This is a genomic window from Cohnella fermenti, from assembly GCF_004801405.1.
Lineage (GTDB): Bacteria > Bacillota > Bacilli > Paenibacillales > Paenibacillaceae > Cohnella > Cohnella fermenti.
The window spans coordinates 1-57,671 of sequence record NZ_SSOB01000024.1 but is presented as its reverse complement, the minus strand read 5'-3'; the positions used below and the strand labels follow the sequence as shown (position 1 = coordinate 57,671).

Sequence of the window (57,671 nt, the reverse complement as noted above, 5' to 3'; positions counted from 1 at the left end):
TTATCGCTCGGGGGGTTGTGGATAAAGCGGGATGAGCAGAATCCGACCGGAAGCTTCAAGGCGCGAGGCTTCTCCGCCGCTGTCTCGGTGGCCCAGGAGCACGGGATACGCCGAGTCGCGGTGAACTCGAACGGCAACGCCGCTTCCGCTCTGGCCGCCTATGCCGCTCGCGCCGGGATGGAGGCGTTCGTCTTCGTGCCGCGGGATTGCCCCCGGCCGATTGTGGAGGAGTGTCTGCTGTACGGCGCCCGAACGGTCTACGTGGACGGGCTTATTCACGACGCCGGCCGCATCGTCGGCGAAGGAGAAGCGGAGCAACTCTGGCATCATGTGGGCACATTGCAAGAGCCGGGCCGGGCGGAGGGGAAGAAAACGATGGGACTCGAGCTGGCCGAACAGCTCAGCTGGCAGTTGCCCGATGTTATTGTCTATCCGACCGGCGGCGGTTCGGGAGTGATCGGCATGTGGCGCGCGTTCGCTCAGCTTCGGGAGCTGGGATGGGTCGGAGAGCGGCTGCCGCGCTTCGTCAGTGTGCAGGAAGCGGGCTGTCAGCCGATCGTCGATGCGATGAGCGGCCGGCCGCATACGGCGAAGGGAGATTCCGCCCCGACCGGAATGCGAGTGCCGAATCCTCCCGACCTCGAGCTGGTCGTATCCGTCCTGCGCGCCTCGGGAGGGACTGCCATCGCGGTCACCGGGGACGAGATCGGCCAAGCTCGCAAGGCGATGGGGGCGCAAGGAATCTCGTCGTCCCCCGAAGGGGCCGCCACGTGGGCGGCGATGATTCGATTGACGGCGGACGGCTGGATTCGCAAGCGGGAGAAGGTTGTGTTGTTCAACACCTGTCACGCGATGAAATATACAGCGGGGGAAACGGAACCCGTGGCGGTTGTTCGAAACTATGCGGAATGGGCCGGACTGGGCTTGGATTGAGGCGAATGGCGCGGGTTGGCAGTCCCTCAACTGCTGCCGCCCCTTCGCCATGCTTTGGGAAAACGAAACAACGGAAAGTAGCAATTGCGGTTAGTTTAATGATACAATATCGTCAGAATAAAGTTATCCTTGGAAGGAGGTTGTACCGAATGAATATCAAGCCCTCCACTACAATAAGGCAGGATTATAATGGATTCTCCAAATATTGTCACGATATTGATGAGCCCGTGATTTTGACGCGTAACGGAGAAGCCGATTTAGTCGTTATGAGTCATGAGGCCTATCGAAGAATGGAAGCTCGCATCAAACTCCAATCTAAACTCCTGGTTGCAGAGAAACAGATAGCCGAAGGCGAACCATTGCTTGATCATGACCAAGTAATGGCAAGAATGCGGAGGAAAATTGATGCCGCCAAAGAATAAGGTCAAATATTCTCCAGCCGCATATTCTCCGGTTGCAATGGATGATATGGATGAAATCTTTTCGTATATAGCGAAGGATGATGTTTATGCGGCGGATACCCTGTTACAAAAGCTGGATCAACAAATTTCAAATCTGGCCAACTTCCCCCAGATGGGTTCTGTTTTGTCAGAGGATGAATATCAGCTTGTACAAAGAGGATATCGCTTTATTGTAGTGAAGCCATATCTTGTATTTTATCGAGTAATCCAAGGCACTGTGATTATCCATCGGATTTTGCATGGGCGCAGGGACTATCTTCGTGAGCTATTTGACTCGTTTGAATAATATTCGCATGCAAAGCTGCTCGAAAAAGAGTGGCTTTTTTTACTTTGCGATCCGATCCCTCCGATGCCGGAACCTTGCCCGCCCGATTCTCTCATCCTGGAAAAAAGAGTATAATAGATTGGCAAATAAGCTGTCGGCACAATGATTCCGCACGTTAGGAGAAGATTGGATGTCCATACTGACCAAGACGATCGGCAAGTTGAAGGAGTATCGCTTCTTCGTGCCATCCTATCAACGAGGGTACCGCTGGACGGAACGCGAGGTTAAAAAATTTCTGGATGACGTCCATGAATTTGTGGCGGAGGGGGACAAAAAATACTGCATCCAGCCGCTCATTGTCAAACGCCGCGACGACGGTTCTTATGAAGTTGTGGATGGGCAGCAGCGTCTTACCACAATCTATATTTTCATGAAAATCGCGGCTCAGGAAATACGTTCCGCCATCCCCCCGTTCGACTTGGAATACGAAACGCGGGAAGACAGCGCCGCGTTCCTCAAGTCGCTCTCCGACGACGAGGATCTGAACAAGGACAAAAATATCGACTATCATCACATCGCTTCGGCCTACGAGACCATCAACGCATGGTTCTCCAATCAGCATGACCGATCGGTGGCCATTCAGGAATTAAACACCAAAATAAGAAAAAGCGTATTTTTTATTTGGTATGAGATCCCTCCCGAGAGCGACCCGATTGCCGTGTTTACCAAAGTGAATTTAGGCAAAATTCCGTTGACCAACGCAGAGCTGATAAAGGCGCTTCTGTTGAACAAGGAAAATTTCCACACCGACTCCCATAAGCGCCAGATTGAAATTTCCCTTGCCTGGGACCGGATTGAGCAAGGGCTGCGCGATGACTCCTTCTGGTATTTCCTCAACGAGGAGGAACAAAGCGGCACCCGGATCGATATGCTGTTTGAATTGTTGGCGAACGAGCAGAACCTGGCTTTGGCAACGCCGCTATCGCAAGAGGGAGACTACTTCCCATTCGATGTTATCAACCATGCGATTGACGCTGCCCCGAATAAAGAGCAGTATGTGGACACGTTATGGAACTCGGTCAAGCAGCTATATGCCGAATTCCGCGAATGGTATTCCGACCTGAACAAATACCACATCATCGGGTATTTGATTGCTTCCGGGGTGACGGTTAAAGACATCGTTGCGCTCACTCGCGGCAAACGCAAAAGCGCTGTGCTGCAAGACTTGTTAGCGAAAGCAAAAGAGAAAACAAAAGTAAAAGCGAGAAACGGAAGGTACGACTTGTCCGCTATCGTGTATGGCAACGACAACACGAAAATCAAACAATTGCTGCTTCTGTTTAACCTGGCCACTCTTGTATGCAAAAGCGAAAAACAGTATCGCTTCCCCTTCGATGTGTACAAAGGCGAAACGGGAGAGAGGCTGAAATGGGATATCGAGCATATTCATGCCACTGCGGACGAAACGGATGATGCGGACGATTCGCTGTGGAACTTGACCTTGTTGGAGCGGAGCACCAATCGGAGCAGAGCGTACGCTTGCGAGACGTTCACGACCAAACGCCAAATTATCCTTGACCGCGAATCGAGAGGATTGTTTGTCCCGCTCTGCACCAAAAATATTTTCCTCAAGGCGTATTCCGCCAATCTGAGCGATATGGAAGTGTGGGGCAGCGAGGATAAAAAAGATTACATCGCCGAAATGGAAAAAATACTCGAAACGTTCTTCGAAGGAAGGTTTAAATGATGGCGGAGCACCCCGTAAACACGCTGCTGAAGCTGCTTGCTGAATTTCGCGTGGAAATTCCGATTGTCCAGCGCGATTATGCCCAGGGACGTCAAGACCCCGACACGACCATCGTGCGCGAAACGCTGCTTGCGGACATCCGAACGGCGATCCGGGAACAAAAAAATCCCGTTGAACTCAACTTCGTATACGGCAAGGTCGAAGGGGATACCTTCATCCCCATCGACGGGCAGCAGCGGCTTACAACGCTTTTTCTGCTGCATATTTACGCGTTTGCCGACGACCCTTCCCGAACCGAGCTCTTCAAGAAGTTCTCCTATGAGACAAGGACAAGCTCGCGCGACTTTCTGGAAAAGCTGACCCTGCATCGAAGCGCCGTGTTCACAGATGCGGCTGCGCCTTCCGCCGAAATCGAAGATTCGGAATGGTTCGTCGCCGGATGGAAGTACGACCCGACCATCCAATCCGCGCTTACGATGCTTGACGATATCAAGCAAGCGTTCTGCGAGGCGGACAACCTTGCCCACTGCCTCTCCAATCCGGCGTTCGAGCCCGTTGTATTTAAGTTTCTGGAGATGAAGGAGCTCGGAATGGAGGATAGCCTCTATATCAAGCTGAACTCCCGCGGCAAGCCGTTGACGCCTTTTGAGAATTTCAAAGCGCAATTGATTGGACGGCTTCAGAAGCTGAAGCTGCCGATGACCGTCGATTTCGAGCAGCGCTTCGATCGCGAATGGACAGACTTGTTTTGGGCCAACAGTCAGAAGAGCTTCGACCAGACGTTCCTTGCGTTCTTCGGCGAGATTCTGATCAACAAGGGACTGCTGGTACAGTCAAGCAATTGGGAACGAGGCTTGAGTTACGATCGGATAAGCGCGGATGTATTCGAGGCCGCTTACAATACCCTAACCTACTTGTGCTCGAACTTAAATGACGCGATTACGCATCGGCTTGTTTTCAAAGCATTGTCCGCCAATCGGAATTATCAGGACAGGGTCATCTTCCATGCGATAACAACGTACTTCCATTCATCCAAGGGAATCAAGGAAGAGTCTTACGAACAATGGCTTCGGATCATGAAGAACCTGACGCTTAATTCGACTATCGACGAGATTTCACTCTATCATCGCGCGGTAGAAGGGATAAACCATGCGGCCAAGCACTGGGATTCCTTGCTTGACTGCTTCGCCCAAGGCGGATCGATCGTCGGGTTCTCGTCCGAGCAAGTGAAGGAAGAGCAAGAGAAAGCCAAACTGATTGCCGGCGACGCAGCATTCGCCCAAGCGATCTACGACGCCGAGGAGCATCCCTACTTCAGCGGGCAAATCCGCTCTGCCCTTCATTACTCCATTGGGCCCGACAATCTGCACGACAAAAACTCGTTTGTCCGGTATTGGACCAAAATATCCGCGCTCATCGGTCATACGGGGCCCATCCATGGCAACCTTCTGCGGCAGGCGCTTCTGTCCTTGGGCGATTATACGCTGCCGGTTGGCGCTTACCGAACCTTGTGCGTGAACGATCCCAACGAAGCCGCCAGTACGCCCAGCTTAAAGCGGTTGTTCTCCAATCATGGAGCCATCGTTAAACGGTTGCTTGACGCCATTGCGGATGCTGCCGATGTCGAGGGGGAGTTGAAGGCGCTGCTGGCTGGCGCAACGGTCCCCCAATCCGATTGGCGTTACTGCTTTATCCTTGTCCCTGCGCTGTTTAACGAGATGAGCGCTTCCCACTACAGGCTGCGCGAGATCGACGGGGAGATGATTCTTGTTCCCAACAAATCCACGAACGGCTACAGTTATGGCGTCTTCCTCACGGCACTCTGCGAGCAGCTTAAATCCAAGCACGCCATCGAGCTGCTGCAGGATGTCTTGGGCACATGGGCAGACCGTTATTTATCCGTAAAGGGGCTCGAGATTCGATATAAAAACAACAAATTTATCATAACAAACAACGGCAATCCGATCTACGAAACGCAGTCCGACCGTCCGATTGCAGAGGTTATGGCTTCCGGCCTCCTGTGAATGACAATCAACAAGCTCTTGAACCGTCCCAAGGACAAGTTCAGGAGCTTGTTTCCGCTTCCCGGATCGATCACCCTTGTTACCCTTCTTACCCTTCTTGCCCCTCTTACCCTTTGACCGCCGAGCTGGAGAAGCCTTGGATAATGTACTTCTGCCCGGCGAAGAACACAATGAGCAGCGGCAAGACGCTTGCCGTCGCCGCGGCCATCATCAGGTTGTAATCGACTCCGGCCTCCTGCATAAAATTCTGCATGCCGAGCGGCACCGTATACAGGTTCTTGTCGATCAGGAAGATCAGGGCGTTCTCGTAGTCGTTCCAGTTCCAGGTAAAATCGATGATAGCGAACGTAGCCAGCACCGGCTTCGAGAGCGGCAGGAACATCCGCGCGAAGATGCGGATATGGCCCGCACCGTCGATAAACGCCGCTTCGGAGATCTCCTGCGGAAGGGACAGGAAGAACTGGCGGATCATGAACACGCCGAATACCGTGAACAAGCCGGGCAGAATCAACGCCCAATGCGTGTTGTAGATATGCATCCAATCGAACATGATGAACTTGGGAACGAACAGCACCTGCTGCGGGATCATCATCAGGCACAGATACAGGAAGAAGATCGTGTTCCGGCCTTTGAACTCGATCTTGGCGAACCCGTACGCCGCAAGCGCCGCCAGCAAAGGGGCGAGAATCATAAGCGTCGCAGAGATTTTTAACGAGTTGAGGTAGAAGGTCAGGAAGCCGTCGCCCGTCGTCCACACCTTGATGTGATTGGTCATGACCGGGTCGAGAGGAATCCACTGGATCGGGTACGTGAAGACGTCCTTCGGCTTCTTGAACGAGGTGCTGATCATCCACAGCATCGGCGACAGCAGCAGCAGGCTTAAGAAAGCCATGATGATCGTATTAAGCCACTTGACGGCCCGGCGCTGAAGCGTTCGGCTAACTTGCGCATTCATGATTGTGCTGATGCTCCCTTCCCGGTCAGTAATGCACCCATCTCTTCTGTCCCCACCATTGCAGCAGGGAGATGAGCAGAATCAGCAGAAACATCGTCCACGATATGGCGGATGCGTAGCCCATCTCATAGAAATGGAAAGCTTGTTTATAAGCAAAAATCGAGAACACCGATGTGCTGTTGGCCGGGCCGCCCTGCGTTATCGCATAGATCATGCCGAAGCCTTTGACGGCGCCGACAAACCCTGTGATGAGCAGGAAGAACGTCGTCGGACTGACGAGCGGCAGGATAACTTTGGAGATCAGATGACGAGTCTTGGCGCCGTCGATTCGGGCCGCCTCCATCAGCTCGGTCGAAATATCCTGCAGCGCCGCCAAATAAATGATCATGTTGTAGCCGATGCCGCCTACGGTGAGCATAATGAGCATCCCGATCATCGCCGTATCCGGCGAGGAGAACCACCGCGGCGGGTCGGTTATCCCCGCCGACCGCAGGAAGGCGTTGATCGGACCTTCGCTTGGCTGGAACAGCACCATCCATACGAAGGCGATCGCGATTCCGCTCGTAAAGTAGGGGGCGAAGAAGAAGGCGCGCAGCGTCTTGGTCAGATAAACACGGTTGTTGAGCATAACGGCAATCAGGAAGCCGATGATGACGGCAACCGGAACGGGAAGCATCACGAGCAGCGTGTTCTTGAGAGAGATCCAGAACAGCTCCTCCTTGACCATTCTGCGGAAGTTGTCCAAGCCGATAAAGTGCGGCCCCCGGCCGCTTGAGAACACCCAATCGGTAAACATCAAATAAAACGAGAATAAGGCAGGAACTAGCAGGAACACGGTCATGCCGATAACGTTCGGGGCTATAAACACATATCCGAGCATTCGCTGCCGCTTCATCCAACTCATGGGATCACCGTCTTTTCCGGGAATAAAAAAGGGAGGCACGGAGCATGCCCCGTCTCCTCCTTCTTGTCTTCGATCACTTCGCGGCTGCTTTTAAGTTGTCATTGTGGATGCGGGCGAGCTCCTTGGAGCCTTCTTCGGGCGTCAGCTTCTGGCTGAACACCTTGTCGTAAACGACCTGGAAGTCCGAGGACGTCTTCGCGTCAAGCTGCGACAAGGCATAGGGTAGATCGGCGCCGAGCAAGACCCGCTTGACCGAATCCAGGTCGTACGTGTCCTCCACCCCTTCGAACATGACCTTGACGGCTTCATCCGCATCCAGATCCTTCGAGGACGGCAGGCGTCCGCCCTTGGCGAGCGGGAGCATGCCCTCATCGGCATACCACTTGACGAACTCCCAAGCCTCGTCCTTGTACTTGGATTTGGGATTGATCGACAGCACGTCTCCCAAGCCGCCGTTATAAATATAATCGGTCTGATCCGCAGTCACCTTGGGCGCGGGAGCGAGAGCCACCTTGAAGTCCCGCGGGAAGTCGGTCAGGTTGTTCGTTGTCCGGAAGATCTGCTCCGTCGAGAACAGCATCGCCGTCTCTCCCTTGACGAACATCTGATCCAGAGCCGGCTTCGACGTGATCTGTTCGGTATGAGGCATCATGCTCTTGTCCGTGAACATCATGTCCAGGTATACCTCGAACGTCTTGACCGTAAACGGATTGTCGAACGCCGAGGTACCGTCCGAATTCGTCATCTCCAGGCTCTGCTTCATAATGGAGCTGTTGATCGACTGCGCGAAGAAATAATCCCCTTCGGCAAGTCCCCACACCTTATCGCTCTTGAGCTTGTTCGCGTAATCCCTCATGTCGTCCAACGTCCAGTCGGTCGGCACCTCAAGCCCTTGGGCGTCCAGCATGTCCTTGTTCAACCAGACGTAAGTGCCGCCCTTCTTCGTCGGCACGCCGTAGTACTTGCCGTCCATCTTCCAGGCGGAGGCGGCGGACCCCATCTTGTCGTCAATGTCATATTCGCTGAAGGAGCTCAGATCCAGCGCATTGCCGGCCTGGACTCGCTTCTCCAAGGTAGAGTAAGCATAGTTCATGTAGAGGTCGACTTGCTGCCCGGAGATAAGCGCGGTGTCCAGCTTCAGATTGCCGGCGTCGTCATTGACGAAGCGCACATACTCGATCTGAATGTCCGGATGCAGCTTGTTCCAGTTGTCGACCGCTTCCTGAGGACCGTTCTCCGCCGGCACTCCTCCCCACATCGTCAGCTTCACCGTTTCTTTCTTGGAATCCGCTTGGGACGGGCTTGCTGCGGACGACGGCGAGCCGGCTGCCGTCGTGCCGCCGTCGTTCGTGCCGCTGTTGCCGCTGTTCCCGTTGCTGCCGCAGCCGGCAAGCAGCAGGGTGCCGGCCGTACATAAGGCAATCGCGGCGACATGGAACGATTTCTTTGTCTTCATTCGTAGACCTCCTCGTGTATATAAGGGATGATGCAATTCCCTCTATTCACACTATATCAGCCGGCTCGTCTTCCTCTCAGAGTCAAATCTTACGAGTTAATATGACAAATCCGAGATCGCTTGCGCCTTGCGATAGGCGCTGGGCGTCTGCCCGACCTCGCGCTTGAACAGCTTGATGAAGTACGCATCGTCGGCGAACCCCGTCCGGTCGGCCACCTCGACGACGCTCCACTCCGTCGTGCGCAGCAGCCGCTTGGCGTGTCCAATGCGAATATTCTGCAGGAAGGCGACCGGCGTCTGCCCGGTCTTCCGGCGAAACAAGGTGCTTAAGTAATCGACGTTCATCGCAGCCAGCTTCGCCATATCCTTCACCGTCACGTTCTCCCGATAGTTCTCCAGCATATGCCGAATGACCCGATTCACGTCCGGATGATCGGTGAACAGGCCTTCCTCTTCGTTTAACCGCCGCAGCAGCTCCGCAACCCATCGCTTCATCGTCTGCAGCAATTGGCGATGAGTTCGTTCCGCCAGCAATTCCGCCACCTGCGGCTCCCCTCGGCCGCGCGCCAGCGTCGTCATCATCCCTGCGAGGCGAACGGCCGTCATCTTGACTTCGATATGGCCGTATCGCTCCGCGTCCATCCCCCGCCAGAGCGAATCCAGCAGCTCGAGGCACTTCGTCTCGTGCCGTTCCTCGAAGCAGCGCACGAGCTCCCCTTCCAGCTCGCGCATCGGCGGTTCGGGACCGCTCTCGCGAGCCGAATCGCCCTCGTACCAGCACGGGTCCAACTGCCCGAGCGCCAGTCCCCAATGCTGCGTCAGCGAATCGAGGCTGCCTCCCCCCGCTGCCGCCGCGCAGAGCTCCCCCGCCTTGCCCGCACGCAACAACTCCCCGGAAGCTTGTTTGCTCCAGCAGAAGAAGGCCGTCTCCCCCGCTTCCGTGAACGAGTGGACCGCCACATATTGTTCGTTGGAGACGATATCTGCTTCCATCAGTTGTTCCCACGTGATCGGGGCGCTCCCATTTAATACCGTATAAACAGTCAAGTGGAGCGCACGGAAGTCATCCGGCACGGCAGAAGGCTTCCCGGCCGGATCGGTCAGGCCGGCCTGCCGCCGCAGCTCCGCCCACGCCTGATAATAGAACGGGTGCAGCGCTTCGCCTTTACGCTCCAGCTCGCTTATGAGCTCCCCCTTGATCCGGGACAGATTCGCCAGCAAAATATCGTCGCTGAGGGACAGCTTCAGCAAATAGTTGGTCGCACCGTACTGCAATGCATTGCGCGCGTAATCGAAGTCGCTCATCGCCGTCAGCATAATAAAGCGGCACGGAATTCCTTCTTCCCGAACGAGACGGAGCAATTCGATGCCGTCCATCCCCGGCATCACGATGTCGCATATGACGACATCGGGTCGCAGCGCCCGAATGTCGGCCAGCGCATCCTTGCCGGTGCCCGCTTCCCCAACGACTCGGAAGCCGTGCGTCTCCCATTCCAGAATCTCGCGGATTGCCTGGCGCACGAACGCTTCGTCTTCAACCAGATAGATCGTCCACATGCTTGATCTCTCCTTCGGAGAATGGAGTTGATACCAACAGGGCCGTCGTCATTCTGACAAGCGTGCCGCTCGCTACGGGGACAAACTCCAGCTCGGCATCCTCTCTGTACAGAAGCTGAAGCCGTTCCTTCACATTGCCGATGCCGATGCCCGGGCGGCTCCGCCGCTTCGGCTTGCGGGACGCTTCCTCCAAGCCGATCCCGTCATCCTGCACCTCAAGCACAAGCTTGCCTTCCTCCGCCCTCGCCCGAATCGCGATCGTCCCGTGCTGCTCCTCCGAGTCGAAGCCGTGGACGATCGCATTCTCCACAAGCGGCTGCAGGCTGAGCTTCGGCACAAGCGCGTAAGTGACCGAAGGGTCGATGTCATAGGTCATCGCGAACCGGTCCCGGTATCGGAATCGCTGGATCGATTCATAGGCTCTCAGCAGACGAATCTCTTCGTGCAGGGGCAGCAGCTCCAGCTCCGAATTGAGACTTGCCTCCAGCAAGCCGCCGAGCGCGATGCAGATGTCCGCCATCGGAGCATTCTTCTCCTTGCGCGCCATCCACTTTAACGTATTGAGCGTATTGAGCAGGAAGTGCGGATTCATCTGCGTCAGCAGCATCTGGAACCGGACCGCCTGCTTCTGCCGCTCCTCCTCCTTCAGCTTCTTGAGCAGCGCGCCGATGTCGTCAATCATCCGGTTAAAGCTTCCGCCAAGCGAAGCGATCTCCCTCGTCGAGCTCATCTTGAGATCGAGCCTTACGTTCAGCTTCTTCTCGGACGCTTCCTCCATCCGCTTCTGGAGAACGGAGAGGGGCCGGGTGACGCGCGCCGCAATCAAGAAGGTTACTGTCACGAAGACGACGACGAGCAGCCCGAGAATCAGGAAGAAGCGGCTGCGCAGCAAGGTCAGCTCCGACCACAGATCGCCGAGCGAGACGCTGCTGACGACGTACCAATCCAGCTCGTCGAGGTAGCTGTACGTGACGAGCGAAGCGGCCGCGGCGTCCCGATAATACCCCGAGCTCCGGCCCTCCCGCACAATCCGCCCGACGATGTCGCCGCCGACGGTCGCGTCTCCGCTCCGCAGAACGGACTCGCCGTCGCTCGTAAAGACGGCAAGCTCCTGTCCGGGAGTCACATTTTTAACCGTATTGTTGAACCATTCCTGCGCGTCGATGCTGATTCGTGCCAGTCCGTAATCGCCCCTGGTCTGCTCCTGCAGCATGATATACAAGCTTAACAGCTTGTTCCCGCGATTGTTGTAGATGTCGTTCAAGTCGCTCGCAACCCACTTGTACGAATGAGGGGACTGCTCCAGCCTGTTCTTCCAGGCCTCAAATTCGGCCATTGAGTTGGATAGCCGGTCATTCGGAGGATACGACGTGTACACATTCCCCTCGTGGTCGATCAGCTTGAAGTAAAGCTCGGTCTGGTGGAAAAAGAAGCTGTTGTTGATGCCCGCCATCTTGCTCTCGATCAGCTTCTTCCGTTCTAGGGGGTCATAGCGCTCCGGCGTATTCATGACCTGAATCAGGCCCTCGTCCTGGTTCAGCATCGTATGCGTCTTGTAAGCGAACGCCATCATGTCCGTTAAGGAGGTATTGACCTGCTGCATCCGCTCGGACATGCGTTCGATCAGATCGTCCTGGCGAATCGATTCGAAGCTGCGGAACAGCGAGTAGACGGCAAGACATAACGGAAGCAGCAGCAGCACAACGAAGGTGACGATCAAGCGATATTTTAACGTCAATGGGACTCTTGCGGGCCAACGCTTCGGCCACATCTTCACGGACAGCCGCCTCCACATGTTCGGATTGCCTGCCATAGATGACTTCATCTCAGGTTGGCTTCATCTCAGGTTGGCTTCATCTTAGCAAAGCAATTACTCGCTGTATAGTAACCGCAGAACAGGAACCGCAGGACAGGAACCGCAGGATAGCAACCCGCGCCCGCGTTCGCTCAGGGCTTGACGACTTCGATGGAGCGGATATATTCGTCTCCCGCGTTGGCATCCTGCAGGCTGCTGATCCGGATGTCGGCATGCTCGGTCAACGCTCCGTCAAAGCTTGCGTCCGCAATCGTCTTCGTATAGCTTCGCCACAGGTTCGTATTCGTCTTCTGAATCGTGTACGAGGACATGCTGTCGGAATCCGTACTATTGTAATCGACCCGGATCAGCCCGTTGCCGCGATCCAGATAACGAATGGTGACGATCAGCGTATGATCGTCCTTCCCGGCGATGGCTCCCGATACCCGGAGACTCAAGAAGTGTCCGTTCGGAACCTTCCTTGCGTCCAGCGCTTCGTTATTCGCATCCGGGTAATCCTTCATCAGCACGGTATAAGCGGTATTCGCAGCGTCCGTCTTCAGCACCGGCTCCATGAATTTGAATTGATTGTACCGGTTCATCACCGCCTTCGCCTGATTGCTCCGCTTCTTCACGACAACCGAATCGAAGAAGACGTCCTCGCTCCCTGTCCGGATGCGGAAGTCGCCTGCGCCGTATTGTCTGTTGCCGAATTTGGCATCCGTGATTCTGAACGTTACGGTGCGAAGGTCGCCGCCGTTCGTCAGCGCAATGCTGCCTCGGGGAGTCGCTTCGTTCGTATAGGCTCTTTGGAAAATCGAGGCGGTGTCCGATCCCGCAGCAGAGTCGTATTCCAAAGCAAACGTGCCGGTGCCGGAATCGAGGTAGGTGACATCGATGGTCACTTCAGGATCGAGTCCGCCGTTCGTGTCCTTCAGCCAATTGTCGTTAAGGGCAAAATAGACGCTTTTGGTCGCAGCAACCTTCGGGTACGCCCCCGCCCCGGATACGACCAAGCCGCTGTCAAACGGGGTCGTGTTCACCGTTAACGTCGTGTTCGGGTTGAAGGGGTTCCTCAGATCGTTGGCGGCTCCTCCCGAGGCCTGGTAATGCCAATTGGCCCGAAGCGGGTTCAGATCGGCGTCCAGCAAGCCGTAATAATTCTCGGTAGGGGTCGAGCTGTTGCCCGAAGTCGATTTGAACACGTACCAGAACACCTTCTCGATATCCGGCCATTGGCTGTAAAGCGTATACAACTGATCCAGAAAATCGGCCTTGTGGTATTCGGCGGACTGGGCTGCGTCCACTTCGTCGGATACGGGAATATACATATCCGGATACGCCGACATGCCCGTCTCGGTCACCCATATTTTCCTGCCCGCGAAGAGGGACTGATACTCGCTGCTCTGCATCATCGCAACAACCGTCTCGTACTTCCGGATGATGTTGCGCGTGTTCCCGTTCCCATATAGATGAACGTTCATCAGATCAAATGGCGTGCCTTGGTTGGCAATCTTGATTTGGGACATCAGACTGTCCAGGAAGGCATAGCTCTCGTTCGCGCCGTCCGTCGTAAGGGCCAGTCCGCCCAGGAGCACCTTCTGATCGTTCGGCACGGCGTGAACGGACGGATCGTGGATCACGTTATAGGCGCGGGTGAGCAGATTCCAGTAATCGTCCACGCTGCCTTTGAAGTGCGCAGGGAAATCCTCCTCGTTCCAAACCTCCCAACGGCTGATTTGATCCTGTTGATTCGCGTCCTTGAATTTAGTTGTAATAAAGCTGACGTATTGCTCCCAATCGGCCAGATCCGCCGGAGGATACAAGGCGAAATCCGGAGAGCTCGGCTGACTCGACGCCCACATCGGGGTGCCCAGCAGCACGAAAACAATCTCGATCCGGTTCGCCCGCAAGCGATTGACGATGTCCTGGAGCTTGGCGAGATACGCGTCGTTGTACCCGCCGTTCGACGATGTGCCGGGATCGTTCGGCTGAATGGTTCTCCACTCCGGCGAGATGCGAACCCACTTCACTCCTTCGCTTGCCATCTGGTCGATGATGTCTGCATAATTGCTGTAAATATGAGGATGCTCGTTTACTCCGAAATAAGACATGACGTCCTCCGACGCGCGCGAGGTCTGCGGCAAGCAGCCCAGCGCAAGCACCGTCGCCAGCAACAAGCCGATCGCCTTGCTCCATCTCACCATGCTCCATCCTCCCCTTATTCCTATTCGTGCATAGCGGCGCACCGGTCTGCCGACCGGTGCGCCGCCCCTTCCCGTTGTCTGTCAATCGATCATGCCGGATGCGCGCAGCCACCGAAGCAGCGCGGCAGCCGCCTGGGCGCGCGTCGTCGCTGCCTTGGGGGCGAAGCTCGCGGCCGAAGTTCCGTTCATGATGCCAAGCTGCGATACGGCGTCGATCGCCTGTACATAAGCCTGATCCGCCGCCTTGATATCCGCATAGCGGTTCGGAAGCCCCGCATCGGTCGGCTGCAAGCCGCCAAGCTCCAGCGCGGCGGCCAGCATCGCGGCCATCTCCTCGCGCACAAGCGTCTGGCCGGGAGCAAAGCTCGAACCGTCGGCGAAGAGGAGCAGCCCCAGCTTCCGCGCGGCGGCAATCTCGTTCGCATACCAGGCGCTTGCGTCGACATCGTCATAAGACGCCGCGGCTTGCCCTCCGTTCGCCGCGCCTCCCAACGCTCGCACGAGCATCGTGGCGAATTCGGCCCGCGTCACCGGCCGATCCGGCGCGAATTGCCCGTTGCCGACACCCTGCAACAGCCCTTTGGCCGCTGCAGTCATGATTGCAGACTCGCCCCAGTGCCGGGCAATATCGGCAAATACCGGCTCGTTGCGGACCGCTGCATATACGCCGTCTCGGGCATCCCGGACGAGAAGGAACCATCTCCCTTCATCCTCCCCTTCGCCCTGTACGGACGTTGCCGGAACAAAATCGAAGCTGCCGTTGTTCTCGTCGTAACGGAAGACGCCCCAACGCTCCGGCAGCGCTTCGACATCCGGCGGCAGCGGGATCACCTTCGGCAGGCTGCCGGCAAGCCCGTCCGCAAGCTCAAGCGGCTCGCCGGTCCGGCTGTCCGCAACGGTCAATCCGTACGCCACGATGCCGCCAAGCGGCGTACCCGACGGCAGGCTGCGCCGGAATGCCGCAGAGATGTCCGCATTCCCCGATTGGTCCGTAAGCGCAACTTGCAATCTCACCCGTTCCGGGTCCAGGTTCAGACTTCGCAGAATCCCGCTGTAGTTCGGGATAAGCGTCGCCGGGTCCAGATGCAGTTGCAGTCCCGCATACGGCGTGTTGACTTGCAGTTGCAGCCCCCCGGCTTCCCCGCCGCTGCCGCTTCCGCTGTCGTAGTCCGCAGGGAGCCCCGGGTTGGGTGGGTTCGACGGATTGGACGGATTGGACGGGTTGGACGGCTCTTCAGGGTCTTGCGGGTCTTGCGGCTCCTCCGGCTCTTGCGGATCTTCGTTAGGCGGCGCTCCCCATTGCACGGTTCTGAACTTGGCGGGGTTCTTGTCAACGCCGATGCCCGAGCCCCATTCGATAAACCCTTTCCGGCCGCTGCCGTCATTGTCGTTGACGAGCAGGGAGAAGCTGATGCCGTCGCTGTTCTCCGGATCGACGGTCGGAATCGAAGACCATGGCAGCGCAAGCTCGTACACGGTCTGCTTCTGTTCCTCGTCCCGCTCTATCCGAAGCTCGCCGCTCCCGGTCTGATCCCCCGTTGCCAGCCCGGAAGGCGCAAGCCAGCGATAGATCTGCGCACCGGCGGCAGTGGACGATATGCCGTATTCATACCATTGCAGCCCGGATTGCGGCAGGCCGGAGGCGAACGAGAACTGAATGCTGTCGTTCTGCCATATGTCCGACCCGGACGCGGGAACCGCATGGACGTCATCATGAACAAGCGCGCTCATAAACAAGTAGTCCTTATCGTAGGAGAGCCAGACCTTGCCGCTCAGATCGTCGCTGCCGCCGTATCCCGTCATGACGACGGTGCCCCGATCCAGCTCGATCGCAGGCGTCTCGTCCGGCCGATCGACGATTCCGTCCGGTTCAATCGACGCATACGGCGCAAGGTTGAAGTCCAACTGGCCTTGATACATATAAGCCGGTTGTCCGGCGATGACGACAGTGACCGCCGCCGGATACGTCACGGCACGCTCCGTATTCTCGTCCAGCGGAACATCGAACTGCTGCGTCTCGCCGGGAGGCAGCTCCAGTCCGATCTCGCTGCTCCCGTTCTGCTCGCCGACTTCCCAGTCGATACGTTCGAAGGCGAGCGGGCGGCTGTCCGAACGGTTGCTCAGGGCAAAGCGAAGCAGCTTGCTTCCCGTCGCTTCGTCCATCACGGGCCAGAAGCTGACCTGTCCCGGATAGATCGTCTCGATGCTCGCATCGAGACGGCCGAACGGGCTGCCGCCCGCCTCCAGCCGACCGGACACATAACGAATGCCGGGGCTGTCGACGGCGGGGAGCGTTACGTCGATGCTTACCGCGCTTCCGGCCGCGGCCAGCACCTCGTATTCGCCGCCTTCGACGGCGAGGGCGGCGTCAATGTCCGCGTCCCCGAGGTTCGAGACCTCCAGTGTCATCTTCGCGGGATCTCCGATCATGCCATAGTCCCCGCTCAGACGGAAGGTGGCGTCCTCCTCCACGTTCGTCACCGCGCCTTGCACGTAGATCGGCTCGCCGCTCAACGTCAAGTACACCTTGCCCCGATAAGGGACATAAACCTCCGTATTGCCCATCATATCGGTCACCTGCAGAGGCCCGTCGGCCGTTAGCGCAACCGTCGTTTGGCCCAGCGACCATAAAGCTCGCTGCCGCTCGTCGCCGCGGCCGAACACATAGCTCGACAGACCGCTTGCCGTCTCGTCCTTGGCGATAAATTCCCAGCCCGTCAACTGGCGGGTCATCGCGGCGTAGGCCGCATAGGCGGGCTTCGGCACGAACGAACCCATGCTGTCGTTCCGATTGCGGATAACGCCGAAGTTATTCTCGTCCACATCCGGATCGGTGCCGTCGTTCATCAGATCGTACCAGTATATTTTCTCGACCCCTTGCGCCAGTTGAATCACGTAGCTCCGAACCAGATAATCGGCTTGCGTCTTCTCGTCGATCGCGCTGCCGCTATGCGTCGGCCAGCCGATCTCCGAGGACCATATCGGCTTGGACTGCCCGTCATTGTATGCCAGCACGAGCGCCTTCAGCGCCTCCAATTGCGAGATCATCGCTTCCGGCGCCTTGGGCTGCTGGTACGGATGAATCGATATGACGTCCATATAATCGAGCGCGCCCAGCTTAAACAACTCTTCTATCCAGTCGAGCGGCACGCCTGCCGCAGCCATCCCGACCACCGTTACGTCCGGATGGGCGGCTTTAATCGTTTCGTAGCTGATCTTAAGCAGCTCGTAATAAACCTCGGGCTTGGAATCCGCCGGACCGTTGCCCCGGTCGCCATAGCCCGGAATATTGAATTCATTCCAGATCTCCACCCAGGCGATCTGATCCGGGAATTGCGCAATCGAGGCGAGACCGTAGTTGGCAAAAGCCTCTCGGCCCTCCTCCGAATACGTCGTGCTGCCGCCGTCGTACAACGGGTTCTCCAGACCGAGCATGATGAGCGGCTGCAGTCCGTTCGCGGCAATCTGGTTCATCGTATTCGTGTAATCGGCGTTAAACGCATATTGCCCGGCCGTCTTCTCCACCGTTGCCCAATAGAGACCGTCCCGGACCGTCGTCGCCCCGGCCTTGGCCGCAAGCTCGGCCAGCAGCGGCGACCAGCCGACAGCCACGCTGGACAGGTGCGTATTGAACCCGAAGGGCGACGGGGACGCCCCGCTCCAGTCGTAGGCCGACAGGACGGCGAATTCCGTCTTGATTGCAGCCGGACTGCGTCCCGGCGATTCCAGAGTCGCCTCCAGCACGAAGTATCCCTTCTGCGTCATCGGAATCTCAAGCACCAGCTCGGAGCCGCTGTTGGCCTCGCTGCCCGAAGCGACCTCCCGGCCCTGCACATCCCGCACCGTCCAGGCCAGCGACTCGCGGTCGGTCGCGAATCGGAACTGGGCCGGCTCATTATCGAGGAACACGTTGCCAAGCGTCGTCTGTTCCAGGGCGATTCTGCGCGTCGTCGCCGTGCGGAACGGACCATCCTTGCTCTCGTTGCCGTCCCCGCTTATCGCTTCGATCTTGAACGTGTAGGCGGTGTTCATCTCCAGTCCGATCGCCGTATAGCTGTACGTGGCTCCGCTGACCGAGGCGATCGGCGCTCCGTTCTTATACAGTCTGTAGCCTGCCGTCTCGACATCGCCGCCCGCCGGCGTCCAGGTCAGCGCTACGCTTGTCTCGTCTCCGCTGGTATCGGCCGTCAGCGTGCTGTCAGACGGCCAAGCGGGGGCGGAGGGATCGGCCGGGCTGCGCGATATTTGCAGGTATGGCGCGTATTCGCCGCTTTCCTTGCTTTTGATCCGCACGAGCAACCCCTTGTCCTCCTCCTGCCTGAACAGCAGGCTGACCGGCTTCCCCGCCGCCGCTTGCGCTCTCGCGTATGCGGTCACATCGACCTCGTACCAGGCGTACGACTGGTTGTCGGAATGAAGCTGCGCGGAGGCGACATAATCGGCTGCCGCCGGCCTTCCGGCGTCCCACGTCACCGCCCCCTCCTGCCAATCCTCGTCCCCCGTCGCATACAGGCGAAGCCCGATATCGCTTCCCGTCGCATCGGTAATCGCGCCGTAGAAGACCAGCTTGGCCGCGCCGACGGGACCGTCATAGCCGTTCAGGTTGAACTTCATGTAGGCTTCGCGGGTGTATTCCGCTGTATCCTTCTTCACCAGCAGCTCGGCTGCTGAGCCGAAGTTGGCCGCGCTCTGCGCCCCGCCGTTGACATACGTATCGTCGGAAGGATAGAAGCGCGTGTTGTCGATGTCCGCCACCTGGACGAACCGCACGGCGTCCGCGCGCAAGCGGGTATTCGACGTTCCCTTGTTCAGTTGCACGTAGCCTGCGCTCCCGGCGTCAAACCGATAAGTGCCCAGGATGACCCAACCGCTTGTCCCGACGCTTCCGTTAATGACCTGCACGTCGGTTCCGTCCGCATGCGAGATCGTAATCGCGGCCGCCGGGTCTGTGGAAGGATCTACGATACGGTAGAAGGCAACCGTATATTCCCCGCTCTCCGCGAGCTCCGGCGTCCATCTGGCATACGCCGCCATATTGCCCGCTTCGCTGGCATAGCGGGTTGTGCTGCCCGCATACCCCGTGTAACCGGATTCCGCCCAAGCTCCGGCCGCCGATTCGACATAGCCGGCATCGCCGTAGTCGATAACAATGGCATCGCCGATCGCGGCCGACGCCTTCGACGGGCCGACTGCGGCCAGGCTGGCGAATACAATGGCCCAAGCCAGCGCGGCCGCCGTCCATTTGCGTGTCCAATGTGACATCTTGTTCCTCCTCCAGCGGTTTGCGTTCCGCTTCTGCTTGCCGCCTTCCGTGTACGGAAGACTTGGCAGCGCTTCCAATTCGGTATGAACATGACTGTTCAAGCGCGGGCTTTCTCTCTCTGTCAATCTTCGACCTCCTCGACATTATCGTTCGATCCCGCGATCCCCCTCATTGTAGCAATGCCGGCATCCGACCGAACAGGAACGAAACTTGTAAAGGGACATAACAAAACTTGGCACATTCCTTCTATTGAACAGGAATAGTTGGCAGCTTGGGCCCTCGCTCAACCCATTCAATCGCATGTCGCAGCCATCGGGCGATCCCGAAGGAAAATCCGGCACACAGGCGCTCCGGAGAACAAGGATTATGCCGGGAGGCTGTCGAATCATGACATATGGACACTAGAGCATCCCACTTCGGAAAATACAGAAAACTAATATTGTGCATCCTGTTGTTCGGTCTGCTGTTCGGTCTGCGCTGGCTGTGGGCCGCGGTGCTGTTCCCGATGGACCGCCCCCCGCCGATAACGGACGGCGTACTCGATCTGCGCGGAGTCGATTGGGAGACAACCGGGCCGATGAGGCTGAACGGGGAATGGGAGTGGTATCCGGGGCAACTGCTGTCCAGCGGGGAGCTTCCATCGGAGGCTCGGCCGCGGCAGACCATTCAAGTTCCCGGCAACTGGGGGACACCGTTCAGCCCATCCGGCTCATCAGGCCCGTCCGGCCCGGAACAGCAAGGTTCGGGCAGCGCCTACGGCTACGGCACGTACCGGCTGCGGGTTCTTGTCGATCCGCTGAAGCAACCGATCGCATTCTCGATTGCCAGCGTCAAGAGCTCCTCCGAAGCCGAAGTGAACGGCGAGATCGCGGGAGGCTCCGGGACGGTAACGGCCGATCGGGACACCTACAAGCCGAATAACGTCTCTTATACGGCGACCTACTATCAAGAGGATGCCACCGAGATTGAACTGCTGCTGCGCGTGACCAATTATGAATCGCCGCTGTCGGGCGGGGTTATCCGCCCCGTGCTGTTCGGGCTGCAGTCGGACATCGAGTCGAGCAGAAGCCATTCAATCGACTTCCAACTGATGACGCTGCTGATCATGCTGCTGCACGGCTTGTACGCCGGCATCGTCTATGCGTATAAGCCGCAGAATCGTTCTCTTCTGATCAGCGGTCTTATCTATGTGTCGGTCGGCCTTGTTGTCGCCGGCGGGCATGACAAAGTGTTGGCGATGTGGATGCCGCTCAATTACTCGTGGAGCATCAAGATTCGGGTACTGGCCGTCATGCTGCAAAATTATTCGGTGCTGCTCATGTATCGAAAGTTCGCGGGTATCCGGAAGATCGGCATTGGACTCAAAGCTTACACGGCTATGCTGCTGATTCTTGGCCTCGGCACCGCGCTCTTGCCGATATCGGCGGTGAACCGGATGCTGGATACGGGCGTTTATACGCTTGCTTTTCTAATCCCGCTTGTTTGGTTTGCAGCGGCTGTGGGGAAGCTCGTATTCGGCAAGTCGGAAGATAAGGATATCCACTTTATTCTGATATCCGCCGTGTGCATCATGTCCAATTTAATATGGACCAACGAGATCGGTTATGTCGAGCCGTCAAGCGTGTATTATCCGCTCGACCTGATTATTGCCGTTACGGCGTTCTCCGTGTATTGGTTCAAAAAGTATATTCGGAACTCCGACGAAGTGGAGCGGTTGTACGAGCAGTTAAAGATCGCCGATCGGATGAAGGATCAATTCCTGGCGAACACTTCGCATGAGCTGAGAACTCCTCTGCACGGCATCATGAATTTGTCCAACAGCGTATATGCGCGGGAACAGGACAAGCTGGAGGCGGAGAGCCGGCAGGCGCTGGAGCTGGTCGGAACGGTCAGCCGGCGCATGTCCAGGCTGCTCGACGACCTGCTGGATCTGGCCCAGCTTCGCGAGCACCGCATTGTGCTCCATCCGGAGCCGCTTAATCTTCATGCCGTCGTGCCGGGGGTTGCCGGCATGCTGGACTATATGGCCGAGGGCAGGCCCGTTCGGCTTCGCCTTGCGCTGGATCGCTCGCTGCCTCCCGTGTGGGCGGACGAGCAGCGGTTCATGCAGATTGTTTATAACCTGCTGCACAATGCTTACAAATTCACCGAAGAAGGCGAAATCACGGTGGCGGCGAAGCTGCTGAACGGGCAGGTCGAAGTCCGAGTCGTCGACACCGGCGTCGGCATGGATGAAGAGACGTTGGCCGGCCTGTTCGTCCCTTATGTGCAGGGAACGAACAACCGCAGCGACGGTCGGGGGCTTGGCCTCGGCATGAGCATCTGCAAGCAACTGGTAGAGCTGCACGGAAGCGAGCTGATCGTACAGTCGGAGCCGGGGCGCGGTTCGGCGTTCCTCTTCCGCCTGCCTGTGGCGGATGCGGCGGCGGAGACGGCGGCAACGACGGCGGTGGCGGCGCGGCTCGAGACGGCGGCGCCTGAAGGGGCGGCGATGACGGCCATGTCGGCGGCGGCCATGTCCCGTTCTCCGGGCGATGACGTCGGGGGGCAGACCGCCCGGATCGCGCTGCCGGATTGGCTCCGTTCGCCGGATGCCCCGATCCGCATTCTGATTGTCGACGACGACCCGGTTAATCTCAATGTGCTGGCGGGCATTTTGTCAACGGAACCCTATAACGTCACCAAGGCAACATCGGGCCGCGAGGCGTTGGAATGGCTGGCCGACGGAGATTGGGACTTGCTGATTGCGGATGTGATGATGCCGGGCATGTCGGGCTACGAGCTGACGGAGAAGGTGCGGGAGCGCCGTTCCGTCTCCGAGCTGCCGGTGCTGCTGCTGACGGCGCGCGGCCAACCGGCGGACATGTATTCCGGCTTCCTCGTCGGGGCCAACGACTATGTAACCAAGCCTGCGGATGCGACGGAGCTGAAGTACCGAATCCGTTCGCTTATTGCGTTAAAGCGTTCGCTGGCGGAGCGGCTGCGGATGGAAGCGGCCTACCTGCAAGCACAGATCAAACCTCACTTCCTGTTTAATACGATCAATTCCCTGATTGCTCTCGGCGAGATGGATACAGAGAAGATGCGCAAGTTCGGCGAGGCCTTCACATCCTTCCTGCGAATCAGCTTCGATTACTCGAACACGGGGGCAATGGTGGATCTGGAGCATGAGCTGGAGCTTGTGCGCGCTTATTTGTACATCGAGCAGGAGCGATTCGGAGACAGGCTCTCGGTCGTTCAGGAGATCGAACCGGACATTCGCTTGTCCCTCCCGCCGCTATTGATTCAGCCGCTCGTGGAGAATGCGGTTCGGCACGGACTGTTGAAGAAGGCAGGCGGCGGGATGCTGCGGCTGACCGTGAGGCTCACGGCGGACGGCGTGTCCGTCGCAGTCCGGGACAACGGCATCGGCATGCCTGCCGATCTGATCGAACGGCTGCTGAACCGTCCCGACCCCTCGCGCCCCGGAATCGGCATTGCCAACACGAATCGCCGTCTGATCCAGGCATACGGCCAAGGTCTGTCTATCCGGAGCGTGCCGGGGGAGGCGACCGTCGTCTCCTTCGTCATTCCTCAGCGGTCGTGAGCGTTGCCTCGCAAGCGGAGAAGCGATAAGCGCAAGTTCTCAATAAAATTTCGCTCGTCTTGAATGCTTTCCATTTTTCTGACAACAATTAGCTCTGTTGGCACTTATGGAAAATGGAGGACGTGCGATGAAGGGGACTTCCCGCGAGACACAATCCGCCCCGGTCGGCGCTTGTCCGCCCACATTGGAATTGACGCCCCGGCTGGAATGGTTCAAAGAACGGCTGGACCGTTGCTATGACGCGGTTTTTCATACGTTCACAATTGGCAGGGGCTTACCCTGCGTGCTCATTTATTTCCAGGGGATGTTCGATTACCTCAACGCGGAGGAGCATCTGCTCATGCCGCTGCTAAGAGAATCGTCCGAGAGGGTTGATGAGCCGGCCGGGTTGTTCGACGAGCATCGTATTCCGCTTGCCAGAACCATCGTGATAGACGACCCCGACGAGGCGATCAAGCAAGTGATGATGGGGCATGGCGTGCTTCTGCAGGAGAACGAAGCGCAGATGCTTGTGCTTCCCTTTGTCAGTTACGAGACGCGAGCCTTGGAAGAGGCGCCGAACGAATCGGTCATTCGGGGGCCGCGCGAGGCGTTTGTAGAAAGTCTGGACACGAATCTCACTTTGCTGAGGCGCCGCATTAAGAGCCCCCTGCTCAAAACCGAGCGGCTGACGTTTGGCGTCCACACCCAGACGTCGGTCATCCTTGCTTATCTGGAGGGGACCTGCCCCGATCGGCTCATTCGGGAAGTCAAGCGGCGGCTGGCCAACATCCGTATCGACGGCGTGCTCGGCTCCAGCTACCTGGAGGAGATCATCCAGGACTCGCCTTATTCCCCCTTCCCTCAGTTGCAATATACCGAGCGCCCCGACACGGTATCCGCTTCCGTGCTTGAAGGGCGCATCGCCATTCTGGTAGACAATACTCCGATGATCCTGCTGGCCCCGGTCACATTTTTTATGATGCTGCAATCCGCGGAGGATTACTACCAGCCGTTTATCGCGGCCTCCTGGATTCGTTGGATCAGGTTTATCTTTCTGAGCACCTCTCTTCTGCTTCCGTCGTTTTATATCGCGATCACAACCTTTCATCCGGAGATGATTCCGTTCAACTTGCTCATCTCTATCTCCTCCTCGCGGGAAATCGTTCCTTTTCCGGCGCTGATGGAGGCCGCGATGATGGAACTGGCTTTCGAGGCGCTGCGCGAAGCATCGGTGCGCATTCCCAAATCTATCGGACAAGCGGTGTCCATTATCGGAGCGCTCATCATCGGCACGGCCGCCGTGCAGGCCGGCATCGTTTCGGCGGCAATGGTTATTATTGTGTCGGTGACAGGAATCGCCTCCTTCATCATTCCGAATTTCGACCTGGGTTTGTCGTTTCGCCTGCTGCGTTTTCCAATGATGCTGCTGGCCGGCATGTTCGGTATTTTCGGCATTGCCTGCGGCATCATTCTCATCTATGTGCACCTGGTCAACCTGCAATCGTTCGGAACGCCGTACCTGGCGCCGGTCACCCCAAGAGCTGCCCGGTCATTAAAAGATACCGTATATCGGGCTCCGTGGTGGAAAATGCGCACCCTGCCATTTATGGCGAATCGGACAAATCGGTTGCGAGAAATCGCCAATATGCGGGCATGGGCTTCCTCCGAAGGAGCGGACGACGAGTGACAACCGCACTAACAAGGCTGTTCAAAACAACGGCCGGTTTGCTTGCAATTGCGCTTCTGACAGGCTGCTGGTCATCGATTGAACTGAACAACCGCGCTTTTGTCAGCGTTATGCTGATCGATCAGACGGACAAGGGAGTGGAATTGACGCTCGGCTTCCCTCTGACCAATCGGCTCATTCCGGGACAGACGGGCGGCAGCGGCGTGTCCGCAACCGCTTCCTCCGCCCAGCCGAACGCCTATATAAGCCGGGTTGGCCCCAGTCTTGAGGATGCACTCCAGAAAATTCAGGGCGACGTGCCGCGCCAGATCGCCTTCGGTCAAACGCACAGCATTATCATCGGCAGCCGCTTCGCCGAACGGGGAGTCGAACCGATCCTCGAGTTCGTCTTGCGCAATCCCTACCTGAAGATGAACACCAATCTGTTTCTGGTGGAGGGGCCTGTCCGGAACAAAGTTGCCCAAATGTCCATCCCGTTCGAACGTTTTTTGGCGTCCGTATTGAACGGATACGTAAGCAACAGACAAATTATGAGCACCACAGTCAAGGATCTGATGTATTCAAAAGCCAACGGAGGCGACGGCCTGCTGCCCATCCTGGGCTTTATCCATAACAACGCGGCGCTTGCTCCCGGTTCTCCTCCCAGCCTGACGACGGCAGGCGCCGCCATTTTGCGCAACGGCAAACTCGTGGAGACGCGGCTTAAGCCATCCGAGCTGTCCAGTGCCAGGGCGATACTGAACCAATTGAAGCAGTATATATATAGCATCGATTCGCCGACGGACGGCGGGAAGATAGGTTTTTATACAACCTCTCTGGATATGACCATTCGCCCGGCGCTGACCGGAGAAGACTTTAAAATCGTCATCCGTTGCAAGCTGCAGGCCGTTATCATCGCCTCGGATTCGGAGATCGATCTGGAGAGCAAAGGGGAAATCAGACAATTGGAGCAGGCGATCAACAAGATAGCAAACGAAGGGTTTGCCTCGGTGGTCGCCAAGACGCGGCAGGCGGGGGCGGACGTCTTCGGCTTCGCTCTTTATTTCTCCGTCCGGTACCCGCGAGAATGGAACCGCATAAAGGAGCAATGGCGGGACTATTACAAAAACCGCTTGGAAGTCAAAATTGAAACGGATGCGATGCTCAAACGCTCCGGCAGTTCGGTCCACTCTATTCGGGAAAAATTTTTAAATGACGAAGCCTGAATAGCCGGAGAAAGGAGTTCACATGCAAACCGTTACCCAAGCTCAGCTCTTCAAGCTGTTCGCGTTGCATCTGTTTTCCACCATGATTGCTTTTATGCTGGGCATCATGATGCAGCAGAGCGGTTATAACGGACCGCTGGGCATACTGTCCGGCGCGCTGATCGGGCTTGGCATGGCGTTTTTTGCCTATCGGCTGGGCATGCGGCGGCCGGATCGCTTTTTTGTCGAATATGGCAAGGAGATCGTCGGCCGGTGGCTGCATACCCCGCTTGTGCTTTTTATCGCCGTGGCGAATTTGCTGATCGGCATGATCAACTTCTGGGAGCTCCAGGATTTCCTGATCCAATTCTACCTGGTCAGTACCCCTCCTTGGGCGATTGCCGGCTTATGCGGCATCTGCATCGCCTATACGGTGCGCTTCGGAGTCAACTCCGTGTTCCGGGCTGCGGAAGGAATTTTTCTGTTCAGTCTGTTGTCATTCCTGCTGATTCCGATTCTGGTCAGCGAGAGCTTCAACTGGTATATCGGGGTCGGTCTGGCTACTCACTTCAGCCCGAGAGAAGCTTGGCCGTCCGCCTACTATACATCGTCCGTCTTCGGGGAAATGTCGTTTGTATTGTTCATTTATCCGTATCTTATGCAGCCGCACAGAACCTTTCGTTCCATGTCCGGCTCCATGATCGTGGCGGCTGCGCTGGTGCTGCTGCATATCGTTCCGTTGTTGCTTATTTTCGGCCCGGAACTCGCCTCCAATTTAAACTATCCCGAGCTGGAGCTGTTGCGCTTCATGAGGAGCGGCTCATTCCTGGAGACGCTCGACCCGGCGCTGATCGCCCTCTGGCTGATCAGTATTTTCGTCAAGCTCGGTTTTATTGTGTTCATTATCTCGTTAATACTGGCGCACCTGCTCAAACTGAAGGATACGAAGCCGTTCGTTTCTCCGGTAACCGCGTTTATTGCGGTCGGTTCGCTGGTCATTGTCAAGTCAAACATCCAGTTCCAGAACCTGATGACCGGAGGACTGCTGACCTTGTTTTTCGCGTCGGAATTGATTCCCATTCTGTACTATGTCGTCGACAGCCTCCAAGCGGCGTGGAGAAAAAAGCGGAAGGGAAGATTCAATTGACTGCCATCCTGTTTATTTACGGGCTAATAGCCGCGATCGAGTGGCGCTATACGCGCACCGGAAAACACAATAAGCATTCCCGTCTGCTCATATTCGGGTTCATCGCCTTGCTGCTGCTGCTTAGCGAATTGTTATATCTCATAAAATTGAAGTTTCAACTCGCCGAACCTATTATTGCGATTTTTAATCCTTTGGAGAAACTGCTGAAGTGAACGAACCCTCTCCGCTCTCCAGATAACGCAGTTGTTCCGGAGTCAGGACCAAGTCTCCCGCCTTGCAGCTATCCTCCAGATGCTCAAGCTTGTTCGCGCCGATCAGCGCGAACGCAGGGAACGGATGCGACAGCACATAGGCGAGCGCCGTCTGCGATGCGCGGGTCCCGAGCCGATTGCTCAGCGCCAGCACTCGCTCCAGGCGATCGTAGCTTGCCTCATTCGCGTACATCTCTTGGACGTGACCGGCCCTTCCTCCTTCAGGAGCCAGTCCGCGGCCATACTTGCCGCCGAAGAAGCCGGACGCCTGCGACGAGAAAGCGAATACGGCCAGCCCCGTCTCCACATGCCAGGCACGCGTCTCGTCGTCGATAGCGACGATGTCCGGCGGAAGCACCGGATTCAACACAGCCAGATTCCAATGCGGCTGACTGGCGACAAACGGGGTCAGCCCGCTCCGCTGGGCGTAACGATTGGCTGCCGCAATACGCTCGCGGGTCCAGTTGGAAGCCCCGATATAATGGACGCGTCCCGCCGCGACATGCTCGTGCAGCGCTTCCATGACGGCCTCGACCGGCCGTTCGGGATCATCCCGATGCAGCCAGTACAGGTCGATCCAATCCGTACGCAGCCGCTCCAGACTGTCGCTCAGGTCGGATCGGATCGAATCCGCATCAAGACGCGAGCGGGCAAAATCCGCCAGCGGCGGATGCGCCCCCTTCGTCGATAATACGATCTTGTCCCTGCTCCCGCGTTGCTCCAGCCACTTGCCGATCGTCCGCTCGCTCGCCCCTTTGCCCCCTTCGACCCAATCGCCGTACACATGCGCCGTATCCACCAGCGTGCCGCCGAGCTCGACGAATCGGTCCAGCAAGCCGAATGCCTCCTCTTCGCGGATAGCCGTGCCGAAGTCCGACGTGCCAAGCCCGATAACCGAAGGCCGCAGGTTCGTATCCCGTACTTGAATGTATCTCATCGTCATTTCTCCCTTTATGAATTTACCAGTATAATTAGGATAATAGAAAAAAGGGAGAAAAGCGAAATGGAAATTTACGCGGTTAAAATCGCGAGAGCAAACCCGGAGCAATCGATAAACAAGCTGCTGCAATACATCCCTGCCCAGAAAATAGAAAAACTGAATCGATTGCGCAGACAAGAAGACTTCATGAGATCGTTAGCGGCAGAATTGTTAATTCGCGTATTGATCGTTAAACGGACGTCGTTGCGAAATGAGGCTATCGTTTTCGGTACAACCCAATTCGGGAAGCCTTTTCTTAGAGAACACTCCCTCGACTCTCTCGAGTTCAATCTATCCCATGCGGGGGAATGGGTCGTTTGTGCAATTGGCAGCTCCCCTGTGGGAATCGATATTGAAGAGATCGCTTCTTGCGATGACGGAATGGCCAGACATGTTTTGTCGGATGAAGAGTACATGCAATTTTGCAGAAAAGATGAGGTTGAGCGCCGAGCCTACTTTTTTGATTTGTGGACGTTAAAGGAAAGTTATCTTAAAGCTATCGGCGCAGGGCTGTCGCTTCCTTTAAACTTGTTTTCATTTGCCCTGTCTGACGGTGAAATAATGTTCCGGAATGATCATAACGGCGAAGCCGCCTACTTTAAACAATTCCATCCAGACGATAAATACAAACTGTCAGTCTGCAGCACGGTTGATCTTTTCCCTGAGTGCGTTACGTTCTGGAGCTTTGACCGGTTGTATGAAAATTCCTTGCTTTTTCTCAATTGACGCTCATTCCCCCTGTGGTTCGATGACTTTGGCGGTTTGGAGTTTGGCGGTTTTATGTGGTTTTTCGCATACTGACGGGTTGACGGGTTGCGGCAGCTTCGGGAGGCAGTTAATGGCCAAAAAAACCGCTTGGACTTCAGCATACATCCAGATCTGGTCCGGCGCAGTTGGCATGTCGCTGTGAGGTGAGACAGAGGGGAATGGCGGGGTTCGCGATCGGTGATCCATCGAACTTTCTCATCCGCCGTGCACTAGCTTTTCTTCTCCCCACGGCTCAGGAACCTCTTGGCTCTTCGCCGCACCCCGACCGCCGCCGGGTCATCCCCACTCCTTCCCATCCTGATTTTGCGATTTTATGCGGTTTTTCACATTCATCGGTTTGAATGAGCCGCGATCTCGGCGTTTTATGTGATTTTTAGCATACATCCAGCAACTGCAGCCGGAATTTTCTCTATATAGGCTATTTTTCACATAGAATCGTCCAACCTGCCCGTTATCGCGCCGCTCGAATGTGAAATTTCACATAAATTCCTCGTATCCGGCGAGTCCGGCGAGTCCGGCGAGTCCGGCGAGTCCGGCGAGTCCGGCGAGATGCCCGGTCCCCCCTCCCGCATGATTCCAAATGGGCTGCCCCATGTCAAAAAAACGCGGAACGGGCACTTTGGCAAGTGTCCATTCCGCGGTTCGCAATTCCGGCGCGCAGCTCCCGGAGGTTCGCTCGCGCCGATCTCTACGGCTGACTCTAGGAAGCGGGCGGCGCCTTCGCCGCCTCGGCGGGAGCGGCGGCTGAAGCTTGCGGCCGCCGCACGGCCACGCCGGCCGTGTCGCGCTCGCGCAGCGTGAGAGCCAGCACCCACGCCAACGCCAGGAACGCGGCCGCCGCCAGCAGCGCGGCCCGATACCCCCACGCGCCCGGCCCCGCGGCCAGCGCGGCGTCGGCGGCTGCGCCGGCCGTCCCGGCAGCCAGCACGCTGCCGATGACGGCGACCCCAAGCGCAGAACCGAACCGGTTCTGCACTTGGAACAGCATCGTCGCCTGCCCCATGCGGGGCGGCTCGATGCGGGCGAAGGCCAGCAGTTGCACGGCGCCGACCGAATGCCCCAGCGTGAAGCCGCCGCAGAGCAGCAGCAAGCGCACAAGCCATGCATTCGTATCGGCCTGTACAAGCGAGAGCGCGCCGAACACGGCCATCGCGCACAGCAGCGCGACGGCGATGACCCGGCGCACGCCGAGCTTCCGGACCGACCACGGCATGCACTGCGAAGCCGCCATCAAGCCGAGCGCCTCCGGGAACGTTGTCAGCCCGGTATGGAGCGCGGAGGCGCCGAACAGATTCTGGTACATAAGCGGGAATACGTACAGCATGCCAAGCAGACCGGCCGAGGAGCACAGGGCGATCAGCCCTGCGGTCCGGTACAGCCGCTGCGACAGCAGTCCGAGCTGCAGCAGCGGCGCGGGCATACGCAGCGACCTCGCCGTCATCGCCGCCAGCAAGACCGCGCCCAGCAGCCCCGTGGCAACAATCTCGGGCGACGCCCAGCCGCGCATCGAGCCCTGGCTGAGCGCGTAGATCACCATCGCGAAGCCCGGCGCGCTCAGCAGCAGCCCGATCCAATCAAGCCGTCCGCTCCGCTGCGGCCGTCCGGCCGCCGCCAGTCCCGCCAGCCCCAGCGCGAAGGCAGCCGCGCCGATCGGCAGATTGATATAGAAGCACCAACGCCACGACAGCGTCTCGACGAAGAACCCTCCGAGAACCGGTCCGACGGCCGGCGCCACCGCAATCGGCAGCACGAGCGAGCGGGACAGATTGGCCCGCTCCTCGGGCGGAAAGGCGCGGAACAGAAGCGCCATGCCGACCGGCGCGATCAAGCCGCCGGCTGCGCCCTGGATTATTCGGAACAGGATGAGCCCCTCCAGGCTCCCCGCGAGTCCGCAGCAGACGGACGCCGCCGTAAATACCGCGATGGCGCTCAGCAGGACGCGCTTGCCGCCGAAGCGCTCCCCGAGCCAGCCCGCCAGCGGCAGCGTCAAGGCGACGGCCATCAGATAGCCGATATTGACCGTCCCCGCCTGTGCGGGCGATACGCCCAACTCCTCGCAGATCGCCGGCAGCGACACGTTGACGATGGTCGCATCCATGGCGACGAGGAACATCGCCGCCACATAGATCAGCCGAATGGCGACCTTCGGGTTCACGCCCCGCGCGCCCGCCGCCCGCATCCCCGTCATACGCCGGCCGCTTGCGGGGCGGCCGGCTGCGGACGCATGTCCGTCCAATGCTCCTCAATATAGGCCAGACAGGCTTCCCGCTCCGCTTCGTACAGCTTCGTCCACCCCGCCGGAATCTCGGCGAAGGCGGGCCAGAGCGAATATTGGCCTTGCGCGTTCGCAAGTGCGTAAAACTTGTCTTCCGTTGCTTCAAAAGGATTGCTCATGCCGATTCTCCTCTTCTCAAATTTTATCTCGAATTGCACGCTTCGCCTTCCATCTCCGCCAGCTTCATGGTGATGATCCGCCCGATGTCCGCCAGCGGGCCCGGCTGGCACAGATCCTTATGCCTGCAGGCCAGGTCGTGCCGCTCGATCGAGCCGGTAATATAGGGCTGCCACGTCTGCGGAGAGATCGGCGTGAACCAGTCCGGGATGACCGTCGAGTGGACGAACAGCAGATCGCCCCTGTACGTTCCCGGCCGATAGGCGCCCAGGATGCGCACGGAATTCACATACGTATCCTTGAGGCTCATGATGACCGACGGTTCAAGGCTTGCGAGCGCACTGCCGTCGCTGCGGAGAATGTTGACCGCGGCCTCCATGTCCAGCACCCCGCCGAGGCTGTCCGGATCGTAACCGCCGAGCGCCAGCAGAGCGATCAGCGCCTCCTCCTCATTCGGCCCTTCGCTGATCGGCAGGAAGTGGCTCGGGAACGCGTCCAGCATGACCAACAACGCGATCTCCTCGCCCTCCGCTTGCAGGAGCGACGCGACCGCATGGGCCACATTGCCGCCGAGCGACCAGCCGAGCAGGTAGTACGGGCCGTGCGGCTGCACCGAGCGGATATGCGCGATATAATCGGCCGCCATCTCCGCCAGGTCCGCCGGCAGCGGCTCCCGTCTCGCGATGCCTCTCGCCTGCAGGCCGTAGATCGGCACATCCGGCCCGAGCGACTTCATGAGGCCCGCGTAGCACCAACTGAGCCCGCCCGCCGGGTGGATGCAGAAGAACGGCGGGCGCGTGCCGCTTGTTCGCAGCGGCAGAAGCACCTCCAGCGCGCCCTCGCTGCCGCCGCCCTCGAGCTTGGCCGCGAGGCCCCCCACCGTCGGCGCTTCGAACAGCGTGCCGATGCCGAGCGACACGCCCAATGCATCGCGAATCCCGCTCATGAGCTTCACCGCGAGCAGGGAATGGCCGCCGAGATCGAAGAAGCCGTCGTCGATGCCGACCTTCGCGAGGCCCAGCGTCTCCGCGTACAGGTCGCACAGTATCTCCTCCTGCGGCGTCCGCGGGCCTCTGCCTCCGGCGGCCAAGGAGAAGTCCGGCGCCGGGAGCGCCTTGCGGTCCAGCTTGCCGTTGACCGTGAGCGGCAGCTCCTTCAGCACGACAAACGCCGCGGGCACCATATAGCTTGGCAGCGCCGCCCACGCCTGCCGGCGCAGCGCATCGGCGTCCAGCTCGACGCCGGCCTCCGGCACGATGTAGGCCACCAGCCGCTTGTCGCCGGGGATGTCCTCCCTGGCGATGACGACGGCCTTGGATACATGCTCGGCCTGAGCCGCCACCGCCTCGATCTCGCCGAGCTCGATGCGGAAGCCGCGGATCTTGACCTGATGGTCGATCCGGCCGAGATAGTCCAGCGTCCCGTCCGCGAGCCAGCGCGCCAGATCGCCCGTCCGGTACATCCGCGCTCCGGGAGGTCCGTACGGATCGGCAAGGAACCGCTCCGCCGTCAAGCCCGGACGCCGCCAATAGCAGCGGGCGAGTCCCGATCCGGCCACGTACATCTCGCCCGTGACGCCCGTCGGCACATGCCGCATATAGCGGTCGAGCACGTACACCCGCAGGTCCGGAATCGCGCCGCCGATCAGGCTGGCGCCCTTGCTCTCCGTCAGCTCGCGCGACAGCGGGAAATAACTCACATGCACCGTCGTCTCCGTGATGCCGTACATGTTCACGAGCTGCGGCGCCCGGTCGTCGTGGCGGTCGTACCAATCCCGCAGATGGCCGAGATCGAGCGCTTCCCCGCCGAAGATGACGTATCGCAGCGACAGCGTCCGGCCGAGCTCCGGCCGCTCCTTGTCTGCCTGCATGAGCTGGTAGAAGGCGCTCGGCGTCTGGTTCAGCACCGTCACGCGCTCCCTGCAGAGCAGCTCGAGGAACAGGTCCGGCGAGCGGGACGTCCGGTGCGGCACAATCGCGAGCCGGCCGCCGTACAGCAGCGCGCCCCACATCTCCCATACCGAGAAGTCGAACGCGTACGAGTGGAACAGCGTCCATACGTCCTGCGGGCCGAAGCCGTACCAGCGGTCGGTCGACGCGAACAGGCGCACGACGTTGCTGTGCGGAATGACGACGCCCTTCGGCTTGCCGGTCGAGCCCGACGTGTAGATGATGTACGCGACCGCATCCGGCGCAAGCGGAGCGACGCGGTCGCCGTCCGTCGGATCGGTGTCCGGATAGCGGGCCAGCAGTTCCGCCGCAGGCGCGTCGTCAAGCAGCAGCAGCTCTTGCCCGGCCAGTGCCGGCGCCGTCTCAAGGCAGCCCACGATGCACGACGGCTGCGTGTCCTCCAGCATGAACGCGAGGCGGTCGAGCGGATAATCCGGATCGAGCGGCAAGTACCCCGCGCCAGCCTTCAGCACCGCCAGCACGCCGACCATCATGTCGATGGAGCGCGGCAGCAGGAGGCCGACGAGCCGCTCGGGACCGATGCCCCGGGAGATCAGAAGATGCGCCAGCCGGTTCGCGCGGGCGTTCAGCTCTCCGTAGGCGAGCGTCTCGCCTTCGTACGTCACTGCCGCCGCATCCGGCCGCTTCGCCGCCTGAAGCTCGAACAGCTCCGCCAGATGGCGCCCGGTCCAGGCATGAGCCTCCGGCAGCGCGGCCTGAGACGCGCGCGCCGTCCGCTCCTCCGGCAGCAGAATCGGCAGCAGGCCGATCGGCATGTCCGGTGCGGACACGGCTTCCGCCAGCAGCAGCTCCAGCCGGGCCGCGAGCTTCTCGACCGTGGCGCGCTCGTACAGATCGTTCGCGAACTCCAGCCAGCCGTCGATGCCGTCCGGCGTTCCATCCGTCCCTCTTCTCTCCCTGAACTCAATCGTCAGGTCGAACTTCGCCCGGCCCACCGTCGCCAGCCGCAGCTCGGCGTCGATGCCCGCCAGCGGCAGCCGGGGCTCCGGCGTATTCTGGAAGGCGAGCATGACTTGGAACAGCGGATGCCTCGCGCGGGACCGCGGCGGATTCAGCACCTCCACCAACCGCTCGAACGGCACGTCCCCGTGCTCGTAAGCGGCCAGATTCGCGCTGCGCACCCGCTCCAGCAGCCGTCTGAAGCTCGGATCGCCGGAGGTATCGGTGCGCAGTACGATCGTGTTGATGAACAGACCGACCAGGTCGCCGAGCGCGTCGTCGTTGCGACCGGCGATCGGACTGCCGAGCGGGATGTCCGTTCCCGCGCCGAGGCGGGTGAACAGCGCGGCGAGCCCCGCCTGCACGACCATGAACAGGCTCGTTCGCGTCGCCCTTGACAGCTCCAGCAGACGGGCGTGCAGCCCGGCCGGCAGCGTTACCCGGATCGTATCCCCGGCATGCGTCGATTCCGCGGGACGCGGGCGGTCCGTCGGCAGCTCGAGCTGATCCGGCAGAGCGCGCAGCGTATCCTTCCAGAAGGCGATCTGGCGCGCGATCAGGCTGTCCGGATCGCTCTCGTCGCCGAGCAGCCGCTCCTGCCAGAGCGCGTAGTCCGCATACTGCAGAGGCAGCGACGTCCACGTCGGCGCCTCTCCGCTCATGCGGGCCGCATAGGCGGCCGCAAGATCCCGCGTCAGCGGATCGAGCGACCAGCCGTCGCCGACGATATGATGCAGCAGGAGCAACAGCACATGCCGCTCGGGCCCAACCGCATACAGGTGCGCCCGGAACGAGGGCTCCCGCGCCAGATCGAAGCCGTAGCGCGCGGCGGCGGCCAACTCGTCCGCAAGCGCCTCCTCCGGCACCTCGGAGAAGATCAGCCCGATCTCGCAGGCGTCCGCAGCCAGAATACGCTGCGCCGCGGTTCCGTCCCGCTCGGGGAAGACGGTCCGCAGAGTCTCGTGGCGCCGGACGACATCCCGCAGCGCCGCCTCCAGGCAGTTGCGGTCAAGCGGACCGGTCAGCGCGGCGACTAGCGGGATATTGTACGTCGGGCTCGGCCCTTCGAGACAGTCGAGGAACCACAGGCGGCGCTGGGCGAACGAGAGCGGAATGTCCGCCGGACGCACGGCCGGGCGAATGCCCGGTCTCGCCGCGGCGGCACTGTCGATCCGCCTCGCGATGCCCGCCACCGTCGGCGTCTCGAACAGGCTGGCGATGCTGAGCTCGGCCTGCAGCCCTTCGCGGATGCGGCCGACCAGCCGCCCCGCAAGCAGGGAATGCCCTCCCAGCTCGAAGAAGTCGTCCTCGATGCCGACCAGCGGCAGCCCGAGCACCTCGGCGAACAGCGCGCAGAGCAGCTCCTCCTGCGGCGTGCGGGCCGCGCGGACCGCGGGACCGGCGAGCTCGTGCGGGGCCGGCAGCGCCTTGCGGTCCAGCTTGCCGTTGGGCGTCTGCGGGAACCGCTCCACGGCGACGAACGCCGAAGGCACCATATATTCCGGCAGCGACGCCGCCATATGCGCGCGCAGCGATGCGGCGTCGACAGCCTCGTTCGCCGCATAATAAGCGACCAGCCGCTTGTCTCCCGGCCGGTCTTCGCGGACGACGACCGCACCTTGCGTCAGGCCCGTATAGCCGCTCAGCACCGCTTCGATCTCCGGGAGCTCGATGCGATAGCCGCGAAGCTTGACCTGATGGTCGGCACGTCCGCAATAGTCCGTCGTGCCGTCCGGCAGCCGGCGCGCCATATCGCCGGTGCGGTACATCCGCGAGCCCGGCGGGCCGTACGGATCGGCGACGAACCGCTCCGCCGTCAGCCCCGGACGCTGCCAGTAGCCGAGCGCGAGTCCGTCGCCCGCGATATACAGGTCGCCGGTCACGCCGGGCGGCACAGGCTGCAGGCCGCTGTCCAGAATGTACAGCTGCGTATTCCAGATCGGCCGGCCGATGGACGGCTTGGGCACGTCGCTGTCCGCTTCGTACGTCGCGCTCGTCGACCAGATCGTCGTCTCCGTCGGGCCGTACAGGTTCGTCACCCGGCAGCCGAGCGCCTGCAGATCGCGCAGCAGGGCGCCGGACAGCGCCTCGCCGCCGACCAGCGCGCGCAGGCCGCGCAAGCCCTCCGGCGCCTGCTCCAGCAGCGCATGCCAGAGCGACGGCGTCGCCTGCATAAGCGTGGCGCCCGACGAGCGGATGAGCCGCGACAGCTCCGCAGCGTCCTGGACCGTCCGCTTGCCGGCGACGATGAGCCGGGCGCCGCTTAAGAGCGGCATAAATATCTCGAGGATCGAAATATCGAATGAGATCGTCGTGACCGCGAGCAGCCGATCCTCCGGCGTCAGCCGGAACTGCTCGCCCATCGCCAGCAGGAAGTTCGTGAGCGCGGCGTACGGGATGACGACGCCCTTCGGCTTGCCCGTGGAGCCCGACGTATACAGAATGTAGGCCGGATCGGCGCCTTGCGGGACGGCGTTCCGCTCCCCGCCCGCGATATTGTCGTCCGCATAGCCGGCCAGCTCCGCCCGCACGGCGGGATCGTCGAGCCGGACGAGCGCCTGCCGGTCCGACCCTACCGCCGGCTGCGGCAGCCTCTCCGCCACCTCGGCCGTAGTCAGCATCACCAGTGCGCGGGCGTCCTCCACCATATAGGCGATCCGGTCCGCGGGAAAATCGATGTCCAGCGGCAGATAGCCGGCACCGGTCTTGTGGACGGCCAGCATGGCGACGATCATCTCCGCCGAGCGGGGCGCCGCTATCGCCACGATGCGCTGCGGTCCCGCGCCGCGTGCGATCAGCAGGCGCGCCAGCCGGTTCGCTCGCGCATTCAGCTCCGCATAGCCGACCGTCTCCGCGTCGTGGACGAGCGCAACTGCGCCGGGACTGCGCTGCGCCTGCGCCTCGAACAGCTCCGACGTACGGGCCTGCGGCACGGGCCGAGCCGTATCGTTCCAGCGCCTCAGCTCCTCCTCGCGCTCCGCCCCGCTCAGCAGGGCAAGCTGGCCGACCGGGTCGCCCGGCAGCGCGCTCGCCGTATTTTCGAGGAAATAAAGGAGACGCCGATGATGCGCACGCAGCTCCTCTTCGGCATACAGCTCCGGATTCCCGTCCAGATCGAGCTGCAGGCCGGCGCCATCCGGCTTGAGGTACACGTTGACGGCCACGTCGTCGACCGGTCCGGCCGACAGATTGTGCTTGATGCCGGGCGCGTCGCCGAACTGCAGCCCGCTGTCGAACGGCATCATATTGACCATCGGGCCGTACAGCCTGCGGCCGTCGCCGACCCGCCTGAGCTCGCGGCGCAGCTCCTCGTGCCGGTAGCCCTGGTGCTTGCGCGCTTCGCGGACCTCCCGCGCGGCTTGGCGCACCAGCTCCGACACCGTCGTCGCCGGCCTGACCTGCAAGCGCAGCGGAACAATGTTCATGACCATGCCCGGCGTGTTGAGCGATGCCGAGCCGAGACGGCTCATCATCGGCAGGCCGAGGATGACGTCCTCCGCGCCCGTAAGCCGGTGCACATACGCGGCAACGGCGGCGAGCACGATCTCGGACCAGGCGACGCCGTGAAGCTGCGCGGATCGGCGCAGGCTCGACGCGGCGGCGGCGGACAGCTCCGACGAATGCCGCACGACCCGATGCGCGCTCCGCGGCGCACGGTCGGACAGGCTGACGGCATCCGGATCGTCGGCGAACCGGTCCAGCCAGTACCGGCGGTCGGCCTCCATTCTCTCCGAGCCGCGGTAGCCCTCGTCCTCGTCCAGCACGCGGTGCCAGGAGCCGAAGCCCCCGTTCATCCAAGGCCGGCCCTGCTTCATCGCCGTGTATACCTGCGCGACGCGCTTGGTCAGCAAGGAGAAGCCGTAGCCGTCGATGGCGATATGATGAATGCGCTGATACCACAAATAACGTTCCGGGCCGAGCTTGAACAGCGCTTGGGTCAGCAGGGGCCCTTCGGCGAGCTTGCACGGACGGCCCAGATCGGCGTCCATCCAGGCGCGTGCCAACTCGAAGGGCTCCGCCTCTCCGCTCAGATCCGCCTCGTGCAGCGTCCATCCGGAATGAGGCGCGAGCACCTGCCAAGGTCCCTCGCCATCCTCCTCGAACCGGACGTGAAGGGCTTCGGCTTCCAGCCATGCCTGACGGAGCGCCGCCTCGAACGTCCGGCGATCGAGCGGCCCCCGGATGTCGACATATTCGCCCGTATTGTACATGGGGTTGTGCGGGTCGAGCTGCTGGGCATACCATATGCCCGCCTGAGCGCCCGACAGAGGTCTGCGAATCGTTGGCGCGACCAGCATTGCGGTCATCTCTCCCTTCCTCCGCTAGACGCTGGCGTCCGCGGTCGATTTGGCTTGCAGCAGCTCGCTCCAGCTCGCGAGCGTCGGACATTCGGCCAGCTCGACGAACGTGACGTCGGCCCCTTGCCCGCGCCACGCTTCGACGAGGCTCATGACGCGGATCGAGTCCAGCCCGTGCTCGTCGATCAAGTGATCGCGGTCGCAGATAGCGTCCGGCGATTCGAACAGCAGCCCGGCCACCTGGGCGCGCAAGGCGTCGACATCGTAGAAGCGCTGCGCGGAATCGGAGGGCGCCGCAGCTCCATCGGCTCCGGCAGCAACGGCTCCGGCATCATCCGCTCCCGCCTCCAGTTGCTCCAGCGTCTGCGCCGTCGTCAATACGACCGCGCAGCGGTTCGCCGCATAGGCGACCGCCATGGCGTGATTTTCCGCCGAGAAGTCCGCCAGCGCATCCGCCACCATAAACGCCTGAATATCCTGCATAAACGCCTCGGCCGCCGTCATCATGCAGCCGATGTGCGCATAAATGCCCGTGATAAGAAGCTGATCGCGCCCCCGCTCCCGCATCAGTCCGGCCAGATCGGATCTGCGGAAGGCGCTGTAGCGCCACTTGTCCAGCACAATGTCGCCTTCGGCGGGCGCCAGCTCGGGCACGATATGCTTCAGGTGCGGCGCTTTGTTGATGCCCTCTCCCCAGAAGTCGAACAGCAGCCCGCGCTCCTCGCGGGACTGCTCGCCCGGCTGCGCGGTGTATACGACGGGAATGCCGAGCGCGCGGCACCGGTCCAGCAGCGCCCGGATATGCGCCAGCAGCTCGGTGATCGGCGACTGGTCCGCCGCGAAGGCGTTCAGGAAATAAGCCTGCATATCATGCACGAGCAGAACGGCCCGCTTCGGGTCGGGCGTCCAGCTCGCGCGGTTCGCAGGCAGGTCGGCCGCTTGGGGCATCGGATAAGGTTGAATCGCAGGAAGTGCCATTTGCTAATGCCTTCTTTCGCTGATTTATTGAATTGATTCATTGAGTTGATTTATTGAACTGATTCATTGGACTGGTTTATTGGCTGATTTATTGGGTGGCTCGGGCGGAAGCGGCGGCTTGCGCAGACGCGCCGGCCGGTGCGGTTGCGGGCACAGACCCGGACACTTCGGCCATCAAGCGCTCGCGCAGCGCCTTCTTGCTCACCTTGCCGACATTCGTCTGGGGAAAAGCATCCGTGAACGCGAAGCGGTCCGGAATCTTGTAGGCGGACAGCCCGCGCTCGCGCAGGAATGCCCGCAGCTCGGGACCTGTCGCCTTGCGGTCCTCGCGCAGGATGATGAAGGCGCAGGCGCGCTCGCCCAGGAAGGCGTCCGGCATCGCCGCCAGCGCGGCGTCGAAGACGGCCGGATGGGCAAGCAGATGATTCTCCACTTCCTCGGCGGCGATCTTGTCGCCGCCCCGGTTGATCTGATCCTTGGCGCGTCCATCGACGACCAGATAACCTTGCGCATCCGCCTTCACGAGATCGCCCGTGCGGTAGAAGCCGTCCGCAGTGAACGCCTTGGCGTTGTGCGCCTCCGCCCTGTAATAGCCGCGGATCGTATACGGCCCGCGCGTCAGCAGCTCGCCGACCTCGCCCGGAGCCAGCTCGGCGTCGTCCTCGTCGACGATGCGGATCTCGTCCCAGTCCGACATCGGACGCCCCTGCGTGTTCACGACGATCTCGTCGTCGTCGTCGAGCCTCGTATAGTTCACGAGCCCTTCGGCCATGCCGTACACCTGCTGCAGCCGGCAGCCCAGCGTCTGCCGGACGCGGCCCGCGGCCTCGGCGCTGAACTTGGCCCCGCCGACCTGCAGCAACCGGAGGCTGGACAGATCCGGCCGCCGCAGCGCCGCGGCCTCCATCCAGACGAGCGCAAGCGGCGGCACCAGCGCCGTAACGGTGACGCGCTCCTTCGCGATGAGCGGGAACGCTTCGTCGGGGCTTGGCGCCGCGGCGAGCACAACCGTGCCGCCCGCGTACAGCGTGCCGAGCGCCCCAGGCGAGCTCAACGGAAAATTGTGCGCGACCGGCAGCGCCGCCATATAGATGCTTTGCTCGGTTATGCCGCAGATCTCGTTGCTGCGCCGGACGCTGTACATGTAGTCGTCGTGCGTGCGCGGGATCAGCTTCGGCAGACCGGTGCTGCCGCCCGACAGTTGGAGAAAGGCGACGCGCCCGGCTTCGCCCCGCGGCCATGCCGGCTCCTCGGGTCCGGCGAGCGCCGCCAGCCGTTCGAGCGACAGGAACGCAGACGAGCCGGTCTCCCCGCCCGTCTCTCCCGCCACGAGCACGTGCCGAAGGCCCGGAACCCGCTCCAGCACGTCCGCCGCGAGCGCGCGGTAGTCGAACCCTGCGTCGACATCGGGAATGACATAGGCCTTCGCTTCGCTGAATTCGCACAGATAAGCAATCTCGCTGAGGCGATGCAGCGGCAGCGCAAATACCGGCAGCGCGCCGATGCGGAACAGCGCGAACACGACGGTGAAGAACTCGTGCCGATTCGTCATCTGCACGACGACGCGATCGGCCGGTCCTACGCCGAGCTGCAACAAGCCGGCGGCCAGCTTGCCCGCCCGCTCGTGCAGCGCCGCATAGCCGAGCCTCGTCTCTCCGGCAACGATCGCGGTCTTGTCGCCGTAGCGCGCCGCCCTGTCGGCGAGCATCTCGCCGAACGTCAGCCCTTCCCAGAGCCCGGCCGCACGGTATGCCGCCGCCATGTCGTCCGGCCAGGACGGGCAGTCCCGCATCAGTTGCGCCCAGGCCTCCTCCTCCCGGTCAATAGGCTTCGTCATCCTGCACCCCCATCGCTCGCAGCATAGTGCGGAATTTGGCCGAAGTCTCGGCCAGCTCGGCTTCGGCGCTCGATTCGGCGACGATGCCCGCGCCGGCATAGAGCTCCAAGGAATGGCTCTCCGCCACGGCGCAGCGGATCGCGATCGCCCATTCGCCGTCTCCGCTCGCATCGCACCAGCCGACAAGGCCCGCATAGAAGCCTCTGTCGAACGGCTCCAGCTCTCGTATCGCCGCTCTCGCCAGCCCGGTCGGCGCGCCGCATACGGCGGGCGTCGGATGGAGGGCGACGGCGAGCGCCAGCGACGTCATCTCGGGATCTTCAAGCTCCCCCCTGATCTCGGTGGATAAATGCCACATCGCGGCCGTGCTGACAAGCGACGGCTTCGCGGGTACGTCAAGCGTTCTGCAATAAGGCCGCAGCGCTTCGGCGACGGCTTCGATCACAAGCGCATGCTCGCGCAGATCCTTCGGCGAAGCCAGCAGCGCCTGCGCGCGCCGCTCGTCCTCGGCGGCATCCGAGCTGCGGGGCGTCGAGCCCGCCAGCGGATTGACATATACGCGGGAGCCGGTCCTTGCGACCAGCAGCTCGGGACTGGCGCCGATCAAGGTGCGCGTGCGGTCCGTCGTCCGTCCGCCGGCTTCGCTCTCGCTCCGCCTCGGCAGATCGACGGCGAACGTATAGCCGAGCGTGTTGTGCTGAGCCAGGTTGTGCAGCAGCTCGTTCAGCCTGATCGGCTGCGGCGAGGCGAGCCTCAGCGTGCGAGCCAGCACGATCTTATCCAGCTCGCCCGCACGCATGCGGCCGATCGCCCGGCTTGCGCCGTCGACATACGCCTCGGGTTCGGGGAACGGCTCGACGGTGAAGCCGCCTCCGAACGGCGCGCGCAGCGGCGCACGCGAATCGAGGCTGAGCTTCTCCAGCTTGCGGACCGTGAGCGGCACGACGAGATGCGCAGCCTGACCCGGGTCGAACGGTACCGCGCCGACCAGCATCGGCGGCCGCTGTCCGTCCCGCTTCAGTTGCTTCAGCAGTCTCTCGGCGCGCTCCGGCAGCGTCCCCAACTCCTCGCGGTCGGCGGCGGCCGGAAGCACGGCGAGTGTCCCCTCGGCCAGCCAGGTAGCCTGCGGGGTGGCGAAGAAAAAGGAATGGCCGCGCCGGTAATCCTCCAATAAATCGGCGGCTGTCGCCTCCGTGACTTGTCCTTGTGCGTTCAGACGATTCATCCTCCTTTAAGCCGATCGGATCATAGGGTTATACGCCCAGCGTCGCTCCCCCGTCGATGCGCAGATCGTGCATCGTCAGGTGACCGGCGCGTTCGGATGCCAGATACAGCACGCCCTCGGCGATATCCGCCGGGGTCGCCAGCTTGCGAAGCGGGATGCCGGTCCGATAGGCCGGCAGCGAGCCGTCCAGCGTCTCCTGCGCGCCCCGTTCGTCCTGCCACATGCCGCGCAGCATGGGCGTATCCGTCGAGCCCGGCGATACGATATTGCAGCGGATGCCGTACGCCGCCAGCTCGAGGGCGAAGCACTTGGTCAGCATCGTCGCCGCCGCCTTGGTCGTCGCATAGGCACCCATGCCCATGCGCGGCACGGCGGCGGCATTCGACGATACCGTGACGATCGCGCCCCGCCTGCGCGGAATCATGCGCTCGCTCACCGCGCGCGTGAGGCGGAATACGGCGCCGACATTCACCGCGAACAGCTCCTCCCAGTCCTCGTCGGCGTATGTCGAGAGCGATCCCGTGCGCAGAACGCCGGCCGCATGCACGAGAATGTCGATCGCGCCCAGCTCCTCCTCGATTCGCGCCACGGTTTGCAAGATCGCCTCGTCATCCTTCAGATCCAAGGGATACGCCCTCGCCGGACTTCCTTGCCCGGCAAGCGCTGCGCTCAGACGCATGAGCGGCTCCCGCTGCCTGTCGACCGCGGCGACGATCGCCCCCTGCCCGCACAGCGCATGAACGATCGCCTCGCCGATGCCTTGGGCGGCGCCGGTGACGAGCGCGACTTTTCCTTCAAACGCGGTGCCCATTTAAATGATCTTCCTCCTCATCCGCCCGATTGTGCCTCATCGTCCCTATTTTGCAATTGATAATCATTATCAACGTTGATTATAGGTGAATGTCACTCCCCTTTCCATGAACGATTTCCACAATATCGGATGTACGAAATTCAGATTCCGTTATGCGTCCAAGGCGCGACTGTCGCAGAGACGCTCGTACACGTCCTGCACCATCCGCATGGCCGCATGCGCCGAATACTCCCGCCACGGGTCGGACGAGATATGATGCACGCATCCTCTGCGCACCGCCCTGACGTCCTGCCACGCCTCCGTTGTCCGCAGCCGTTCCCAATGATCCAGCGTCACGGATTCCTGGCGGACGTTCAGCAGAATATGATCCGCTTCGAGCGCGGACAGCTCCGCCAGCGAGACGCACTTGTTGCCGCCGTAGGCCGCGGCCCCCTCCGGCGCGCGCAGCGCCAGATCGGCGAACACGTCCCGCATGCCGATGGACGGGAAGAGGAAAAAACGATCGTTGTACAAACTGACGATGAGCACGGTCTCGCCCTGCAGCGCTTCGTGCAGGCGCTCGCGCACCCGCGCCGCGTGCTCGTCATACCGCTCCAGCCATACGCGGGCCTCGTCGTCCGCATTGACGATGGCGGCGATGTCCGCGAGCTGGTCCCGCCAGCCCCGCTCGTACAAGGGCACCACATGCACCGGAGCGAGCTGCTCGAGACGTTCTTTTTCCGGCGGATGCAACTGATCGGTCGAGATGATGCAGTCCATCCGCGCCTGCTTCAGCACGTCCAGGTTCGCCTCCCAGTCTTCGTTGAACCGGTAGCCGCTCAGGTGCAGCGGAATATCGTAACGGTACTGCGTATAGTAATACGACGTCCACTTGGGATGCAGCGGGGCCGCATACGGCATGATCTGGAGCGCCAGCAGTTGGCCCAGCACCGTCGCGCTGTAAGCAACGACCTTTTGCCGCCGTTTCCTGAGATACGCCGTGGGAGAGATGCCGACCTCCTTTTTGAACATGCGGCTGAAGTAATACTCGTCGTTATACCCGACCCGGTAGGCGATATCCTTCAGCCGCATGTCCTCCTGAAGCATCAGTTGCTTCGCCCTGTTCACCCTGACCCCGGTCAAGTAGTCGATAGCCGTTTTGCCGTATGTTTTCTTGAACAGGGACACGTAATATTTGGGCGATACCTCGGCCATGCGGGCGAGCTGGTCGATCGTAATGCTCTCGCTGTAGTGCGACTCCATGTAGCTGCGGGTCCGGTCCATGGCGAGGCGGGAGTCCTGCTTCTTCTCGCGGCGGATATGGTTAAAGATCCACGACAGCAGCTTCTGAAAGTGCGTCTGCCCGCTGAAACGCTCGAGCGCCTGCCCGCTGCGGCTGCAGCCGCTGACCGCTTCGCACAATTGGTAGAGCGCGTGATCCGGCTTGACGGCCACCACGCCCGGCAGCGGCCAGACGCGCCGGTTCGGCGGCACCTCCTGGTCCCAATGCAGATCGAAGGTGAACAGATACACCTCAAGCTTGCTGCCCTGTTCCTCGGAGAAGCCGATCGTCTGGCCGGGCGCAATGAAGCGGACCGTATCGGGGTCCAGCCGATGCATGCCGAGGTCGAGCGTAATATGTCCCTCGCCTTGCTTGACGACGACGAGTCCGTGAGCATATAACAGTTGCGGCTTGAAGTGTGTCTGCCGCAGCAGGCGCACTGCGCGGAATTTCACCCAAAGCAGATCGAGGCAAGAATAAGCGTCCTCCTGTTGGACGGCAGGAACGGCTGTCATGAAAAGACCTCCTTCGCTTTCATGAAAATAAGAATCATTATCAGTAAAAAATTTAGCATAGTCAAAAAAGGCCTGTCAATGAATGACAGGCAACAATTATATATCGGCCCGGCTGACGGATTCGTATGCGGTGCGTCAGCCGGTCGGATCTACCCGCTCCAAGTGCAGCTCCGGCAGCACGACTGGAATCTCTTTATCCTGGGATTCCTTGTACCAGTACACGATATATTTGACCATGGCTCTTATCGGCCGATAGCTCTCTCTCCGAAGCCGTTCGAGCTTCCCCTTCATTTGCTTGGAGAAGCGAATAACCGCGACACCCTTGGCGTTGCGACAGCATTCTCCGTCTACTGCCAGCAGATCGCCGCTATTCAGTTGCTTTATTGCCTCCTGACAACCGAGAAAAAAATCCAGCCATACGTCCTGCAGCATCAACTGCATCACCAGTTTGTCAGGCGGTGAACCTATTCGGCCGTCCTCCCATGCAAGGAAGCCGTCCGTTTGAATAAAATCGAAAATCGGCCCGCTGCAGTGAATGGTCAGATTGCTTCTCGCCCGGGTAACCGCAACGTAGACCTGCCTTCTCTCCTCGTCTGTACGAAGGGAAAATAGATCCAGCATAAGAAACACATTGTCAAACTCGCGGCCCTTGGCCTTATGAATCGTGGATACGACAATGGTGTCCGTATTCGCCCGAATGAAATCTTCCAGCCTGGATTCCCGGATAAATATATCCAGATCGGATTTGTATTTATGGCGAGGATTCGCCTGCTCGAAATCCCGCAACAGGTTCAAGACAATCTCCAGATTCGGGCTTTGCCTGTGCTGTTCGACAAGCGCACGTTCCGCCGCCTTCCAATCCTCCTCGCCGATCGTATACACTTCTTCCGTCAAGCAAAGCCGCTCCAAAAAGAATCGGATCTCCTTCAGATTGTACAGGTTGAATCCGTCATTGGACTGGATGAGCTTGGCTTGCATGCCGTGCTTCACCAATAGCCCCGCCAGAAGAGCAGCGTCGTCATTGGTCCGGGTCAGCACGCAGGTCGTCCCCCGCAGCTCCTGGGCAAGCATGCTCTCGACCAAAGGAGTTATCAGATTCCCGCCTCTGTGCCGAATAAGCTTGATTTGACCGGAGTCTCTCTGAAAGGAAATGGCCGGCGTCACTTTTAACCGATCCGCAATCGTTGCCGCAAACTGATTGGCGAAATCCACAAGATTGCGTTTGCTTCTGTAATTTTCCATCAGCTCGTACTTCACCGCTGACGGGTGACCGATCAAGCTCTTCATGTGCCTGGCACTCGAGCCGCGAAACTCATATACATTCTGATCGTCGTCCCCAACGGCGATAACACGCATTTCTTCGTTCATTTCCATCAGCATGGAGACAAGCGCATACTCTTGGGCATTCATATCCTGAGCTTCGTCGATCACAAGCACGGTTTTGGTCAGTCTGGCCGCTTCGACCTCCCCCGACTTGATTCGCTTGAGCGTCTCCTGGATAATTTCATCGGATTTCTCGATCGTCCCCATTCTCCCCAGCAAATCGAAGCAATACGAATGAAAGGTCTTAATCTCGATAAAATGAGCCGCGTTGCCGATCAGCCGATGGAGCCGCATCTTGAATTCGGTAGCCGCCGCTCTTGAGAACGTCAGCATAAGCAGTTGTTCATGCTTCACATCCTCTATTAATAGCAGAGAAGCAAGCTTGTGTACCAGAATCCTCGTCTTGCCGCTTCCGGGCCCGGCTGCCACGACCATATGCTTAGACGCATTATCGTTAATGATCTTCAACTGCACGGGAGACAACTCGCCGAACAGTTGGCGGAATTTCGCCGACGTAATATTGCGCCTGATCTCGTTTTGCCGACTGCCCTTGAAGTACTTATTCAGAAACGACGAGTAATTAAGCTGAAAATAATCTTCGACGAACTGCAGCGCCGCCTTATAATCGGCGATCATCTGCTTGGCGTATTCCCCGACAATGTGGATCTGCTGCACTTTGCTCTCGTAGTACTGGTTCAGCTTCTGATAATCCTCAATTTTATATCGACGCTTATTGTCCTGTTCGGTGCGCTCGATGGTCAGGGCGTTATAAACAATCATAAAGCCGCCTTCTATCTTCAAGGCTTCAATCCGGGACAAATAGAACAGCGCGTCTTCGATCTCATCTGCGGAGGTGTTGCTTTGGAACAGAATTTGGCGGTTTTCGAACGCTTCTTTCAATTCCAACACGGAGAATTCCACCAGCGCTTCCTCACGCGGCTTCTCTTCGCCCAAAGCCTCGGACTCGCTTTTTGCATAGAGATACTCTACAATAAAGGCCGCCAGTTCATGGCGCTTCTCCAGCTTCTCCTTCATCTGCTCCTGCCCGTACAGTGCTTGAACCGCGATATGATGTTTGTTGAAGTCCACCGTCCGCCTTCTCACCCAGTTTTTTATCGCCCAGATGTTGAAGACGGTCTTCAATTTGGCAGGGGAGGCCTCCTGGCAACCGGATTGCTCCGCCTTTTCGTTCAATTCTTTGAGATGAAGGATTTTTTCTTCCGTATCCAGCTCGGCGAGCAGGAACCGTTCAACCTGGATGTACGGCTTCAAGATCCCGAGAGATCGGTTTGCATTTTCCTTTTTCTTAATAAAAGCCGTTAAATCTTTGGCGTCGGCCAGAATCTTGATTTCGCGCATCAGCGTGATCAGTTGGATGACTTCTTCCTTTGGAATCGCCAAGTGATCCGCGATGTAATCGATTCTTGATTCCGCCGTTTCATTGCTCAAGTGCTTTCTGCTTTTGCTGGAAAACAACTTGCGAATGATCCGGGATGCATTCGCCTTTTGTTTTTCGTCGAATTTTCCGGAGCGGTGAATCCGCTCGATGGCCTCCATCGCGTTCTTGGCGAGAATGCTGTCGGCATACACCCTGGGCATATTTTGCCCCCTCTTCAAGTACCCCGCTTCTTCCAGCGCAGAGATCGCCGTCGTTACTTTCGTTTGAATATCGAGAATCCCGTCATCCCAACCTGCCCTTCTGGCCAGCTCCAATGCCGATTGGGATACGGTTGAACGGAACCGGGTAACCTCTTTGACGGCCTTCCAGATCTGCTGAATTTCCTGAATGCTCAGCTTCGTCTGATTCAACAGAATAAAGTGTTTGTTCAAGTCCTCGTCATTAAACAGAACGTAGCAATCGGCAGATATCGCTTCATCCCGCCCCGCTCTGCCGGCTTCCTGAACGTAGTTCTCGAGAGAATCCGATATGTCGTAGTGAATGACCATTCCTACGTCCTTCTTGTCGACGCCCATGCCGAAGGCGGACGTAGCAACCATAATTTGAACGTCGCCCTTCATGAAGGCGTCTTGATGCGACGTTTTCACGTGTTTTTCCATTTTGCCGTGATAGGATTTGGCCGGATAGCCGTCATTGGACAGCCGCAAGGCCAATTCATCCGCCCGTTTCGTGCGGGAGACATAGAGGATCGTGGGACATGGTTTGCATTCCAGCAGCTCCCGAACCGTATTGTACTTGTCCTCGTCCGTGGCTCGTTCGAACACTTGATAATGAAGATTGGTTCTGGATGCGCTGGAGCTGAAGAGACTCATCTCGATGGCAAGCTTCCCCTTGAAATAAGCCTGGATATCCTCGATGACTTTTTGCTTGGCGGTTGCGGTAAAACAAGATACCGGAATGCCGTCGGCCAGATTTTTCTTATCCTGAAGAGATTTAATGAAGTCGCCGATATACAAGTAATCGACCCGAAAGTCCTGTCCCCATGAGGAAAAACAGTGAGCTTCGTCAATGACGAACCGGACCACGTTCCTTCCGAGCAGCAACCGTTCGATCGTCTTGGATCTCAGAGATTCCGGCGCTATGTATAGAATGGATGCGGAGCCGTTCTCGACACGCTCCAATGATTTTGCTCGTTCGATCGGATCTAACAGACCATTAATGGTCACCGCTTCGGTTATTCCTTGCTTCTCCAGGTTGTCCACTTGATCCTTCATGAGCGACTGCAAAGGAGAAATGACCACGGTCAGCCCCCTCACGCTTTCTCCGCTCATCAACGCAGGCACTTGAAAGGTGATGGATTTGCCGCCCCCGGTAGGGAATACGGCCAGCAGGGATTTCCCCGCGATCGCGGCATTTACCGCATTTTCCTGCAAGGGCTGACCCGCATAGCTTCGATAGCCATCATAGCCGAATAAGCGCTTGAGCCCTCTGCGGCTGTCCAACTGTTCATCGCAATAGCCGCACTCGCGATAGCAGGGCTTGCCCCTAAGCAAGATCATGATTCCTTGGACGGCCGGGAAGTTCTTGATGATCCAAGGAGGCGTAATGGACGTCTTGTGTCCGGAGTGAATCAGAGCCAGACAATAGGCCAGCTCAATCGGATTTTGTTCGATGAGCAGCGCAAGATCGGTATGGTCGCAAATCCGCAAGCGAAACTCGCGGCGGATGGCTTCAACCGGGTTCGCGGGAAGATCAACATATCCAATATATTGGAAGAACGCCATAAACTCTTTTTGATCCTGCAAGAGGGAATAAAAAATAAACTTCAACGCGGGCGAGATTTTGTGGAAAGCGGCGAGCTCGTCCAAAAAAAGCTCTTTTGCTTTAATTGCATCGTTTAACGGATTGTTCAGCTCTTCCGTTTGCAGTTTATCGTCCTTGACCAGCTTATGGTACGGCTTGGCGGGGAACAGCAAGGCGGACAGATGCAACGTATCGATCATTCGGGAGGATGGAATCCCCGCCGACCGAACAGCCTGCCCGATATAGTTCATGTCGTGATTAAGCAGATTATGTCCGCATAGGAAGCGAGCTTCCCGCACAAAGGAAACAAAGTCGGGGACCGACGAGGAGTGGAAGGTTCGCCCGTTCCCTAAGACGCCGCCGATATCCGCGATTCTTCCGGTCTTCGGTTCGATTTCCGTATCGATGAAAGCAATAGGTTCCATGGAAGTCTCTCCTGCCTATAAAATGCCCTTACATGCTGGCTTTCCCTATGCTTTCGACATAATTATGGAAATTCCTTTCTATTCCATCCTTTTCAGCAATTCAAAGAGTTCGGCAGTGCAGGTTATGGGCAACACATTACAAACTCCAATCAAACAAAAAAGCCTCCGAACCGTCACAAGGACAAGTTCAGAAGCATGTTATTTGTTAAGATGGTGCGGACGAGAAGACTCGAACCTCCAACGAGGGGTTAGCCCACTGGAACCTGAATCTAGAAATGGCCGCTTGGGTGATTGCTCACCGTATCGAATTCACCGGCTGAAATCCCAAGTGGGACAAGGAATTTCAGCGATGATTTCGATTTTTTGCGATGGGTTCTGGAATCTGCAGTTATACTATTGTTTAGAAGAAAAGTTAGAAAGGTTCTCGGTTGGCCGGCTACCTGATAAAAATCGTCTTTTATATAGCTTGTACATAGTTAGTTCCGGATCTAAAGGAGATGTTCGAAAAAAAGACTCCAGCTTATGCAATGCACCTTAATATTACTGTAGTCAGGTCACCCACCGCAGGATTTTAAGTCCTGAAATAGCCTTTTTAACCCTCTCTCAAAACCATAGCACTCTCGAACAGAAATCCTTTAACCATGCGGGTTAAAGGGTAATCTTATGTTCCTCGTCCTCTAAGTCCGAGATGTGTCGGATAGATTTATGGTAGCAAAAATGTTAACAAAATGATCGGGCAGAGTTCTACCTTTCTGCCCATCATTTTGTATGAAACCAGACCTCATCACTGCCCGTGGAAAGATGAGGGATTTAAATAGCTATTAAGTAAAGATTCGACATACCGATATATTTTCCTTTTCCTGAGGAGTATATAGAACCCTTCCTGTTGAAATTGAATTCAATTAAGAGAGTAGCGGAGGAACGCCTTGTGGGACAAGGCGTTCATTAGATTCTATGATTCAATGTCCAAGTTCCCTGCTAACCTTTAATAGAAAATGTGTGGCAGGAAATGTGACCACATTGATCAATTTCAAATGCGCTATTCTTTGTCTTCAATTCCTAGCGCTTGATCTATAATACTTTCGGAGACTTTGTAAGATAAATCAGGGGTTAATTCCCTTCTTACAAATTGTATATTCCTTATATTATTAATAACAAACGTTTCATTATCGTAAGAATTACTTAAAATTATATCTGCGTAACCTAAGATGTTAAATGCTCTTTCATATACCTCAACTGCTACAGACTTAGTGTCAGTGAATCCAAATATTGAATAGGTACTGCCAAAAATAAACTTCAAGCAAAATCTGTCCTCACGTTCCTCCAATAATACAGTTACATCATTCCCATCAATATCATCAGTGCTGTTATTGACAATACTTTTTTTTATACTCGAAATGTTATTAATGAAACTAGATTTGTTACTATATTTCTTCCCAAATACTACCTTCACACTTCCAGACTCAAGTACAATCGAGGCAAAGATCATTCCATCATCATTTAGCTTGATAATAATATCATTTTCTGGGGACTTTATTCTATAAGTTTCATAATCAATTCTAGTGACTACAACATATCTAGTTCGATGCCAAATTGTATCAACGATTAAATGAGACTCCCCCACTTTTAATTTAGATTCAACATCTAGACACTCTTTTAGATACGAAGTGAAATATAACGTGCTTTCTTCCAATCTTCCCTCATCCATTAAACAAAGAGATACTCCAAGTAGAGATTGATAATTATATTGGTCATACTCTAGGCATTTTTCAAAATGTTTAATTGCTAAATCATATAAGCCAATATATCTTAAAACTTCTCCTTTTCTACCATATGCTTGATATAGATCGGATTTTAACTCTAGTGCTCTATCTAGGTGTTTGATAGCCTCATACGTAGAACAAAATTCACTAATATTCAAATGTGCTGAATAGAATGTGTCATCCATTTCCAAACACTTTTTATAAAACTGACGCGACTTAATGTACTCTTTCTTTTGCCTATAAACGACCCCGATGTTATAGAATAGTTCTGGACTATCTTTAATTTTCCTTGCCGAGAAAAAGCTATCAAGCGCACTATCTAGTTCACCCATCCCCCCATATGCCGTTCCTTTCATTATATGTCCGTCAAAATGATTATTTTCGATTTCCAGTAATTTATCACAATAGTTTATAACTTCAAGGTGCTCTTCGAGTAATTCATTTAGAGCGGCACACCTTTCATATATCGGCGCTCTTTTATATTTTCTAGATAAAACTTCATATATTCGTAGCGCCTCTCTATACTCACCGTCCACTAAAAGGTCATTTGCTTCTTTAATCAATTCTTCGAGTGAGGATAAGACGCTTGTTTTATCTTCCCCAAGTATTTTTAAACCATCTGATATTGCGTTAAGTTTTTTTTCGAAGATTGTATTAACAATAATGTCAAGGTTAGATTCTATCTTAAATTTATTAATATCTTCAAGCACCTTTAATTTGGTAAGAAATCCTCTTTCACTTCTTAGTTCCTGTACTGATATTTTCAAGTGGTTCATGAATTCTTTCTGGTTAATGGTTAATTTATTTTCTTGAATCCACTCTGAATAATACGCATACAAAATTGTATCGGCCAACTCTTCTGGAAAACATTTATAATCAGATCTCATCAATGCATCAAAAAATTTGTCCAGATTATGTTTTTTTAGTTCTTCCTTGTAGTCGCTGATAGCACATTCAATTTCAGTAGCACTTCTATTTGATTTCATTACGTTCAATAACGATTTTTTCTTCCGTAATAAATTCTCTAATTCTTCCTGAATTGCGGTTCCTACAAATAAATATTGTTTTTCATTATCTGGTTCAACCTCAGACAAAAGTTTCTTAAATTTGTTTTTATTAATCTTCTGCTTTTTGACTTGTACCAGCACTTCATGATCTTGATAATTCAAAGTAATGTCATTAAGAGTCTCTACAGACAGAGAAACAAAGTTGGGATTGCTCATATTCAAAAACAATAAAATAAGGGAACATCGGTCTTGATAAGTGAAACCAGCCGATGCATAACTCCCTCCTGTAAGTTTTTCACTATAATAAGATTCCATAGTAATCCCCTACCTAGTCAGCATTAGAAAACAGAATGAATATCATTGCAAGCGTGCGTTCATTTATTAGAGAATGGTCTGCTCGGTGGATTTAGGCCTTTGCTGTAGAAAGTTTTATCATAATATTCTTGTAATTCATTTTGAGAAGCACCTATTTTTTGAAGCTTAAACAGATTTTCAGAATGTTGTACAAACGGGTCTTCGATGAGCTTTTTTTCAAGAATTACTGTAATCTCGTCTAAAACTTCTTTCTCAGAAGTAAAAGTTTTTCCTAAAGAGAGTTTTTCACCTGTTTGAGTAACAGTTCCTTGAGCACCATATGAATTTTGATCAAAACACAGGATTTCTATTTCACCTACTGTATAGCCCGCGACATGATAATGATACCGTTTAACTTCATAAAGTAATCCTACTTGTAAATTAATCCCCATTGTTAAGTCTCCTTTAGAATAAAAGTGATCGGAGTATCAAACTAAATACCAAGATACTGCGTTATTAAGAGCCAATCCTAGTAACTTTATTATTGATGTAATACGTTTTTACTTATCCAATACTCCAGCAGTTTCACATCACATACTCTTTTCCCATTTTTCAATGAAATAATTCACGAAGCCAGAGCAAGAAACCAACATATATTTTGCATCTTCTGTAGATGCTCCTGCAAAGTCAATCCCTGCATGACGAATACCATTTTGATCAGAAGTATATCCGTAAAGCTGACCTAACGCTGATTTTAATGCACCATGCAAATTCAATCCACGCTCATCCATTTTTTTTAGCGCATCTCCCAATGTAGCTTTATTATTGCCTGTAATGATGCAACAAAGTGACTCAATCGCGCTAATAGATTCTTTTATAGAGTTCTCATAATCTGGATTTTTACGTCTAGAATATAATGTGAGGGCTTTTAACATATGAGTATTCACGGAATCATACTTTGTACTAATTGATTGATCAATAGATTTCAATTCAGATTTTGTCGTAATTGGTACAACCAAGTTTTTTACAATGCGGTATCCTGACTTTTCTTCTTCTAATACACGAGTAAGCTCCTTTGCAATGCTATTGCAATTAGATTTGCTTTTTTCAGATTCTTTCTCTAAATAAATTTCAATAAAATCATAGACAAAGTGCCACTCCTTTTTCAGAAAGAGGCTTTCTAGTTTTTTCATATTATTGCCGCGTGCCACCCAGTCTTTCGGATACTCATATGTGAATCCAAAAATATCCAAAATATCCTCAATGATTTCCAACCCCGGACTTCTCAGAGAAGGGTTCAATAAATATTGATTTCGTCCATAAAATACATTCCAAATCCTATTTTTAAGTGCAAAATCAACACCCTCAAATTGAATTTGCTTGCTAGTATATCCATTTCGTTCCGAGAAGTTTTGTCTCACCATCTACTTTGCCCCCTTAGGTTCGCTTCTAGTTTTGTAATATCATTCCCATGTAACGAGAGACAAACACTACCATCAAAAGATACTATTCGAGTATTTACGTCATTTTCCTTTTCCATGAGCAAAATCTAAGACCCTAGTCTTTGGAAAATACGTAGAGTCAAAAAAAAGATTTCTATATTATATCCCTGATACCACTGCATGATGGGCTGTTCTCGTGAGAAGCTCTACATGCATTGAAAGGCCTTACACCTTCAACGTGTACGGCCTTTTTGTGTCCATCAAACTTAACGGAGGAAAACCAATGAACACTTATCCACCAGCAGAAATCAAGCGCCTTATCTCAGAATCATTAAGGGAGAAACACGACAGCTACGTGATTCAAGAATTGTTTCAACAGTTCCCGACAACGATAGAACTATTGGAAGCAAGCGAGCAGCAGTTAACCATGATTAAAGGAATTGGAACAAGTAAGGCTCGCCAGATTACGGCTTTGCTTCAACTGGCAAAAGCCTTGACCATTCCCTCACACGATCAAGTTGCAATTCATCGTCCTAAAGAAGTATACGATCTGCTCGCCCCCGACTTGAGACATTCTCCCATAGAACATTTCATTTGCTTATTTCTGAATACAAAAAATCGTGTGATTCATAGAGAAACTATCTCAATCGGTTCGCTGAACGCCACTGTAGTACATCCACGAGAAGTTTTCCGGGCCGCAATCAAACGATGTAGCGCATCACTCATATGCGTCCATAATCATCCTAGTTCAGACCCTACTCCATCGCCTGAAGACATTCAATTAACCAAAAGACTTGTAAGTGCTGGGGAACTCGTCGGAATTGAAACGAAGCGAGCAGAAGTACAGGTAAAACAATATTTGTAATCGTATGTAGGATGTTTATTCTTTGCAAGTACTTTCCGGAGCTAGTATATCGAAATATGCTTCTCAAACTTGTATAAATGGGCTTAATAAAAATGCGGGCTACAACTAGGACGAGTACTGTTGAAGAAACAATCTTAATATTTTCCCAAATAAACTTTGTAACATCCATATAACAAATCTCCGCCTCCTATCATGTTCGTGTTCTATCTTTGCTCCATCCTCAGAAACCGTCCTCGCACGCAACATGTTGTAAGTATATCGCCTATTTCAACTGGGCCATGCGGAGTATTATTCGAATCGTAAAGAATGTCTCTCGTGAATTGTTCCGATTCCATTTCTTCATCCAGATTTGTAATGTTCGTGAGAATTTCATCGCTTCGCTTATTGAAGCATCAGGAATATTCATGATTCATTAAACTCATCAATATCGCGTATTTTTTAGTCTCCCCATTGGACGCTTCACCCCAATATTAAATCCGTTGACTCACTATCCAATGAATCCCATACTTCAGCAAGTGTATATAAATGTACTATAGGCATAAGCTTCAGTGATATCTTTCTCACTGATAAATAATAAAGTATGGCACACTCTACACTAAATAAGTGCGTATCCTTTTTATGATCTAAATGATGCTTTGCATTATTATATGGCTTTATTATTTCCTTCAAATTTAAATATAACTGACTATCAAGTTTAAATTTGGCGAGTGGTGATGCTAAAGCTTGACCTAGAGGGAATCTATCAATATTAAACAACCTCTTTATTAAAGATTCTAAATGTAAGCCACCCATATGAATTATTTCTCTAGTAACCCAGTCGAAATCACCGGGCTGCATTTTTAAGTATGCATAAATTATATTGAATTGGCCGAAATATATCCCGATCCTCAACTTCATATCGCCCAATGCTTCCCTTATTAATATTATGAATTCCTGCACCACCCAATTTCATATCTATTTTTATCATTTCCATAAATAGATTTTTGCGATTTTTACATAGAAGCTATATTCCAAATCTCTTCTGAAGCTAGTAACCTACTCGCAATCGCTATTATTTCATTCTTCAAGACGATCACCCACCCCTGATTTCTTTCTTGGGAAGATGATAAATTAAAATAGCATTGATCATATTGGGAGAAGTTTTTTTATTCTTGTTAATGTCCAAGCCGCAGTTTGTCCAAAGCTATTTACCGTGGAAGTGATAGCACCATAGACAATATCATTCTCAACAAGGTCCATATCTTTAATCTGACTTATATTTGTCTCAGTCAAATCGATTATGACCGGAAACTCATTGGCAGTATCAATTAACGTGACTTCTTTAAAATCTAAATCAACTTCTGCGACAAGATAAATACTTTCTCTTGATATAAGTTCCGTCCCCGGTTTAATCGTAATGTCCAAATTAAATAATTGGGAAAGTGCATTTCGCTCCTTGAAGATCATATCATCAAAATTCTTAATATGCTTATTCTCTGAACCACCTAATTCATTTACAGCAGCAGTCACGATTTCATTGAATTTTTCTAAATTCATACTCTCTTTAAAACCTAAGGAAATTTTCAACATCTCCTTGAAGTCATTCATCACACTTAAAGCTTCTTTTTTTAATATTCCGTTGTCTTTCTTTTTAAAGTTCTGGTTGTAATGAAGACAGTCATTTCTAATTTTACGGATGTCATTCAATAACGTATAAGATTCTTTTGAAATTAGTTTTGATTCATACATTAATTTCAATCTATCCTGTTGTATTTTCGACTCCCATTCGCTCTTGCCAACTTTATGAACTAAATATTTTGTGTAATCTTCCGCTGAGATCCCAATTAACGCAATACAACTGGTATAGAACCTGAATCCCCGCGATATTATAACGTGGATTTCGCAAAATCCGCGTAATATCGCGGTTTTTTGCTATTTATGGCTTGCCAATCTTAGCCATTACACGTTATAATTATAACGTGGAATGGGGAGAT

34 protein-coding genes (1 of these 34 running past the window's edge) are annotated in these 57,671 nt (G+C 56.5%); 12 read left to right on the top strand and 22 right to left on the bottom strand.

Annotation, left to right across the window (positions count from 1 at the left end):
- From E6C55_RS18630 to E6C55_RS18610, 5 genes are all read left to right on the top strand, one after another.
- Positions 1-933: the 3' portion of a threonine synthase gene (locus E6C55_RS18630; protein ID WP_136371324.1), read on the top strand. It extends 264 nt beyond the left edge of the window; the window shows 933 of its 1,197 coding nt (coding positions 265-1,197); the start codon falls outside the window, past its left edge; it ends in the stop codon at positions 931-933.
- Between the two features lie 149 nt (positions 934-1,082).
- Entirely contained in the window at positions 1,083-1,355 is a 273-nt protein-coding gene (locus E6C55_RS18625) for a type II toxin-antitoxin system Phd/YefM family antitoxin (RefSeq protein ID WP_136371323.1), read from the top strand.
- Complete coding sequence (locus E6C55_RS18620) at positions 1,339-1,680, top strand: type II toxin-antitoxin system RelE/ParE family toxin (protein ID WP_136371322.1); 342 nt, start codon at positions 1,339-1,341, stop codon at positions 1,678-1,680. Before E6C55_RS18625 ends, E6C55_RS18620 begins: the two co-directional genes overlap by 17 nt.
- A gap of 169 nt (positions 1,681-1,849) precedes the next feature.
- Positions 1,850-3,406, top strand: a complete 1,557-nt coding sequence (locus tag E6C55_RS18615) for a DUF262 domain-containing protein (RefSeq protein WP_136371321.1) — start codon at positions 1,850-1,852, stop codon at positions 3,404-3,406.
- Complete coding sequence (locus tag E6C55_RS18610; protein ID WP_136371320.1) at positions 3,403-5,430, top strand: DUF262 domain-containing protein; 2,028 nt, start codon at positions 3,403-3,405, stop codon at positions 5,428-5,430. Before E6C55_RS18615 ends, E6C55_RS18610 begins: the two co-directional genes overlap by 4 nt.
- Before the next feature lie 106 nt (positions 5,431-5,536).
- On the opposite strand, the gene E6C55_RS18605 is transcribed toward E6C55_RS18610, so the two are convergent.
- The 7 genes from E6C55_RS18605 to E6C55_RS18575 all read right to left on the bottom strand — a co-directional run bounded on the left by E6C55_RS18605 (position 5,537) and on the right by E6C55_RS18575 (position 19,692).
- A complete protein-coding gene (locus tag E6C55_RS18605) occupies positions 5,537-6,385 on the bottom strand; it encodes a carbohydrate ABC transporter permease (protein ID WP_136371319.1) in 849 nt (282 codons plus the stop codon).
- Positions 6,386-6,410: 25 nt separating this feature from the next.
- Positions 6,411-7,289 carry a carbohydrate ABC transporter permease gene (locus E6C55_RS18600; RefSeq protein WP_136371318.1) on the bottom strand — a complete coding sequence of 293 codons (879 nt, stop codon included), beginning with the start codon at positions 7,287-7,289 and terminating at the stop codon, positions 6,411-6,413.
- A 73-nt stretch (positions 7,290-7,362) separates the two neighbouring features.
- Positions 7,363-8,745, bottom strand: coding sequence for an ABC transporter substrate-binding protein (locus E6C55_RS18595; RefSeq protein ID WP_136371317.1), 1,383 nt, complete (start codon positions 8,743-8,745; stop codon positions 7,363-7,365).
- 96 nt (positions 8,746-8,841) lie between these two features.
- Positions 8,842-10,302 carry a response regulator gene (locus tag E6C55_RS33880; protein ID WP_168735738.1) on the bottom strand — a complete coding sequence of 487 codons (1,461 nt, stop codon included), beginning with the start codon at positions 10,300-10,302 and terminating at the stop codon, positions 8,842-8,844.
- Complete coding sequence (locus tag E6C55_RS18585) at positions 10,280-12,127, bottom strand: cache domain-containing sensor histidine kinase (protein ID WP_136371316.1); 1,848 nt, start codon at positions 12,125-12,127, stop codon at positions 10,280-10,282. The genes E6C55_RS33880 and E6C55_RS18585 overlap by 23 nt, the downstream gene beginning before the upstream one ends.
- Before the next feature lie 122 nt (positions 12,128-12,249).
- The gene (locus tag E6C55_RS18580; protein ID WP_136371315.1) at positions 12,250-14,304 is read right to left on the bottom strand and encodes a glycosyl hydrolase; all 2,055 of its coding nucleotides are present in this window, start codon (positions 14,302-14,304) and stop codon (positions 12,250-12,252) included.
- Between the two features lie 81 nt (positions 14,305-14,385).
- Complete coding sequence (locus E6C55_RS18575) at positions 14,386-19,692, bottom strand: CBM96 family carbohydrate-binding protein (protein ID WP_136371314.1); 5,307 nt, start codon at positions 19,690-19,692, stop codon at positions 14,386-14,388.
- Between the two features lie 314 nt (positions 19,693-20,006).
- On the opposite strand from E6C55_RS18575, the gene E6C55_RS18570 reads away from it, so the two are divergent.
- The 5 genes from E6C55_RS18570 to E6C55_RS18550 all read left to right on the top strand — a co-directional run bounded on the left by E6C55_RS18570 (position 20,007) and on the right by E6C55_RS18550 (position 27,365).
- Positions 20,007-23,153, top strand: coding sequence for an ATP-binding response regulator (locus E6C55_RS18570; protein ID WP_230986746.1), 3,147 nt, complete (start codon positions 20,007-20,009; stop codon positions 23,151-23,153).
- Between the two features lie 106 nt (positions 23,154-23,259).
- A complete protein-coding gene (locus E6C55_RS18565) occupies positions 23,260-24,822 on the top strand; it encodes a spore germination protein (protein ID WP_136371312.1) in 1,563 nt (520 codons plus the stop codon).
- Complete coding sequence (locus tag E6C55_RS18560; RefSeq protein ID WP_136371311.1) at positions 24,789-26,027, top strand: Ger(x)C family spore germination protein; 1,239 nt, start codon at positions 24,789-24,791, stop codon at positions 26,025-26,027. The genes E6C55_RS18565 and E6C55_RS18560 overlap by 34 nt, the downstream gene beginning before the upstream one ends.
- Positions 26,028-26,049: 22 nt before the next feature.
- Complete coding sequence (locus E6C55_RS18555; protein ID WP_136371310.1) at positions 26,050-27,153, top strand: GerAB/ArcD/ProY family transporter; 1,104 nt, start codon at positions 26,050-26,052, stop codon at positions 27,151-27,153.
- Positions 27,150-27,365 carry a hypothetical protein gene (locus E6C55_RS18550; protein ID WP_136371309.1) on the top strand — a complete coding sequence of 72 codons (216 nt, stop codon included), beginning with the start codon at positions 27,150-27,152 and terminating at the stop codon, positions 27,363-27,365. Before E6C55_RS18555 ends, E6C55_RS18550 begins: the two co-directional genes overlap by 4 nt.
- Here E6C55_RS18550 and E6C55_RS18545 read toward each other — a convergent pair.
- Positions 27,337-28,341, bottom strand: coding sequence for an aldo/keto reductase (locus E6C55_RS18545; protein WP_168735736.1), 1,005 nt, complete (start codon positions 28,339-28,341; stop codon positions 27,337-27,339). The genes E6C55_RS18550 and E6C55_RS18545 overlap by 29 nt on opposite strands.
- Before the next feature lie 66 nt (positions 28,342-28,407).
- Here E6C55_RS18545 and E6C55_RS35085 point away from each other — a divergent pair, with 66 nt between their 5' ends.
- Entirely contained in the window at positions 28,408-29,109 is a 702-nt protein-coding gene (locus E6C55_RS35085) for a 4'-phosphopantetheinyl transferase family protein (protein ID WP_330999638.1), read from the top strand.
- Positions 29,110-29,851: 742 nt separating this feature from the next.
- Here E6C55_RS35085 and E6C55_RS18535 read toward each other — a convergent pair.
- The 12 genes from E6C55_RS18535 to E6C55_RS18480 form a co-directional block, all read right to left on the bottom strand.
- Positions 29,852-31,339: a DHA2 family efflux MFS transporter permease subunit gene (locus tag E6C55_RS18535; RefSeq protein WP_230986744.1), complete on the bottom strand. Its 1,488-nt coding sequence runs from the start codon at positions 31,337-31,339 to the stop codon at positions 29,852-29,854.
- A complete protein-coding gene (locus E6C55_RS18530; protein WP_136371307.1) occupies positions 31,336-31,545 on the bottom strand; it encodes an MbtH family protein in 210 nt (69 codons plus the stop codon). The genes E6C55_RS18535 and E6C55_RS18530 overlap by 4 nt, the downstream gene beginning before the upstream one ends.
- 23 nt (positions 31,546-31,568) lie before the next feature.
- Positions 31,569-38,750 carry an amino acid adenylation domain-containing protein gene (locus tag E6C55_RS18525; RefSeq protein ID WP_136371369.1) on the bottom strand — a complete coding sequence of 2,394 codons (7,182 nt, stop codon included), beginning with the start codon at positions 38,748-38,750 and terminating at the stop codon, positions 31,569-31,571.
- Positions 38,751-38,774: 24 nt separating this feature from the next.
- Positions 38,775-39,728 carry an isochorismatase family protein gene (locus E6C55_RS18520; RefSeq protein ID WP_136371306.1) on the bottom strand — a complete coding sequence of 318 codons (954 nt, stop codon included), beginning with the start codon at positions 39,726-39,728 and terminating at the stop codon, positions 38,775-38,777.
- Between the two features lie 88 nt (positions 39,729-39,816).
- A complete protein-coding gene (locus E6C55_RS18515; protein ID WP_211093614.1) occupies positions 39,817-41,523 on the bottom strand; it encodes a (2,3-dihydroxybenzoyl)adenylate synthase in 1,707 nt (568 codons plus the stop codon).
- Positions 41,524-41,548: 25 nt separating this feature from the next.
- A complete protein-coding gene (dhbC, locus tag E6C55_RS18510; protein ID WP_407923752.1) occupies positions 41,549-42,781 on the bottom strand; it encodes an isochorismate synthase DhbC in 1,233 nt (410 codons plus the stop codon).
- Between the two features lie 37 nt (positions 42,782-42,818).
- Complete coding sequence (locus tag E6C55_RS18505; protein ID WP_136371303.1) at positions 42,819-43,601, bottom strand: 2,3-dihydro-2,3-dihydroxybenzoate dehydrogenase; 783 nt, start codon at positions 43,599-43,601, stop codon at positions 42,819-42,821.
- A 150-nt stretch (positions 43,602-43,751) separates the two neighbouring features.
- Positions 43,752-45,377: an AraC family transcriptional regulator gene (locus tag E6C55_RS18500; protein ID WP_136371302.1), complete on the bottom strand. Its 1,626-nt coding sequence runs from the start codon at positions 45,375-45,377 to the stop codon at positions 43,752-43,754.
- A gap of 135 nt (positions 45,378-45,512) precedes the next feature.
- Positions 45,513-50,327 (bottom strand): RecQ family ATP-dependent DNA helicase, encoded by a 4,815-nt coding sequence (locus tag E6C55_RS18495; RefSeq protein WP_136371301.1) that lies wholly within the window; start codon positions 50,325-50,327, stop codon positions 45,513-45,515.
- 1,039 nt (positions 50,328-51,366) lie between these two features.
- A complete protein-coding gene (locus E6C55_RS18490) occupies positions 51,367-53,412 on the bottom strand; it encodes a tetratricopeptide repeat protein (protein WP_136371300.1) in 2,046 nt (681 codons plus the stop codon).
- Between the two features lie 59 nt (positions 53,413-53,471).
- Positions 53,472-53,843: a hypothetical protein gene (locus tag E6C55_RS18485; RefSeq protein ID WP_136371299.1), complete on the bottom strand. Its 372-nt coding sequence runs from the start codon at positions 53,841-53,843 to the stop codon at positions 53,472-53,474.
- Positions 53,844-53,981: 138 nt separating this feature from the next.
- A complete protein-coding gene (locus tag E6C55_RS18480; RefSeq protein WP_136371298.1) occupies positions 53,982-54,815 on the bottom strand; it encodes an AbiJ-NTD4 domain-containing protein in 834 nt (277 codons plus the stop codon).
- 301 nt (positions 54,816-55,116) lie between these two features.
- On the opposite strand from E6C55_RS18480, the gene E6C55_RS18475 reads away from it, so the two are divergent.
- Positions 55,117-55,698 (top strand): JAB domain-containing protein, encoded by a 582-nt coding sequence (locus E6C55_RS18475; RefSeq protein WP_136371297.1) that lies wholly within the window; start codon positions 55,117-55,119, stop codon positions 55,696-55,698.
- Between the two features lie 459 nt (positions 55,699-56,157).
- Here E6C55_RS18475 and E6C55_RS18470 read toward each other — a convergent pair whose 3' ends face one another.
- Complete coding sequence (locus tag E6C55_RS18470; RefSeq protein ID WP_136371296.1) at positions 56,158-56,595, bottom strand: hypothetical protein; 438 nt, start codon at positions 56,593-56,595, stop codon at positions 56,158-56,160.
- A gap of 228 nt (positions 56,596-56,823) precedes the next feature.
- Positions 56,824-57,426, bottom strand: coding sequence for a hypothetical protein (locus E6C55_RS18465; protein WP_136371295.1), 603 nt, complete (start codon positions 57,424-57,426; stop codon positions 56,824-56,826).
- Positions 57,427-57,671: the final 245 nt, after the last annotated feature.

What these genes read in the sequence shown, in the direction of transcription:
- E6C55_RS18625 (WP_136371323.1), top strand. Translation starts at nt 1,083, where the DNA reads ATGAATATCAAGCCCTCCACTACAATAAGGCAGGATTATAATGGATTC.
- E6C55_RS18620 (WP_136371322.1), top strand. Translation starts at nt 1,339, where the DNA reads ATGCCGCCAAAGAATAAGGTCAAATATTCTCCAGCCGCATATTCTCCG.
- E6C55_RS18615 (WP_136371321.1), top strand. Translation starts at nt 1,850, where the DNA reads ATGTCCATACTGACCAAGACGATCGGCAAGTTGAAGGAGTATCGCTTC.
- E6C55_RS18610 (WP_136371320.1), top strand. Translation starts at nt 3,403, where the DNA reads ATGATGGCGGAGCACCCCGTAAACACGCTGCTGAAGCTGCTTGCTGAA.
- E6C55_RS18605 (WP_136371319.1), bottom strand. Translation starts at nt 6,385, where the DNA reads ATGAATGCGCAAGTTAGCCGAACGCTTCAGCGCCGGGCCGTCAAGTGG.
- E6C55_RS18600 (WP_136371318.1), bottom strand. Translation starts at nt 7,289, where the DNA reads ATGAGTTGGATGAAGCGGCAGCGAATGCTCGGATATGTGTTTATAGCC.
- E6C55_RS18595 (WP_136371317.1), bottom strand. Translation starts at nt 8,745, where the DNA reads ATGAAGACAAAGAAATCGTTCCATGTCGCCGCGATTGCCTTATGTACG.
- E6C55_RS33880 (WP_168735738.1), bottom strand. Translation starts at nt 10,302, where the DNA reads ATGTGGACGATCTATCTGGTTGAAGACGAAGCGTTCGTGCGCCAGGCA.
- E6C55_RS18585 (WP_136371316.1), bottom strand. Translation starts at nt 12,127, where the DNA reads ATGAAGTCATCTATGGCAGGCAATCCGAACATGTGGAGGCGGCTGTCC.
- E6C55_RS18580 (WP_136371315.1), bottom strand. Translation starts at nt 14,304, where the DNA reads ATGGTGAGATGGAGCAAGGCGATCGGCTTGTTGCTGGCGACGGTGCTT.
- E6C55_RS18565 (WP_136371312.1), top strand. Translation starts at nt 23,260, where the DNA reads ATGGAAAATGGAGGACGTGCGATGAAGGGGACTTCCCGCGAGACACAA.
- E6C55_RS18560 (WP_136371311.1), top strand. Translation starts at nt 24,789, where the DNA reads ATGGGCTTCCTCCGAAGGAGCGGACGACGAGTGACAACCGCACTAACA.
- E6C55_RS18555 (WP_136371310.1), top strand. Translation starts at nt 26,050, where the DNA reads ATGCAAACCGTTACCCAAGCTCAGCTCTTCAAGCTGTTCGCGTTGCAT.
- E6C55_RS18545 (WP_168735736.1), bottom strand. Translation starts at nt 28,341, where the DNA reads ATGAGATACATTCAAGTACGGGATACGAACCTGCGGCCTTCGGTTATC.
- E6C55_RS35085 (WP_330999638.1), top strand. Translation starts at nt 28,408, where the DNA reads ATGGAAATTTACGCGGTTAAAATCGCGAGAGCAAACCCGGAGCAATCG.
- E6C55_RS18535 (WP_230986744.1), bottom strand. Translation starts at nt 31,339, where the DNA reads ATGACGGGGATGCGGGCGGCGGGCGCGCGGGGCGTGAACCCGAAGGTC.
- E6C55_RS18530 (WP_136371307.1), bottom strand. Translation starts at nt 31,545, where the DNA reads ATGAGCAATCCTTTTGAAGCAACGGAAGACAAGTTTTACGCACTTGCG.
- E6C55_RS18525 (WP_136371369.1), bottom strand. Translation starts at nt 38,750, where the DNA reads ATGCTGGTCGCGCCAACGATTCGCAGACCTCTGTCGGGCGCTCAGGCG.
- E6C55_RS18520 (WP_136371306.1), bottom strand. Translation starts at nt 39,728, where the DNA reads ATGGCACTTCCTGCGATTCAACCTTATCCGATGCCCCAAGCGGCCGAC.
- E6C55_RS18505 (WP_136371303.1), bottom strand. Translation starts at nt 43,601, where the DNA reads ATGGGCACCGCGTTTGAAGGAAAAGTCGCGCTCGTCACCGGCGCCGCC.
- E6C55_RS18500 (WP_136371302.1), bottom strand. Translation starts at nt 45,377, where the DNA reads ATGACAGCCGTTCCTGCCGTCCAACAGGAGGACGCTTATTCTTGCCTC.
- E6C55_RS18495 (WP_136371301.1), bottom strand. Translation starts at nt 50,327, where the DNA reads ATGGAACCTATTGCTTTCATCGATACGGAAATCGAACCGAAGACCGGA.
- E6C55_RS18490 (WP_136371300.1), bottom strand. Translation starts at nt 53,412, where the DNA reads ATGGAATCTTATTATAGTGAAAAACTTACAGGAGGGAGTTATGCATCG.
- E6C55_RS18485 (WP_136371299.1), bottom strand. Translation starts at nt 53,843, where the DNA reads ATGGGGATTAATTTACAAGTAGGATTACTTTATGAAGTTAAACGGTAT.
- E6C55_RS18480 (WP_136371298.1), bottom strand. Translation starts at nt 54,815, where the DNA reads ATGGTGAGACAAAACTTCTCGGAACGAAATGGATATACTAGCAAGCAA.
- E6C55_RS18475 (WP_136371297.1), top strand. Translation starts at nt 55,117, where the DNA reads ATGAACACTTATCCACCAGCAGAAATCAAGCGCCTTATCTCAGAATCA.
- E6C55_RS18470 (WP_136371296.1), bottom strand. Translation starts at nt 56,595, where the DNA reads ATGAAGTTGAGGATCGGGATATATTTCGGCCAATTCAATATAATTTAT.
- E6C55_RS18465 (WP_136371295.1), bottom strand. Translation starts at nt 57,426, where the DNA reads ATGTATGAATCAAAACTAATTTCAAAAGAATCTTATACGTTATTGAAT.